Annotated in this window: 49 protein-coding genes (2 of these 49 cut by a window edge); 31 read left to right on the top strand and 18 right to left on the bottom strand. The window is 38.2% G+C overall.

The window, feature by feature from the left end:
- The 3 genes in view from IW22_RS16425 to IW22_RS16415 are tightly spaced (at most 27 nt apart) and all read right to left on the bottom strand, a layout consistent with a single transcriptional unit that may run on beyond the window.
- Positions 1-309, bottom strand: partial view of a hypothetical protein gene (locus IW22_RS16425; RefSeq protein WP_034728537.1) — the 5' portion only. 129 nt of this gene lie to the left of the window's left edge; 309 of the gene's 438 nt are visible here — the first part of the coding sequence; its start codon is at positions 307-309; its stop codon lies off the left edge, out of view.
- Positions 310-324: 15 nt separating this feature from the next.
- Complete coding sequence (locus tag IW22_RS16420; RefSeq protein WP_034728536.1) at positions 325-1,131, bottom strand: lysophospholipid acyltransferase family protein; 807 nt, start codon at positions 1,129-1,131, stop codon at positions 325-327.
- A gap of 27 nt (positions 1,132-1,158) precedes the next feature.
- Positions 1,159-1,788, bottom strand: a complete 630-nt coding sequence (locus IW22_RS16415; RefSeq protein WP_034728533.1) for an NUDIX hydrolase — start codon at positions 1,786-1,788, stop codon at positions 1,159-1,161.
- A gap of 349 nt (positions 1,789-2,137) precedes the next feature.
- Here IW22_RS16415 and IW22_RS16410 point away from each other — a divergent pair, with 349 nt between their 5' ends.
- The 6 genes from IW22_RS16410 to IW22_RS16385 all read left to right on the top strand — a co-directional run bounded on the left by IW22_RS16410 (position 2,138) and on the right by IW22_RS16385 (position 7,592).
- A complete protein-coding gene (locus IW22_RS16410; RefSeq protein WP_034728530.1) occupies positions 2,138-2,956 on the top strand; it encodes a hypothetical protein in 819 nt (272 codons plus the stop codon).
- Between the two features lie 160 nt (positions 2,957-3,116).
- Positions 3,117-3,515 (top strand): hypothetical protein, encoded by a 399-nt coding sequence (locus IW22_RS16405; RefSeq protein WP_034728528.1) that lies wholly within the window; start codon positions 3,117-3,119, stop codon positions 3,513-3,515.
- 7 nt (positions 3,516-3,522) lie between these two features.
- Complete coding sequence (locus IW22_RS16400) at positions 3,523-4,257, top strand: curli production assembly/transport protein CsgE (RefSeq protein WP_228384057.1); 735 nt, start codon at positions 3,523-3,525, stop codon at positions 4,255-4,257.
- Positions 4,258-4,268: 11 nt separating this feature from the next.
- The gene (locus IW22_RS16395; RefSeq protein WP_034728526.1) at positions 4,269-4,679 is read left to right on the top strand and encodes a curli production assembly/transport component CsgF; all 411 of its coding nucleotides are present in this window, start codon (positions 4,269-4,271) and stop codon (positions 4,677-4,679) included.
- 25 nt (positions 4,680-4,704) lie between these two features.
- Complete coding sequence (locus IW22_RS16390) at positions 4,705-6,069, top strand: CsgG/HfaB family protein (RefSeq protein ID WP_051891275.1); 1,365 nt, start codon at positions 4,705-4,707, stop codon at positions 6,067-6,069.
- Positions 6,070-6,080: 11 nt separating this feature from the next.
- Positions 6,081-7,592: a carboxypeptidase-like regulatory domain-containing protein gene (locus tag IW22_RS16385; protein WP_034728522.1), complete on the top strand. Its 1,512-nt coding sequence runs from the start codon at positions 6,081-6,083 to the stop codon at positions 7,590-7,592.
- Positions 7,593-7,892: 300 nt separating this feature from the next.
- On the opposite strand, the gene IW22_RS16380 is transcribed toward IW22_RS16385, so the two are convergent.
- The 6 genes from IW22_RS16380 to IW22_RS16355 all read right to left on the bottom strand — a co-directional run bounded on the left by IW22_RS16380 (position 7,893) and on the right by IW22_RS16355 (position 12,806).
- Positions 7,893-8,543, bottom strand: coding sequence for a response regulator transcription factor (locus tag IW22_RS16380; RefSeq protein ID WP_228384056.1), 651 nt, complete (start codon positions 8,541-8,543; stop codon positions 7,893-7,895).
- A 225-nt stretch (positions 8,544-8,768) separates the two neighbouring features.
- On the bottom strand, positions 8,769-9,239 hold the full coding sequence (locus IW22_RS16375) for an OsmC family protein (RefSeq protein WP_034728520.1): 471 nt from the start codon (positions 9,237-9,239) through the stop codon (positions 8,769-8,771).
- 42 nt (positions 9,240-9,281) lie between these two features.
- Positions 9,282-9,713: a hypothetical protein gene (locus tag IW22_RS16370; protein ID WP_034728519.1), complete on the bottom strand. Its 432-nt coding sequence runs from the start codon at positions 9,711-9,713 to the stop codon at positions 9,282-9,284.
- Between the two features lie 66 nt (positions 9,714-9,779).
- Complete coding sequence (locus IW22_RS16365; RefSeq protein WP_034728517.1) at positions 9,780-11,339, bottom strand: ribonuclease E/G; 1,560 nt, start codon at positions 11,337-11,339, stop codon at positions 9,780-9,782.
- 366 nt (positions 11,340-11,705) lie between these two features.
- Positions 11,706-11,996 (bottom strand): HU family DNA-binding protein, encoded by a 291-nt coding sequence (locus IW22_RS16360; RefSeq protein ID WP_002984212.1) that lies wholly within the window; start codon positions 11,994-11,996, stop codon positions 11,706-11,708.
- Positions 11,997-12,134: 138 nt separating this feature from the next.
- Positions 12,135-12,806 (bottom strand): response regulator transcription factor, encoded by a 672-nt coding sequence (locus tag IW22_RS16355; protein ID WP_034728515.1) that lies wholly within the window; start codon positions 12,804-12,806, stop codon positions 12,135-12,137.
- A 180-nt stretch (positions 12,807-12,986) separates the two neighbouring features.
- Between IW22_RS16355 and tssO the strand changes: the two genes are divergently transcribed.
- From tssO to polA, 14 genes are all read left to right on the top strand, one after another.
- A complete protein-coding gene (gene tssO, locus IW22_RS16350) occupies positions 12,987-13,520 on the top strand; it encodes a type VI secretion system TssO (RefSeq protein ID WP_034728512.1) in 534 nt (177 codons plus the stop codon).
- Between the two features lie 19 nt (positions 13,521-13,539).
- Positions 13,540-14,064, top strand: a complete 525-nt coding sequence (locus IW22_RS16345; protein ID WP_034728509.1) for a type VI secretion system transmembrane protein TssO — start codon at positions 13,540-13,542, stop codon at positions 14,062-14,064.
- Between the two features lie 49 nt (positions 14,065-14,113).
- On the top strand, positions 14,114-15,022 hold the full coding sequence (locus IW22_RS16340; protein ID WP_034728506.1) for a PKD domain-containing protein: 909 nt from the start codon (positions 14,114-14,116) through the stop codon (positions 15,020-15,022).
- Positions 15,023-15,067: 45 nt separating this feature from the next.
- The gene (tssR, locus tag IW22_RS16335) at positions 15,068-17,467 is read left to right on the top strand and encodes a type VI secretion system protein TssR domain-containing protein (protein WP_034728504.1); all 2,400 of its coding nucleotides are present in this window, start codon (positions 15,068-15,070) and stop codon (positions 17,465-17,467) included.
- Between the two features lie 685 nt (positions 17,468-18,152).
- Positions 18,153-18,557, top strand: a complete 405-nt coding sequence (gene tssD / locus IW22_RS16330; protein WP_034728501.1) for a type VI secretion system tube protein TssD — start codon at positions 18,153-18,155, stop codon at positions 18,555-18,557.
- 325 nt (positions 18,558-18,882) lie between these two features.
- Positions 18,883-21,381, top strand: a complete 2,499-nt coding sequence (locus tag IW22_RS16320; protein WP_034728493.1) for an ATP-dependent Clp protease ATP-binding subunit — start codon at positions 18,883-18,885, stop codon at positions 21,379-21,381.
- 72 nt (positions 21,382-21,453) lie between these two features.
- Positions 21,454-22,323, top strand: coding sequence for a lytic transglycosylase domain-containing protein (locus tag IW22_RS16315; RefSeq protein ID WP_034728490.1), 870 nt, complete (start codon positions 21,454-21,456; stop codon positions 22,321-22,323).
- 382 nt (positions 22,324-22,705) lie between these two features.
- Positions 22,706-23,116 carry a type VI secretion system tube protein TssD gene (gene tssD / locus IW22_RS16310; RefSeq protein WP_175548869.1) on the top strand — a complete coding sequence of 137 codons (411 nt, stop codon included), beginning with the start codon at positions 22,706-22,708 and terminating at the stop codon, positions 23,114-23,116.
- A 230-nt stretch (positions 23,117-23,346) separates the two neighbouring features.
- On the top strand, positions 23,347-25,527 hold the full coding sequence (locus IW22_RS16305) for a type VI secretion system Vgr family protein (RefSeq protein WP_034728487.1): 2,181 nt from the start codon (positions 23,347-23,349) through the stop codon (positions 25,525-25,527).
- A gap of 2 nt (positions 25,528-25,529) precedes the next feature.
- Positions 25,530-26,594, top strand: a complete 1,065-nt coding sequence (locus IW22_RS16300; protein ID WP_034728484.1) for a LysM peptidoglycan-binding domain-containing protein — start codon at positions 25,530-25,532, stop codon at positions 26,592-26,594.
- A 4-nt stretch (positions 26,595-26,598) separates the two neighbouring features.
- On the top strand, positions 26,599-27,285 hold the full coding sequence (locus tag IW22_RS16295) for a hypothetical protein (RefSeq protein WP_034728481.1): 687 nt from the start codon (positions 26,599-26,601) through the stop codon (positions 27,283-27,285).
- Between the two features lie 9 nt (positions 27,286-27,294).
- Entirely contained in the window at positions 27,295-28,611 is a 1,317-nt protein-coding gene (locus IW22_RS16290; RefSeq protein WP_034728478.1) for a hypothetical protein, read from the top strand.
- Positions 28,612-29,690: 1,079 nt separating this feature from the next.
- Positions 29,691-30,098, top strand: a complete 408-nt coding sequence (gene tssD / locus IW22_RS16280; RefSeq protein ID WP_175548870.1) for a type VI secretion system tube protein TssD — start codon at positions 29,691-29,693, stop codon at positions 30,096-30,098.
- A gap of 419 nt (positions 30,099-30,517) precedes the next feature.
- The gene (polA, locus tag IW22_RS16275) at positions 30,518-33,352 is read left to right on the top strand and encodes a DNA polymerase I (RefSeq protein ID WP_034728469.1); all 2,835 of its coding nucleotides are present in this window, start codon (positions 30,518-30,520) and stop codon (positions 33,350-33,352) included.
- Positions 33,353-33,654: 302 nt separating this feature from the next.
- On the opposite strand, the gene IW22_RS16270 is transcribed toward polA, so the two are convergent.
- The 7 genes from IW22_RS16270 to IW22_RS16240 all read right to left on the bottom strand — a co-directional run bounded on the left by IW22_RS16270 (position 33,655) and on the right by IW22_RS16240 (position 37,773).
- Positions 33,655-34,380 carry a hypothetical protein gene (locus tag IW22_RS16270; protein WP_034728468.1) on the bottom strand — a complete coding sequence of 242 codons (726 nt, stop codon included), beginning with the start codon at positions 34,378-34,380 and terminating at the stop codon, positions 33,655-33,657.
- A 28-nt stretch (positions 34,381-34,408) separates the two neighbouring features.
- The gene (locus IW22_RS16265) at positions 34,409-34,723 is read right to left on the bottom strand and encodes a hypothetical protein (protein WP_034728465.1); all 315 of its coding nucleotides are present in this window, start codon (positions 34,721-34,723) and stop codon (positions 34,409-34,411) included.
- Positions 34,724-34,762: 39 nt separating this feature from the next.
- On the bottom strand, positions 34,763-35,509 hold the full coding sequence (locus IW22_RS16260; protein ID WP_034728462.1) for a DUF6000 family protein: 747 nt from the start codon (positions 35,507-35,509) through the stop codon (positions 34,763-34,765).
- Between the two features lie 10 nt (positions 35,510-35,519).
- A complete protein-coding gene (locus tag IW22_RS16255) occupies positions 35,520-36,155 on the bottom strand; it encodes a hypothetical protein (RefSeq protein WP_034728460.1) in 636 nt (211 codons plus the stop codon).
- Between the two features lie 61 nt (positions 36,156-36,216).
- On the bottom strand, positions 36,217-36,498 hold the full coding sequence (locus IW22_RS16250; protein ID WP_131401751.1) for a hypothetical protein: 282 nt from the start codon (positions 36,496-36,498) through the stop codon (positions 36,217-36,219).
- Between the two features lie 294 nt (positions 36,499-36,792).
- Positions 36,793-37,191, bottom strand: a complete 399-nt coding sequence (locus IW22_RS16245; RefSeq protein ID WP_081873968.1) for an immunity 22 family protein — start codon at positions 37,189-37,191, stop codon at positions 36,793-36,795.
- 27 nt (positions 37,192-37,218) lie between these two features.
- The gene (locus IW22_RS16240) at positions 37,219-37,773 is read right to left on the bottom strand and encodes a YdeI/OmpD-associated family protein (RefSeq protein ID WP_034728450.1); all 555 of its coding nucleotides are present in this window, start codon (positions 37,771-37,773) and stop codon (positions 37,219-37,221) included.
- A 144-nt stretch (positions 37,774-37,917) separates the two neighbouring features.
- On the opposite strand from IW22_RS16240, the gene IW22_RS16235 reads away from it, so the two are divergent.
- On the top strand, positions 37,918-38,565 hold the full coding sequence (locus IW22_RS16235) for an MgtC/SapB family protein (protein ID WP_034728448.1): 648 nt from the start codon (positions 37,918-37,920) through the stop codon (positions 38,563-38,565).
- Positions 38,566-38,596: 31 nt separating this feature from the next.
- Here IW22_RS16235 and IW22_RS16230 read toward each other — a convergent pair whose 3' ends face one another.
- Positions 38,597-39,085: a copper resistance protein NlpE gene (locus IW22_RS16230; protein WP_228384055.1), complete on the bottom strand. Its 489-nt coding sequence runs from the start codon at positions 39,083-39,085 to the stop codon at positions 38,597-38,599.
- 427 nt (positions 39,086-39,512) lie between these two features.
- Here IW22_RS16230 and IW22_RS16225 point away from each other — a divergent pair, with 427 nt between their 5' ends.
- The 3 genes from IW22_RS16225 (at position 39,513) to IW22_RS16215 (ending at position 43,796) form a co-directional block, all read left to right on the top strand.
- Positions 39,513-41,651, top strand: coding sequence for a S46 family peptidase (locus IW22_RS16225; RefSeq protein ID WP_081873967.1), 2,139 nt, complete (start codon positions 39,513-39,515; stop codon positions 41,649-41,651).
- Positions 41,652-41,721: 70 nt separating this feature from the next.
- Positions 41,722-42,723, top strand: coding sequence for a polysaccharide deacetylase family protein (locus IW22_RS16220; RefSeq protein WP_034728443.1), 1,002 nt, complete (start codon positions 41,722-41,724; stop codon positions 42,721-42,723).
- Positions 42,720-43,796 carry a GNAT family N-acetyltransferase gene (locus IW22_RS16215; protein ID WP_034728441.1) on the top strand — a complete coding sequence of 359 codons (1,077 nt, stop codon included), beginning with the start codon at positions 42,720-42,722 and terminating at the stop codon, positions 43,794-43,796. The genes IW22_RS16220 and IW22_RS16215 overlap by 4 nt, the downstream gene beginning before the upstream one ends.
- Positions 43,797-44,052: 256 nt before the next feature.
- Here the strand turns inward: IW22_RS16215 and IW22_RS16210 are convergent, their stop codons facing one another.
- Positions 44,053-46,920, bottom strand: coding sequence for a M16 family metallopeptidase (locus IW22_RS16210; RefSeq protein WP_051891274.1), 2,868 nt, complete (start codon positions 46,918-46,920; stop codon positions 44,053-44,055).
- Positions 46,921-47,213: 293 nt separating this feature from the next.
- Between IW22_RS16210 and IW22_RS16200 the strand changes: the two genes are divergently transcribed.
- The 7 genes from IW22_RS16200 to IW22_RS16165 all read left to right on the top strand — a co-directional run.
- Positions 47,214-48,539 (top strand): sigma-54-dependent transcriptional regulator, encoded by a 1,326-nt coding sequence (locus IW22_RS16200; RefSeq protein ID WP_034728692.1) that lies wholly within the window; start codon positions 47,214-47,216, stop codon positions 48,537-48,539.
- Positions 48,540-49,212: 673 nt separating this feature from the next.
- On the top strand, positions 49,213-50,907 hold the full coding sequence (gene kdpA, locus IW22_RS16190; RefSeq protein ID WP_034728434.1) for a potassium-transporting ATPase subunit KdpA: 1,695 nt from the start codon (positions 49,213-49,215) through the stop codon (positions 50,905-50,907).
- A 320-nt stretch (positions 50,908-51,227) separates the two neighbouring features.
- A complete protein-coding gene (kdpB, locus tag IW22_RS16185) occupies positions 51,228-53,267 on the top strand; it encodes a potassium-transporting ATPase subunit KdpB (RefSeq protein WP_034728691.1) in 2,040 nt (679 codons plus the stop codon).
- Positions 53,268-53,277: 10 nt separating this feature from the next.
- Complete coding sequence (locus tag IW22_RS16180; RefSeq protein WP_034728432.1) at positions 53,278-53,835, top strand: K(+)-transporting ATPase subunit C; 558 nt, start codon at positions 53,278-53,280, stop codon at positions 53,833-53,835.
- A 237-nt stretch (positions 53,836-54,072) separates the two neighbouring features.
- Positions 54,073-55,158 carry a porin gene (locus IW22_RS16175; RefSeq protein WP_034728430.1) on the top strand — a complete coding sequence of 362 codons (1,086 nt, stop codon included), beginning with the start codon at positions 54,073-54,075 and terminating at the stop codon, positions 55,156-55,158.
- An 833-nt stretch (positions 55,159-55,991) separates the two neighbouring features.
- Entirely contained in the window at positions 55,992-57,101 is a 1,110-nt protein-coding gene (locus IW22_RS16170; protein ID WP_034728427.1) for a histidine kinase, read from the top strand.
- A gap of 5 nt (positions 57,102-57,106) precedes the next feature.
- On the top strand, positions 57,107-57,671 hold the 5' end (the start) of the coding sequence (locus IW22_RS16165) for an ATP-binding protein (protein ID WP_034728424.1). The gene runs 1,151 nt beyond the window's last position; only the first 565 of its 1,716 coding nucleotides appear in the window; its start codon is at positions 57,107-57,109; its stop codon lies off the right edge, out of view.

Raw genomic sequence — 57,671 nt, 5'->3', positions numbered from 1 at the left:
GTTGATGGAAGTGCTTACATTGTCATACAGTTTTTTTCTGTCTTCCTGTATTCTTCTGAAATTATTCTGGGAAAGCATCTGATTAAGTTTTTTCAGATCTTCATCTGAAATTTTGAAATCCTGTTTTTGCTTTTTTCCCTGGCCTTCAAAAGAATAATGGGCACTGTTGCCTTTGATCAGCAGGTTTTCATATACGGGAGCAAGCCCTCCGCTTTTGGAATAGCTGATATCAAAATCCGAATATACTTTCTGACTGTTACACGAAACTAATACTATGACCGCGAATAAGATCCCTAATATTTTGTTCATAATTTTTTACTTACTTTAATGATTTGAATCCTTTTGTTCTAATTTTTTAGCCTTAAGTTCTTCATCATAATTGTGGAGTACATTGAAGTCTTCTGTCTGCTCAATGGCAGTCATGATCTTCAATAAAATTTCCGGCGCTTTTTCATTGTCGTAATCGATGTCCAGAGGTGCTTTGAATTCCATGGTAGGTTTTACGCCTGTTACCTTTACACGGAGACCTTTCTTGTCAAATGCCCTTCTGAAACCGTTGATCTTGATAGGGATCACGATTGGACGCTGATTTTTAACCAGTTTGGCCGTTCCTCTTCTTCCCTGTGCAAAAGCAGACGTAGTACCCTGAGGGAAAGTAGCTACCCAGCCGTTGTCCAGAGCTTTCATAATATTATCAACTTCGGTAAGATCTACCATTCTGTTGACGTTTTTACCCTCTGCCCTCCAGGTTCTTTTTACCGTTACAGCACCGGCGATCTTGAAGATCTTCGGAAGAATCCCTTTATTCATGGTTTCTTCTGCTGCTACATAGTAAAAATCGATCTTGGGGTTAAGCAGGTAGATCGGGTTTTTAATCGTATCCAGATAACCGTTGTTTACAGCACAGAATGCATGATACATTGCTGCTACATCTGCAAAGTAGGTCTGATGGTTACATACAAAAAGCACGTTGGAATCCGGAAGATCCACAAGGTGTTCTGTACCGGTTATCTTCAGTTTATTAAAGCCGTTGAACCTTCTGTAGGATACAATTCCTAAAATAAAAATGATAAACCTTTTTAAAAAATAAGGTGTTCCGAATGCATCGGTGAAAATATTTTTCTTCGCCATCTCTCAATTAAACACGGTAGTGCAAAGTTACATTTTTTTCAGCAACTGGCTAAACTCGCTCAATATCATTGCTGTAGCCCCCCAGATAATATATCCGTTGAAATTAATGACCGGAACTTCATGCCCGGCAGCACCCGGAAGTGCCATCATTTCCGGATTATCCGGAAGACTTAAGAAAGAAGTGATAGGAAATTCTATAGTTTCTACCGCCTCGCTCTGCTGAAGAACGAAAAGCGGATTCTTTTTAGTATACGAAATATAGGGATAAACGTAAAAATTACTCGGCGGGATGTAGATCGGAGACATTTCCCTGATCACCCTGATGTAATGCTTGTCTATACCGATCTCTTCCGAAGTTTCACGGACTGCGGTTTCAGCAAAATCTCTATCCATTTCCTCGCGTTTGCCGCCGGGTAAGGAGATCTGTCCGCTGTGTCTGTCATGTTCGTTGATGGTTCTTTGGATCAGGGGGAAATACCATTCATTGTCTTTCAGATAAAGGACAATATTTACCGCTGCAAATTTTGGGTTTTTCGCTAGTATTTCATCGTAGGTAAATACCGGGCGGGAAGGCAGTGAAAATACCCCGTGAGCATGTATTCCGGGTAGTTCTACATTCGTTATTTTTCTCAATAAATCTTTTCCAAAACTTTCCATAGCTCAAATTTAGCAATATATACTGAAGAAAAGAATAGGCGTTAACATTAATTAACCATTCAGAAAGATTTAAAAATTTAAAAATTCAAAGATTTAAAAATTCAGGGTTGAGAAAATGATTATTTTTTTTATTTCATAAAATTAGAGTTATTTTATATATTGATGTGGAAATCACGATGATAGCGTACCGTGTTTTCACGTAACTGAAACACGTTACACAGAGAAAAAGGTAAACAGTTACAACCGGAACGGTAAACAGTGATTTTTAAAATTTACACTTTAGCAGTGGTTTCTCGCTTGGGTTAAGCGTATACCTTTGTCATACTATTAACCAATTAATTTTACCAAAATGAAAAACTTTATCACAGGTGTATTTACACTAATGGCCATGAGTTTCGGCTTCGCACAATCAAACATTGATCTTACTGCCCAGATTGGAAACTTGAACGTTGCTACTGTTAGCCAGACAGGGCTTTTAAACATCAACTCTTTAACACAGGATGGAAACCGTAATACGGCAGATATCGATCAGGTAGGTGTTCTCAATATTAATACGGCTGAAAGTATCGGAAACAGAAACTCAATAGACGTAGATCAAGCCGGAATAGGTAATACCAATGATGTAAGCCAGACAGGAAACAGAAACTCTGCAACAACCTGGCAGTTGGGAGCATTAAACTCCACAGAACAGACTCAGATCGGAAGAAGAAATGAAACGTCTTCTTTACAGCTGGGAATAGGAAATGCAGTAGTACAATATCAGGATGGAAGAAGAAATGATGCTTCAGCTATTCAGTTAGGTAACGGAAATGATGCTTATCAGATTCAGCTTGGAAGAAGAAATGATGCAAGCGGTCTTCAGGTAGGTAACGATAACCTTTTAGTGCAATATCAGGATGGTAATGATAACAGTGCAACACACGATCAGGGAGGTAACAACAATATTGCTGCTTCTGTTCAGGTAGGTGATGACAACACTGCTCTGGGAGTTCAGATTGGAAACGGTAACCAATTGTACCAAGTTCAGTTAGGTGATTCCAACACAGCGATTGATGTTCAGATGGGTAACAATAACTTTACATGGGTAGCTCAAAGCGGAGATTCTCACATCCACGTAGGAACTCAGATGGGTAACGGAAACTCAATGATCGTTAACCAATCCAACTAATTCATGTACTGTAATCAAGCATAAAAGGAGAGGCTGCGGTTTTCTCCTTTTTTAAGCTTTTAATGATAAACATACCCGGAAACCGTGATTTTATATTTGTACCTGCTGGGTGTGTTTTTCCAAATACTCTATTCATGTACCTTTATTAAAAATTAAGACCATGTTGAAACTCGGGTGGGGTGCCTTTACACTTTTCGCAGGACTGTTTGTGCAGGCACAGCAGGTAGACTGGGATAAGCTCAACAGCAGGACGGTTCTAGATCTTATGGCAAGACAGCAGACAGAGCAGGGGCTTTATGGCTCCAGCGTTCTCCAGATAGGAGATAACAATAGCGCGGAACTTTCTCTTAATGATAAGACCAATATTGCCATTCAGCAACTGGGAGACTTCAATACACTTTTTTTCATTAATTCATTTACAAATCAAGAAACCAAAACTGCCGTTACCGCTCAGGGAAATAACAATATTATTGATATTACCGGAAGCAACAGCATCTCAGACGGAATGCAGATCAGTGTAAAAGGTGACAACAAAACCATTTTCATGAGAAATTATTAAAACACACATGATGAAATTTTTATATTCCTTAAATCTGTGCACTTTATTTATCTTCCTGTCTGCGACGGTTGATGGGCAGGAAGATAAAAAAGTGAACGCAAGGATTGAAAAAAGCATCCTCGAAAATCAGATTAATCTCAAAGCCGTTGTTACCAATAATACTGCCGTATACAAAGAGCTGAACTATCTTTTGATTTCCATTAAAAAGGGAAATACCGGCAATCTCTCCAATAACCAGCAAAGCGGTAAATTTTCCATCAATCCCAATGAAGTAAAGGTTTTATCTGAGATCAATGTGAATCTTGAACCGAAAGATGCTCTGAAAGCTTTCCTCTACGTAAAAGATGAAGAAACCCAGAAAATGATCGCGAAAGACAGTCTTGAAATCAATACCGATCTGTTCAAAAAGAAAACAGCCAAAGTAGAAGAAGATGCCGTCTTTGAACTGAAAGGACTCACCATTGACGAAACCAAAACAAAGGTCGGGAAAGACTTTTATGATCTTTTTTATATGCAGTACAGCCAGATTCCTGATAAAAGCAGTGGTGCAGTGACTATTTCCGAACTTCCACTCCGCGGGACCAGTGGCCAGATCAACATCCAGATTGATGATAAAGTGATTTACAGTTTTATGACCAACCCAAGCGAAGATTACCTGAAAGAACAGCTGGCAGCCAGCTTGAAATATATCAAAGAATTTAATGCAAAGAAAAACCTCATTAAAAATGAATTCATCTACTAAAAACGTCCGCCATGAAAACTTTTATCATTATTTTGACCTTTATTGCGGGTATTTTCTCCGGAAAATCTCAGCAGCTCGTTTATAAGCCCATCAATCCGGCATTCGGAGGAGATACGTTTAACTATCAGTGGCTTTTAAGTTCAGCAAATGCCCAAAATCAGTTTGATGAAAAAGATGATTACAGCAGTTTGCTCGATAACGTTAATTCTCTAGACAGTTTCAGTCAGAGCCTCAACAGGCAGGTGCTGAGCGAGCTGTCCAGAAAATTGTTTGAAGATCAGTTCGGGGAGGGCAGCCTGAAGCCCGGGAATTATCTTTTCGGTTCGCTTTATCTGCAGATTACCACTACAGCCCAGGGACTTTTGATCAATATTTTGGATACCAGTTCAGGTGATCAGTCCGAGATCGTCATTCCAAAATAAAAAATAACTAAAAACCAGACTTACCATGAGAACTTACACTTACACCAGAATTTTTTTCTGTACGTTCCTGCTGTGTGTAATGCAGGCCTGCAGTTCGATACTGGGTCTTCCTTCCGATCCTGAAAGATCCACTATGGGAGAGCTTACTCCCTCTACCGCGGAATTGAAAAACCTTCCGCTTCCCAAAGAAAAAATAGTCATCGGCGTCTACAAATTCAGAGACCAGACCGGCCAGTATAAACCGTCTGAAAACGGAAACAACTGGAGTACGGCTGTTCCGCAGGGAACTACTACGATTCTGATCAAAGCACTGGAAGACAGCCGGTGGTTTATCCCCATTGAAAGGGAAAATATCGCCAATCTTTTAAACGAAAGACAGATTATCCGGTCCACCAGACAGGAATACAATAAAGAAGCTGATAAAAACAGCCAATCCCTTCCGCCACTTCTTTATGCAGGAATTCTTCTCGAAGGCGGCGTGATCTCTTATGACAGCAATGTCATGACCGGAGGCCTCGGTGCGAGATACTTCGGAATAGGCGCTTCTACACAGTACCGCCAGGACAGAATTACCATTTATCTGCGGGCTGTTTCCACGCTGAACGGTGAAATTCTAAAAACTGTTTATATTTCCAAAACCATACTTTCCACCAGCGTCAACGGAAGTTTTTTCAGATATATTGATACGGAAAGACTTCTGGAAGCTGAAGTTGGACTTACTCAAAATGAACCGGTACAGCTTGCTGTCACCGAAGCCATCGAAAAAGCGGTAAGATCCTTAATCGTCGAAGGGATCAGGGATAAGATATGGGGAAAAGCATCTGAGAATTTAACGGGTTATCAGTCTTTAATCAATGATTATAACAAAGAACAGGAAGATAATGTAGGCAGAACGGTTGGTAATAAGTTTCCGGAAAATTACAGACAGAAAATGTCCGTTTTTGCGAATGTGGAAGCTCAGAAAATCAAAGATGACTACGTAAATCCTAAAATGAATGCAGGTGGAAAACTGGGAATGAAATACTTTATAAGTCCCAATTTCAATATTGAAACCAGCGTTGGTTATTTCACTTTAGAGAATAAAAATATTATTAAAAGAAGCTATGTAGTTCCCGAGCTTAATCTGGAGTTTCTACTGTTCCCAAAATACAGATTCAGTCCTTATGTTTATGGCGGCGCGGGAGCTATGTTTTCAAAATACAAACCTCAGTACAAGGGGCAGGTTGGCGGCGGACTGGAATACATGATCGGTAATAATACCGCAATCCGGGCTTCCTCACAGTATGATATCGGTTTTAAAGATAACTGGGAAGGTTTGGTCAATGGAAAAAGAAAAGACCAGGCACTCCGCTTTGCACTTGGAATCAATTTTTACCTTGGAAACAAATAAAAACATGAACTATGAAAACTTTAATCAAAATACTCAGCATATTGATCCTTACTTTTTGTCTGTTTTCATGCAGTGAAGATCTTGTGGACCAGGCTCAGACAGGAATATTGAAAGGAAAAGTTGTAAAAAGAGGTACCAATGTGCCCATTCCTAATGTGAAAATTTTTACAGCACCCACTACACAGACGGTTTTCAGCGGGACAGACGGTACATTCGAAATTGCTGCCATGCCGCTTGGAAATTATTCTGTGAAAGCAGAACTGTCCGGCTATATTACCACTTTTCAGGGTGTTAATATGCAAACCCAAAACCAGGTAGTCACCGTGGTTTTTGAAATGGACGATGATGAATCACTTAATTCTCCTCCCTCAGCACCGCAGCTGCTAAGTCCGGTAGATAATGCGGTGAACCAGCCTTTGAACGTCGAACTGACGTGGACTGCTACAGATACTGATACGGCTGATGTTTTAAAATATAGTTTAACAATTAAAAATAACCTCGATACTCATGTGATTCAGGTTAATGATTTGACGGTGAAGCATTATTCGCTTTCAAATTTGAAGTTTGGTGTTAGTTACTTCTGGCAGGTGTCTGTTTCGGACGGCATTCACCCGCCAGTTTTAAGTTCAATCAGTAAATTTACCACCAATACGGTTCCGGCCAACCGTTACCATTATGTACAGAAACAGAACGGTAATTTTGTGATCATGTCTACGGATGGACAAGGAAACAGTTTTCAACTGACCAATTCGTCCTATAACAGCTGGAGGCCGAGAAAAAATAACAATGCAGGACTGATTGCATTTCTACGGACCGAAGGTGGAAGTACCCATATTTACACGGTAAACCCAGACGGATCCAATCCTTTTAAAGTAACCACAGTACCGGCTGCTGGTTTTAATAATTATGAAATGGATTTCGCATGGAGTACCAACGGCCAGGAAATTCTCTATTCCAATTTTAATAAATTATACAGAATTAATAAAGACGGAAGTGGCCTTGCGCTGGTATACACAACTCCGGACGGCAGTATGATCTCCGAATGTGACTGGAGCTACGACGGCAGCAGAATCGCTTTAAAAACGAATGATTTTAACGGGTACAATACGAAGATCTACATCATTGATATGATGGGAAGTGTTTTAAAAACTATTCTGACAGGATCAGCAGGAGCCTCAGGCGGACTTAATTTCTCGGTAGACGGACAAATGCTCGTATACACAAGAGATCTGTCAGGATACCTGGATGGCAGCGGCAATTACCGCCAGCTCGATTCTCATATTTTTATCTATAATATAACGACCGACACTATATATGATATTTCTGCAGAAAGCGAAAAACCACTCGGAACCAACGATCTTGATCCAAGGTTTTCTCCGAACAATGCCCAGATTATCTTTATGAACACCTCCAACGATAATATTTCTCAGAAAAATGTAATGGCTATTGATCTCAACAGTACCATGACCGATCTTTCGAGAGCATCTCTCTTCAGTAACGGGGAAATGCCGGATTATGAGTAGTGATGCGAGGTCCGAGTTTGAGAGTAGGAGGGTTTTAGGGTGCGGGATACGTGATTCGGGTTGAAGTATTTTTAGAGTTATAGGAGTGGAGACTATATCAAATGATGACAGTATCTGGTGGCTGAGGTTGCCGAAGCCACCAGTACTATAATACCAATGTCTGAAATCTAGTATCTTGGCTCTTGAATCTACCATTCACCATTCACTTGTGAAGCAAAATTTACTAGAGCGTTTCAGCTCCAAAAAAAATCCAAACCGAAGGTTTGGATTTTTTTTGGAGCTGAAACGAAATGGTTTTCATCAATCAATAATGTGGTTTTCTAAGGCATATTTTACGATTCCTACGGAATTTTTTGCGTTTAATTTGAGGAGAATTCTTTTGCGGTGGGTTTCTACGGTATTGATACTGATAAAAAGTTTTTCAGAAATATCTTTGCTGCTGAAGCCGTCGCATATCAGTTTAAGGATCTCCATTTCTCTGCGTGTGAGAGGTTCTTTGATGTGAGGATTGGGTTTTCCTTCCTCACTGCTGATAAAGTTGATCATTCTTTCTTTTGCGTTGTCGCAGATATAGATCTCATTCAAGAGCAGTGCATTGATGGATTTCAGGAATTCATCGTATCTGCTGTTTTTGTCAAGATAGCTCTTTATACCTTTGTTAAAAAGCTTCCGGATATCAATCATATCATAACTATTGCCTATGACAATAATCTTGATTTTTTTGTCTTTTGAGGTGATGTCTTCTACAAGTCTGAAAATATCGGTAAGCATCAGCATATTGGAGCTTATGACCAGGATTTCAGGGGGATCTTCTTTTAATTGTTCAAATAAGGGTTCATAAGAATTACAAATGTCAATCGTGTTAAAAATTTTGCTCTGTGAGAGCAGTTTTGATAAACCTTCTGTATACAGTAATGGCTCATCAAAAATGGTTAATCTCGGTTTCATCATGGTTAGTTTTGTTTATATAAAAATATAAAAAAAACTTTACATTTTACATAAAAATAACAATTAATTGTAATTTTTTACACAATAAATGATTGTAAAATTGAAATTTTATTGATTATTTGATAAATAATTCTCTTATTGTGGAATTTTGAATCTGAATTTTAGAGTTATTGTAGTTAATATGTTGTATTAGTGAATGTTTTGGTGGTGTTTAGTCTAAAATAAAAATTATTTAACTAACACGGTAGGGATATGTTTCACCGGAAAATTCACCGAACGGGCAATAAAACAAAACTGACCTGCTTTATGATGCAGCTCCTTCGCTTTTTCAATCATGGATTCTTCCGTAACAATTACAGTAGGATATAATGCAACTGAGGTGAAATTCCCACTCCCATCGGCTGATTCAGTCATAATTCCGGTAGCTTCATCGGTGTAATCGGTGACAATGATGCCTTCCTCAGAACAGAAATGAAGATACCAGAGCATATGGCAGGAGGAAAGGGAAGAAAGAAACAAATCTTCAGGATTGTGTTTGGTCTTATCTCCACGGAAGGCGGGATCAGAAGAGCCTTCAATAACGGCTTTGTTTTCAATATGGATGGTATGACTCCTTTCGTAGTTTCTATAGCTACTGGTGCCTGTTCCTTTGTTTCCTGTCCATTGAATGGTTGCTTTGTAGTGATGTTCCTTGCTCATTATTGTAAAGTATTGTAGTTATGTATTGTTGCGAAATGATTTTTATTGTCGTGGTTGTTCTTGCCAAATAAAGCGGTACCCTGAATTTACTAAAGTTTGTATGTCCCAGTCTCTTTTCAGTTGAATGATCTGGTCTGGCATTGAAGCTATAAAAATTGCCAATCCTGAAATAATAATAGCCAGTCCCCAGATGATACTATTTAAAACTTTTGGGATTTTTATAGCAAAGAGGTATTTATTGATCAGAAATAAAATCAATGTCCAAAGTAAAAGATGGATAAAAAAGTCTGCTAGAAATTCGATGATGAAAATCTGATAAGATAATGAAGTATGCCATCCATCCGCAATGAAAGGAAAAGGAAACCCCGACATGGATGTGTTGCCAGCATCCACCGGAAGTACGAGCCACCGCTTTGTAAAAAGTGTCATAGCAATGATGGTTAATGGAACTGATTGTAATAGTAAACGTTTCATCGGCTCATTTTAAAAGCAATTTAACGAAAAAACCTCCAGCATAGAGCCGGAGGTTTAAATTTTGTCTTAATTAGAAAATTCTATCAATTCTTCTTTCTTCGAATTGTAAATTTTATATTCTAAATATTTAAAAGAATCCCTTGGGATGATGGTTACCCATTTTTTGTATTTAATGAACCATTTCATCTGGATACTTTTGATGCCTTTGGTAAGGTAGGCTTCCACGAAAGGGTGTACATGCAGGAAAATCTTTCCTTTCTCTTTCTGCAGGATGCTTCTGAGCGTTTCACCCATTCTTTCCACGATTACGATCGGAGCTACGATTTCTCCGTCTTTGTTCGGGTTTTCTTCTTTGGTTTCAATCTGTTTTTCCGGGCGGTTTCTTTGTCTGGTGATCTGAATCAGTCCAAACTTGCTCGGAGGAAGAATTTTGTGGCGAGCTTTGTCGCGCTTCATTTCTTCTTTCAGGTGTTCGTAGAGATCCCTTCTGTGGTCGGGATTCTGCATATCGATGAAGTCGATTACAATGATGCCTCCCATATCCCGGAGACGAAGCTGTCTGGCGATTTCGGTGGCTGCCATCTTGTTCACTTTCAGAGCGTGTTCTTTGTTTACGGCAGTTCCGGTAGTGATATTGTTTCCGGAGTTGACGTCAACGACGTGAAGAGCTTCTGTGTGTTCAATAACGAGGTAAGCACCTTTTGAACTTGGAATATTAACGTGTTTACCAAAACTCTGTTTGAGTTGTTTTTCAACGTTGTAATATTCGAGAAGAGGAATGTGGGAATTGTAAAACTGAACAATATTCTTTTTTTCAGGGGCTATGACCTCCACATAGTTGGTCATTTCGTCTACCATTTGCTCATCGTCACAGATGATGCTCACGAAATCCTGGTTGAAATTGTCCCTTAAAATAGCTGAAGCTTTGTCTTCTTCGCTTAAAACTCTGGCCGGAACCTTACTTTTCTGAATGTTTTTGAATGTAGTTTCCCATTTCTGGATCAGCTGATTCATGTCATTGTGAAGGTCTGCTACTTTTTTTCCTTCCGCTACTGTTCTTATGATGACTCCAAAACCTTCTGGTTTGATGCTGTCGATAAGGGTTTTCAGTCTTTCTTTTTCCTCAGTGGTTCTGATTTTTTTGGAAATGGAAACTTTGTTGTCGAAAGGGATCAGGACCAGAAAACGTCCTGTCAAAGAAACCTGGGTAGAGATCCTGGGACCTTTTGTAGAAATGGGTTCTTTGGTGATCTGAAGCAGAACGAGATCGTCTTTGGCAATGACTTTGTCTACGGTTCCGTTTTTGTCTATTTCGGGTTGTATCTCGAAATTTTTTAAGCTTGAAGTGCTCTGTTTTTTAGAAATAGTATCTTTTAAAAACTTTCTGTAGGTAAGATACTGTGGTCCCAGATCCTGATAATGCAGGAATGCATCCTTATCGTACCCGATATTTACGAATGCTGCATTCAGGTTAGGTGCCAGTTTTTTTACTCTTCCTACAAACAGATCTCCAACTATAAATTCGCTTTTGTCCTCTTGCTCATGAAGTTCACATAGTCTTCCGTCTTCCAGCAGTGCAATCTTTGTAAGATCATCTTCATGCGAAACTATTAGTTCTTTCTTCATTTTGTTATAAGATAAAAATTATTAAGATTATAGGGAACTGGCGTATTTTTTAGCAAATAAATAATATTAAATATAAGAATTTTGAACGAAAATGCTCTATCTTTTTAAAAATATCTGCAAAAGCCCATGTTTGCCCCGGAATCTTATAGTTGCAAACAAAAATATAGTCGGTGAACTTTAAATAATTAAAAACACCAACTATATTATTATATTGTAAATCTCGAGAAAAAGAGATTATTTTTTCTTATGTCTGTTTGCTCTTCTTCTTTTCTTTCTCTTGTGAGTTGCAACCTTGTGTCTTTTTCTTTTCTTTCCGCTTGGCATAATTTTAATTTTTTAGTAACTAGTTAATATTCAGTTAATGTTTTATTTTACTGCGACTTTAGTTTTTACTTTCTCAACAAAAGATTTTGAAGGTTTGAAAGCAGGAATGTTATGAGCAGGAATCTCAATTGCAGTGTTCTTAGAAATATTTCTTCCTGTTTTAGCAGCTCTTGTTTTAATGATAAAAGATCCAAAACCTCTCAGATAAACGTTATCCCCATTATACATAGAAGTCCTGATCTCCTGCATAAAAGCTTCTACAACTTTCTGTGTTTCATTCTTTTCTGTTCCCAACTTATTTGAGATGGTGTTTACCAATTCTGCCTTTGTCATTTCCTTTTTTAATTTTAAATTTTAGGTGTGCAAATTTAGTTAAAAAAATTGAATACTAGCAAATTAGTGGCAAAATATTTTTGTTTAAAGAGTTGGAGTTTTCCTGTTTACCCAATATTAATATTACATTAAATCTCTCTACATGCTGGAATTGTAGTAGCCGTTTTCCACGCAGAACCTGATGAGATGCAGTTTTGTTTTAAGTCCCAGTTTTTCCGTCAACCTGTTGATATACGTGTCGATGGTACGTGTACTGAGGTTTAGTTTTTCTGCAATTTCTTTGTTGCTGTAGCCTTCGTAACAGAATTTCATCAGCTGGATTTCGGTAGGATTGAGCTCTTCCTGGCCCTTTTTCTGCCTTTCCATATAGTTTTGCACAGCAAGTGGCTGCTGCTCCCATTCTTTGGAATATTTCTCATAATCGAAGCTGTCTGAAGCAATGCTGCCCTTGATGAGATCTTTGATGATGGTACTCTTTTTTTCGCAGTAATAAACGTTGGGGATTTTTGAAAGGATTTCAGCCATATCTTCCTGATAGGTACTGGAATAAGTAACGATAGGCGTTTCCGTATTGTTTTTCCGGATGTATTTAATGGCTTCTATACCGCTTAAGACAGGCATAAACAGTTCTATGATAAACACATCTTCCTGTCTCCTGTAAATCCTGTTCACAAGCTCATGGCCGTTGTTACAGTCATTCAGAAGCATATAGAAGGGATTTTCCATAAGCGTTTTGATCATGATCTTCTTAAAGTAAAAATCACTGTCTGCTATAGAAAACCTTACTGTGTTTGATAATAATTTACTCACTTTTAATATCGATTTGGTATAAGATATTTAAAATTCAGAGGCCTAATTTAGGAAAAACTAATGAAAGTGGAAATTAAACTTAGGTTAAATAGGGTTTTCCCGAAAATCGCCTGGGGAAAATACGTATTGTACATAAAAATTTTTTTTTATATTTTCACAGGCCAAACAAATCGCAAATATATGTCTTCTAACAGGGAAAAAAAATTAAACAAATCTGACGTCAGAGTAGGCATTTGGAAGTTTATTCTATCATTCGCCGTTCTCTCGGTGGTATCTTTTCTGTGTTTATTTCTCTTTTTTAAAAGCTACAGTATACAACGGGAAGGAATTACCAGACAAGCAGAAGCTTATAAAGAACTGATGCGCCGCGGCGACGTTCTTAGAGATCATGTAGAAAATATCTACAATAAAATGAACCAACTCAATCAGGGCCAGGTAAAAAGTGAAGCCTTCCTTAAAACCAGCATTATGGATGATGTGGCAGATGCAAGAAATGCTATGGGCAAAGACAGCGCTGATAATTTTAAACATTATGCGGTTCTGATGAAACAGATAGGACCGATGCTGAGTTTAAAAAACAATATTCTGGAAGTGGAGTACAATAAAAAGATGGTGGTAAGAGATCTTGATGACTGTTCGCAGAAGATGAAAAATGCCAATAAAGAACTTAAAAAAGATCCTACAAGACATTTTACAGGACCTAGAGGCAGATAATTAATAAAAAAGAAAACATATGCAGGGACATGTTACATTATCCAAAAAAGAAAGGCATTATCAGTTTCTTTATTTAATACTGATGCTTTTAGCCGCTATGATATTCCTCGGGGTCATCTTTTTAAAAGGGTTTGAATCCCCATTTTCAGATGAAGATATCAGAGGAATAGAGAGTATTGAACAGAAAAAAGCGTTCGAAAGCGAACAGAAGCTTTTACAGCCTCTGATGGACAGTGCTTATGTAGGAATCAGCAGAATCCGGGATAAATCTCCGGAACCTTTTGTGGAGGATAATATCTCTCAGAACATCAATGGTCTTGCGAGCTATTTTCATGGCAAAGATGTCGTGGATATCCGTAAAGATGCCTATCCACAGATCGCAAAATTCTACAAAATGTACTTTGATGACAAAAAAATTATTTCTACAACCACAGAAGATGTGAAAAGATTTGAGAAAGAGCTTGATGACTGCAGAATTGGTTTTAAAAATAAGCAGAGCTACATTAATGAAAGAGAAAATGCCAGAAGGGAAAGAACTCAGTAATCAGAGAAATAAACATTAAAGGAATAAAACACATCACAATCACTTAACTATGAATTATTTTCAAAAAAACAAAAAGAACATTATTATCGGTGTTATCGCAACGCTGCTCATTGCGGCTCTCATTGCGCTATGGCTGCAGAAAAAAGTCATCCATTCTGCCGATGATATTGTAGGAATCGTAAGCCCAACTACACTATCTGTAGGAGATACGCTGTTATTTGAGGACCATACCAAATTCGCGAAAACCAAAAGATGGAATTTTGGAGACGGGACAACCTCTGACAAAAGCACAGGGATCCATTTTTACAACAAACCCGGCTATTATCTGATAAGTTTGCTTATTGATAATAAATACACCAAAACGATCCCCGTAATGGTATCTTCAAGAGCCCAGAAGGTAAAAGATACGATAAAGAGCATCACACTGATCGAAGCTCAGTCGGAAGCCAGACAGTATGAAAATGTACAGTTCCGTGCTGTTTCGGATGCGACACGTTTTGCATGGAAATTCGGCGAAACCGGAAATACGGATTCTAAAGAAAAACTGGCATTCTATTCCTACAAAAAACCGGGTGATTACCGTGTGGCACTGTACACAGAGGAAAGCGAAGAGCCTATTTATCACAACATCAGAATTATTCCTGCCTATAATTCTTTAGAAGAGGAGGAGGTACCTGTAGAAGATTCTTACAAACTGATTGACGACGATTTCAAGTACCACCTGCAGCAGATTGCCAACGGAAACAGTTTTAATATGCATTACAACTACCTGTTGAATAAGTATCTGTGTAACAATGAAAATACAGTGGTAAAAGTAAGCGACAGTAAAGCTAACAATTTCTATATGTACTGTGCCGGACTTCAGTTTGATAAAAACGTTGTGATCCAGACTGTAAAAGTAAACTTTGACGACAAGCAGAGCTGTGTAACCAAAGTTGACATCAACCAAAGCAAATAAAAGGATCCGGAGTTCCGGACACACCAATCATTAAAATAAAATAGGATGAAAAATAAATTTCCTCTAGCAGCATATTACATAGGTTTATCGGTATTAATAACGAGTTGTCAGGTGAAGCTGCCATCCAAAAGAACACCAGAGCCTTCTAAATACGGACAGGTAGACAATTCTCCGGTAGTAAACGGATACCCGAAAAAAGCCACTCCCTGGATCGTCATTTCAGACCGGTCAAGAAATACGGCCTATCTCGATAAAAGCGACGAAAAGTCTTACAAAGAAGTGAAGTTCCTTGAACCTTTGATGGTTCTTAAAAATAGAGACGGAATGGTGAAAGTGGCGGAATATGTTCCGGATGCTTTAATGAAAAAAGTTTCGTCTAAATCCATTAAAACCTATGGCTGGATCCCGGAATCAGAACTGCTTTTATGGAACAGTTCTTTAAAAAGCGAAAAGACCGGATATCCGGTAAGAGTAGCCGTAGTTCCGAATAACAGCGAAGTTATCCGAAGTGCGGAAAGATATTACAAGAATGACTCTATCATGGTGTTCAACTCACCAAGTCTTATAGAGACAGCCAATGTGAAAATTCCAAACGGACAGATGGTATACGTCTATAAACAGGCGGAAAATAATAAACGTTTTCTCGTCGGTAAAAAACCTTCCATTGATATGGACAGCATCAGTACCAGCCTTTATGGATGGGTGGATTCCAACGTGATTTCTGCATGGGGCGAGCGTTCTGCAATAAAAATTAAAAATGACACCAAAGTTACCGAGTCTGCTTTAGGAATCCATGAAGGATATCCGGGGGCAGCAGATTCCGAAAGCAGAACAGCTATTCTTCTTACAGATACCCATAAGAGAACACCTCTCGAGAACATCTATCCTGTAAGCCTTGCTTTGAATGAAGCTCCGACACCGGATTCCAAAACAAAATATTTTACCAACATCTTAGACTACAGCAAAAACTATATTTTCAATGTTCTGGGTGAGGAAATTTATTTTGACCGTTACAGAGAGATTACAGAGAGAAATAAAAATATCAATATCGTTTTTGCGCTTGATGTAAGTGCTCCCAATACGCCTTATGCACCTATCGTAAAATCCTTACTTCAGGATCTACAGCTTAGATTTGAAAAACCTTCTTATTTCAATGACGTAAAGTATGGCGTTGTTTTGTATAAAAATAATCCATGTGGAGAAAACGTTTTGGTTTCCAATCTGAACAGGGATTACAGCAAGATCACCACTTTCATTACCGAAAGAACGAATGAAATGAACTGTGCGAGCAACAGCGGATACCAGCCGGTAGGAGAAGCGCTTACTGCTGCAGGAAACCTTCTTTCCAACGTTCCGGATGAAACCAATATCGTAGTGACTGTAGGTACTTCTGCCAACCAGAGCGGAAATATGTACAGCGTGATCAGTTCCCTTACACAGGCGCAGGCCAGACTGATCATGTTCCAGACCAGTGCAAGATCAGCTGATACCTACAATGATTTTGTATTGATGGCTGAAAATGTAGTGACCAATACTGCGAAAAATATTGCTGAACTTAAAAAACAAAAGATCATTAACCAAAATGATGTTCTTACTAAAAATAACTTTAGCCTTGTAGAAGGTGATGCCGGATTCTTCTCTCTGGATTATCCAAAACAGAGTATGTCCCAGGGATTTGTCATTTTCCCTAAAAAAGGTGATGTTGCAACACCCGGTTATTTGAAAAAATCGGTAGACAGTCTTATTGCACAGGTTACTCTGGACAATCAAACCATTGACAAATCACTGAATGAATATTTCCACTCTTCTGTAGGAGCGGGAAGAACAGATGTAGATCTTAAATACAAATATCTGTTTCCGGGCCTTACCAATCCGGTTTCTGCGGGAATTGCAGCACAGCTTATCAACTACGGAAATCCATTCCTGGTAAAAGGATATATCCCTAAAGAATTGAAAGAGGTAAAACCGAATATTGAGAAAGGGATTCTTATCTCTGAAACAGAATATGACAACCTGAAGAATTTCTATACAGAAGTTCATCTTAAGACGCAACCTGAAAGAGCGGACTTTAACCAGGCTACAGCAATTAAAGAGTATATCAGGATCCTTAAAAAGTATAATCCTACTTTAACATTCCTTGATAAATCTGAACTGTATGAAAAGCCAATGTCTTATGCAGTAGGATTAAGTACAGGGTTTGACAATTCTGAAGAAGAGCTGATGTCAAAATACAAGCTTAAAGGCTGGAAGAAACCTAAAATCGTTTTAAAAGAAACGGTAAGAAAGTATTTCAAGGATTATAAATTACTGGCAGAGAGAATGCTTTCCCACAGAAACAATCCTGCAGTGAAGATTCAGCAGAACGGACAGACATTCTATTGGCTTAATGAATACTTTATGCCAACCACTCAGATTATTGAAGAGCCGGAATACACAAAGCATTAATCAGTCACTAATTTGATGATATCAAAAGCAGGAGTTTTACTTCTGCTTTTTTTGTGAGAAGATAGAGTCAAGATTTTAGACATCAGATACCAGATTTCAGACATGAGATTTTTAAAGGTCGGGGGGGAAGTGTCAATGGTGAATTTGCTTCGCTAGTGAATAGTGAATTTAAGAAACAAGAGCCAAGAAACGTCAGTTCGACGAAGTCAATCAAGATTTTAGACATCAGATTTCAGATATGTTTCGGGATGCGAGTTCCGGGTTCCGAGATTGGATCCAGCAACTAACAACTCCCTTACTCTAAAATCCTCAAACTCTCCGACTCTCAAACCCGAAAACTCGAAACTAATAACTACAAAAAAATCTTAAACACTAAAGATATTTGATCCTTCAACCCGGTATCTCCAAGCCTCGCATATCGTCTTCCCAAACCCTACCTATTTCTCAATGAAGTGTAAAATGTCCTTGTTTTCATTGAAATACAGATACTTGGAAAGTGGCTTCCAGTAACCATTTGGAAATATTCTTAAATCCATAGTCGTAGAATTACTACAAAAAATCGTAGAACTACTACAAAATATGAGATTTCTATTCAAATCCTTTTGGAATCGAAATAAGGGTTCTATATTTGTTAAACAATCACACCACATCACAAAATATTAATAACGGTTAAAATTTACCTAACATGGCGGGAAATTCAAGAGGAATCTTAAAATTCAATGGCGGAGAAGGGCAGAAATTATTGAAACTGAATTACAGTGTATCCAGATCGACAGACGTTTCAGGACGTGTGGCATCAGATCCTTCCAATGCACAGATTAAAATTACAGTAGAAGCTACTGAAAAATCTGACATTCTGGAAAGTTTGCTGAACGGAAAGTATAAACCTACCACTGGAGAAGTAACCTTTAACAAATCTCATGAAGAAGGAACACTGATCACTCTGAACTGGAAAAACGGTTATGTAGTCCAGCATCAGGTAAGTTTCGATGCCATAGACGAAAACAGCATGCTGATCAGTTTCGTTGTAAGTGCAGAAACTATTGACTACGGCAACTCCGAATTTAACGGATTATGGCCATCTAATTAAGACACACTATTACACATCAACATTCATAGAAAAAGACTGTCCCTTAAAAGGCAGTCTTTTTTGCCTAAAACGCTTTAGATGATGTCTTTACGCAATAGAAATAGATAATTCTGAGATGATTCTGTATAGAAAAATGGTAAACTCAAATAAAAACACAACCAAAAAACTTATTACTTCTCTAATCAAAGAATTAACTATCTTTAACCCTACCTACATTTTGTATAAAAAAGATATATTTGTACAAATGTATCTTTTCACAGATAACACCAAATCATCTGATAAAACTAAAAAGAACACAGACATATTAATATTAGAAAAATTATAAATGGGAGTACTAGTAACCAACGAAACAGTAAAGCAGCTATTTCATATTGCTCAGTCGATAGCGAAGGAAAATTATAATGCAACCTACGGTGGGCCACATATTTTACAGGCCTTAATGCATAAAGATATCGGCCTTAATGAATTCCTGAAAAGTATTGATAAAGATCCCGGCTATTTTTATGAGTGGGCAGATGTCCGCATTGAAGACTATCCAAAAACGGCCCATCTTCCGGATGAGGTGCGTGCGGATGAAGCTGTAGATACCCTTACTGAAGAAGCAGACGATATCCGTCTGAAACTGGGACTGGATGAGATTACCCCGATCTGTATCCTTACCGCTATTGTAAAACCTCAGGTTGTTTTTTCGCTGCAGCAGCTAAAATCACTTCCACTGAGAGAACATGAAATTTTCAATTTATATAGAAAAGATACCCCTTTCGCAGTATCCGAAGATGGTGATTTTGCCTCGCTTTTCTCCAATGGATCAGATTTCACAGATTCGTCATTTCCCTCTATTAAAAGCTATTGTGTAGACAGAACAGCACAGGCCAGAAAAGGAGATCTTGAAAATATTATAGGAAGAGACAAAGAGCTTAGGATGCTTGTGGAAATCCTTTGCAGAAGAAGCAAACCGAATGTCATCATCATCGGTGAACCGGGAGTAGGGAAAACAGCCCTGGTAGAAGGTTTTGCTACAGAAATTACCAAAGGAAATGTTCCCGAAATGCTTAAAAATGCAACCCTTCTTGAATTGGACACGGGAGCATTATTAGCCGGAACCTCTTACAAAGGTGAAATTGAAGACCGCCTGAAAAAAGTCATCAATGAATGCAAGAAAATTGAAAAAGCAGTTCTTTTCATTGACGAAATTCATACCCTGCTAGATCCCAAAGGAAGCATAGGAAACGTAGCCAATCTTCTTAAGCCTGAACTGGCAAGAGGCGAGATTACCGTAATCGGAGCTACCACACAGGAAGAATATAGAAAAATCATCGAGCCGGAACAGGCTTTCAACCGTCGTTTCGAAGTGTTGACCGTAAATGAACCGGATGAGCAGACTTGCGTAAAAATGATTGACGTTCTTCTTGACGGCTACAAAAAACACCACGGCATCGAAGTGGAAAAAACTTCTATTCCTGAATGTGTACGTTTAGCAAAAAGATATGCAAAAGGTAAAAAATTACCCGATGCTGCTATTGACCTGTTAGACAGAACCATGGCCGCAATTAAAATGTTGGATGAACTTTCAGAAAAAGAACTCGCAAGCTGGAAAGAAACCTATGAAACCATTTTAAAAGAAGAATTTACCGACACCAAGGATCAGGCTAATGAACTGATCTGGAACTATAATCTTCTTAGAGATAAAATAAGTCCGATTCTTTGGGGATCATTAAGCGAACAGCCGGTTATTGATAATTCCATGCCGGTGGATCAGATCCATAAAATCATTGATGATACTTATGCAGAGCTTTTACAGCATGCTGCTAAAAAAAGAGAAAAAGTAGACCGTCTGGAACTCGCAGCAGTGATGGCGGCAAAAACCAATATCCCAATCGGGAAAATCCAGGCTCAGGAAAAAGAAAAGCTTCTGAACATGGAATCTATGTTACTGAACAGAGTGGTAGGGCAGGATCATGCCTTAAAAATTCTTTCAGATGCCATAGTTGAAAACCGAAGCGGACTGAACAAACCGGGGCAGCCTATCGGATCATTCTTCCTTCTGGGACCTACAGGAACCGGAAAAACAGAGTTGGCAAAATCCATGGCAGAGCTTCTTTTCAATGATGAGAAAGCGATGGTTCGTTTTGATATGTCCGAATTTAAAGAAGAGCATTCCGCTGCCTTACTGTACGGAGCGCCTCCGGGATATGTAGGATATGAGGAAGGAGGAATGTTGGTGAATAAAATCAGACAGCAGCCGTATACCGTTGTTTTGTTTGACGAAATTGAAAAAGCCCACCATTCTGTTTTTGATGTATTCCTACAGATCATGGATGAAGGAAAAGTTCATGATAAACTGGGGAAAGAAGGAGACTTCAGTAATGCGATTATATTATTTACTTCAAATATCGGAAGCGAAGAAATCGTAAAGCAGTTTGAAGAAGGGAAAGTTCCGGAATCATCCTCATTGATGCAGATCATGTCCAATTCAGGAAGATTCAGACCGGAGTTTTTAGCGAGGATTACAGAGATTATTCCTTTTGCTCCAATCACCGAATCTATTGCAGAAAGAATCTTCAATATCCAGCTTAAATCCCTTCATACTTCACTTACGAGATTGGGAATGGCCTTAAAAATTTCAGACGAAGCAGTGAAAAACCTTGCATTAGGAGGATTCAGCAGCAAGTATGGAGCGAGACAGATCTCAGGAGTGATTCGCGCCCAGCTGGCAAGACCTATTTCTAAAATGATCGTCAGAGAAGAAGTGAAATCCGGGCAGACCATTCATGTAGATTGGAATAATGAAGAAGATAAACTGAGCTGGAAAGTAGAAGATTAACCATAAAACATGCGAAGCTGGTTGGTTGATGAACTGATCAGCTTTCTTTATGATAACCATTAAGGAATTAAAATGAAAACCGTATTCAAAAATATCATTACAGGACTGATGCTCGCAGGGACTTTTGTCATGGTGAACGGACAGTTTCTTGCCGCCTCCGATACTTCGGAAGCCAGTGTGAGAAAGTACAAGAACATCATCAATGGCAATAAAGAAGTCGTTGAGTTCATCGAACATGCATTGATAGAAAAAGGCGTACCGAAACACTTGAGGAATCTGGCTTTAATAGAATCCCATTTTAACAGAAATATTACTTCAGGAGCCGGAGCAGTGGGAATGTGGCAGTTTATGACCGCGCACGCCAACCAGTACGGCCTTACAGAGCAGGAACGCACAGACGTATATAAAAGTACTAAGACTGCTGCAATTTCCCTGGCGAATCTTTATAAAAAATACGGTGACTGGATCACGGTGGTAGCCGCTTATAACTGCGGTGAAGGAAATATTGCCAAAGCTATGCAGGCCGCAGGCTCTACACAGTACCATATTTATTCCAAATATCTTCCGGGAGAAACTATCAATCATGTTAAAAAATACCTGAATGCCTGTTATGCGACCGGTGAGCTGGATGGTGTTTTAAATAACTACAATTCCTCACGACTGAATAAAGTTTTCTTTACAGAAGCCGGAAGCAATAGAAATAACGGGGTGTCTCTTCAGGAAACCGAAATCAATGCAGGATTTAATCTGGATGTGATTGCCCGCGAACTGAATGTACAATTGAATGAAATCCTTGCCTGGAACCCGGGAATTGTGGAAGAACTTCAGAAAAAAGGGGAGAGTCAACTTTTTCTTCCTACCGATCTCATGCCGGATTTTCTGCTGAAAAAAAATAAAATTCTTTTCCGTTCTATAAAAGAAGGAGGAAAAGCTCAGCAATAAGTTTCACACTATTGAAAATGAAAAAACCGTCTTTTTAATGGCGGTTTTTTTATGTCCCGATGTCGAAATTTCAGAAGCATAAAAATGTTTTTAATGTATGTTAAATAGCCTTTAATTTGTCTTAAAAATCCTTAATATTTCTCATTTAAGTGTAAAAAAATAAGTAAAACAGGTTTTTGTGTTTTGTTTTAACTATTTTAAATTCAATTAATTAAATGGTATACTTAAATCTATTGTCGTAGAATTACTACATCAAATCGTAGAATTACTACAAATTTTTAAATTTATATCCAAAAGCTTTTTTTTCAAAATACGTCGTTATATATTTGCTCTGTAATCAATCACCAAATCACAAAATATTAACAGTTAAAATTTACAAATCATGGCAGCAAATTCAAGAGGAATCTTAAAATTCAACGGAGGAGAAGAGCAAAAATTATTAAAGCTTAACTACAGCGTTTCCAGATCTACAGATGTATCAGGACGTGTAGCATCAGATCCTTCAAACGCACTGATCAAAGTAACAGTAGAAGCTACTGAAAAATCTGACATCTTAGAAAGCTTACTGAACGGAAAGTACAAGCCTACAACAGGTGAAGTAACTTTCAACAAGTCTCATGAAGAAGGTACCCTGACTACTCTGAAGTGGGAAAATGGATACGTAATTCAGCACGAAGTAGACTTCGATGCAGTAGACGAAAACAGTATGCTGATCAGTTTCGTAATCAGTGCTGAGGTTATTACGCTTGGTAACTCTGAGTACAGAGGAATGTGGCCTTCATCTGGTCATTAATTTGAACAATCATCTTAGTAAAAATAAATTGGTGCAGGATAGTGTATTCGTAAGAATATGCTATCCTGTTTTTGCCGTTTTTGGAACATTATCCCCAAAATACTGATCCTGGCGAAGTTCTTATATCAGAAGTCAATTCATATAAGAATGGAGAAACTGCCTTCCAGTGCTGTATGCTTCCGGAAGTTATTCAAAATTACTATATAGTTTAAGCAAAAAAAACACACACTATGTTTAAGGATGATCAATCGATAAAAGTAAAAGGCCCAAAAAGCAGTATCAAAGATACAGCGGTAACAGAACAGTTGAAAAATGCTGAAGATATTGCTGTCCAGAAAGTAGAAGACAGGCTTCAGAAAGCTGACGAGGCCGTAAAAAAATCAGCAAAAAAAGCACAGGAAATATATTCGGGAACAGCACAGAGCTCCGGAATGTTTATGAACCAGACCTTAGTTCCGAATAATCCTTCCGTTACTGAAAACAAAGTATGGTCAAAACAGCCTACTTCAAAGATACACAACGCTCAGGCTATTCCTGAAAGCATTATCGCCGGAATCAACCGTGTGGTGAAGCTTGATGTTGTGATAGAAGGCCAGGTGATTAATCATTTCAAGCATTTTAAGCTCGTACAGAGCGCTTCCAGACACCATGAATTCAGTTTGACACTTCCTCACGATAGTTTGGGTAGTGCAGAAAATCATAATCTTCAGGAAGCACAGAACTTTTTAGGAAAGAGAATTACAGTCGTATTTAAATATAAAGATATTGAACAAGGACCTGAACGGAATTTTGTGGGAGTGATTACAGAAGTAGGATTCAGTCAGGAAAAAGGAAATCTGGGAAATATCGTTCTTACAGGCTTCAGTCCGACAGTTCTGTTGGATGCGGCGCCTCATATTCAAAGCTTCGGAGGCGGACAGGAGGTGAGCTTAAACAGCATTGCTGATCATGTCATAAGAGAAGGTTTAGGACAGAATAAGTTCGATTTCCGGGTAGACGCCCAGCATGGAAATGTTCCTTACAGTTCTCAATACGAAGAAACCCACTATAACTATCTGGCGAGAATTGCTGAAGCCTATGGTGAGCAGTTTTATTATGACGGTGAAGTCTTGCATTTCGGAAAACTTCCGCCACAGGAAAAACCTGTTAAACTTACGTATGGTAGCAGTGTAAGCGATATTGCGATCAAAATGAAAGCTCAGCATGTCAGTCCTAGTTTTTATGGCTACAACAGCAGTAAAAATGAGAAGCTGATCACAGGAAATTCAAAAATCAGTCATACGTCTGATATTGCGAAACGGGCTTATGACATATCAGAAAAAACCTTTAAAACCCCTTCTTTGAGAGTGGCGCCTATCAAGGCAACATCCTTTATGGATATCGATGCTTCTCAGAAAGGAACAGCGGGAAGTAAGGCTTCGGAGGTTTTCATCACCTCAGGATCTACAACGGTTCCATTTCTGTATCCGGGATGTACTGCAGACATCGAGATGCGTAAAGCAGATACCAACGATACGTCTTATTTTACCAAATTAATGATTATTGGCGTTACCCATGAGGTAGATGCAAGAGGTTATTACGACGGAACTTTTGAAGCTATAGCGGCAGATACTGGATTTATTCCCCGTCCTGAGTTTGAAAACCCAAAAGCAGAGGCTCAATTCGCCAAAGTTATTTCAAATACAGACCCTTTGAATCAGGGAAGAGTGAAAGTGCAGTTTGACTGGCAGAGCGGACAGGATACCACAGAATTTATCCGCGTGATGTCTCCGGATGCAGGAAGCAGCGATAAAGTCAATAAAAACCGTGGTTTTATGTCAGTTCCCGAAGTGGAGGATCAGGTGATTATCAATTTTGTTCACCAGCATCCCGATCGTCCTTTTGTGATGGGAGGAATGTTCCATGGAAATATTGGGGCTGGTGGTGGTGCCGGAAATAATGTGATGAGTTTAAGCAGTAAAAGTGGGAATATTATCCAATTCCATGATGGATGCGGGATTGAAATTAAAGACCGTAACGGAAATCATGTAACATTAAGCGGAACCGGAGATATCAATACTTTTGTAAGCAATAACAGCACAGAAGATATAGGGAATAATCTTACCATAAATGTTGAGACAAATACGACCATCAATGTAGGAAAAGGAAAATCCAAAATTACGATGGATAATGCTGGGAAAATTAATATTAATAGTGCAACGGAAATAAAATTGGAGACGGGGAAAAGTTCTATTACAATGAAAGAAGATGGGACTATAGATATTAATGGCAAAAAAATTAACATTTTAGGTGAAGATGTTTTGCTTGGAGGTTCAAAACTAGCTACTGTAGGCTCAAGTGCTGAAGGTAAGGTTGAGATAACCGGAGGAACGGCCGTTACAGTAAAAGCGACTCAAGTTGATATTAATTAAATATGGGATTCAAAACATACGAAATAAAAAAAGGAGATACGCTCGTTACTATAGCCAAAGAATTTGGATTAACAATAAATGAATTGTTAGACTTTCATAATTCTCATGCTATTTTGACACAGCAAATTTTTAGCACCCATATTCCTTTTCATATTAAAGAATTGTTTACCCCTGCCAAAAAAGAAGAAATAAAAAAGAAGTCATTTGAACAAATAGATTTTCAGCAGAAAGCCAGGTATCGTTGTGAACAAATAAATACATCAAAGTTTAATAATAATTTAGTCTATTATCTTAACCAAAGATTTCAGTATGTATTAAAATTAAATGTAGAAGAAGAAATAGGTTTTGTTAAATTAGAAGATTATAGCAAAGAATCATCTCCTAAAACGTTAGAAGAAGTTTTCGATTTTATTGAAGAAACAGAGAAAATAAAAAATAATGTCTTTTTTTCTTTAAATAAATTAGGAAAAATTCAAAAAATTCTGAACAAAAAAGAGATGCAAAAAGATTGGAAAAAATTTAAGGCAACAAAATTTTTTGAAATGCCTTTTATTCAAAGCCTGCAGAAAAATAACCCAAAAGCTGTAGATGAATTATTAATGATGGCTGATAGTCAATTTTCTGAAAATGCATCAAATGAAGAAGAGTATTGGAGAAATTTTTTTTATTTTTCATGTTTTGATCAATACTTATACAGCAAAGATAATTTCGAGACTGTAGATTTCGATTTTGTGTCTACCATACTCCCACCATTGATCTTACCCCTGAAGATCAGATATGATAAAGTAGAAGAGAGAAACGGAATTTTGACTGTTCGAAAAATAGCTGAAGTGAGCATTTCAGATTCTCTAAAAAAAGAAATGAAAGATAAATACAATGAAATTCACAAAAGCATTGTAAAATATGAGTTTACAGAGTATAAAATTATTTTTAGATCTACTATAGAGATTGATATACATAGCGGTCTTATCTTGAGTGGAAAAGTAGTTTTAAAAGAAGAAGTTTCAGACAATGTTGAAAACGAATGTATTTATACAATTAAAAAGTTAGAAAATTTTACCCCATAATTTAATGGAAAATAAAGAATTCAGATTTGAAGGATTGGACGCAAAAACGGAATTAAAATTAGCATTAAACCTAATTCTTCCGGGACTAGCTGTGATGATTGGAACACTTATACTCACCAATAGGCTGTTTCCGGGAATTTATTTTTTATATCCATTGCTTTTTGCCGCTTTCTTAACGCTTTCGGTGTGTATGCTTATTTTAAAACAGCTGGCAAAACGGGTAAAGGCTAAAGAATGGATTGTTGTAATAAATAATGAAAACCTAAAAATAAAATTTCAAAACCTGCAATATATTTTTAGTTTGAGTGATATTAAAATGATTAAAAATTTAGGGAATGATGGTTTTCGTTATTTAACAATTATAACAAACAAAGATGTTATTAAGATTAGAGTGGGTAACACAGGTTTGACACCCTTTTCTTCGGAAAAAGATATCGAACAGCTGGACGATTTTGTAGAATATTTAATGCCGTACGTTTGGGGAAATTTTAACCAAAAGGAACTGAAAAATATTATAAATACTAATATCTTTCCAAATTTTGGGGTGTATCTTGTAAAAAGAGAGAAAATAAAATATTCAATCATCAATAAGATGGAGCCCTGGCAAGTCTTTGTATTGGGTATTGGGTTATTTTTTGTAGTTCTTTTTGTATTGATGCAAATTTTGTTTTATTATTTTGATAATCATTAAACTTAAATTATGGCAGTTTACTTACCGGAAAAAGTGTTTGCAGTATGTACAAACCAATTAAATTCTGATCCTAAAAAATTTGAATTAGGTGATAATAGACAAAAAAAAACGGTAAAATTAGGATCTCAGCAAAGAGTTTTTTTAGTAAAGCTAGATAAAAAACTGTCCGAAGACTTCACTTGCAAAAGCGGTTGGAGTTCGGGGGCAGGAACTGCTGCATTTGGAGGCGGTGTGGTAGTAGGAATGCTACTTGTGGCAGGAACTGCGGCTACTGTACCCGTTGCAGGTTGGATTGTCGGTGGGATTATTGCTATTGGGGCAATTGGATATGGAATATGGCAAATGATGCAGACTCCTACGTGTAGTGAAATGATTGGCTTTCAGGAAAGTCAATGGAAAAAACACCATACTACAGTATACTTTGATAGTAATGGGACCAAAGGAGATTTCTTTCTTGCGCTAACAAAAAATTCACTACTTGCTTGTAAGGAAGGTGGAGTCCTGTTGCCATTCATTACGGAAACGGCAGCCATTAATGCTGCCAAGAGTATAGCGACCAATAATCGTGTTGAAATGGGGGTAAATATCGTTTCAGGAGCATTGGCAGGTGTCTTATTCGGATTCAGCATGGGAACCTCACTAACAGCAGGTGGTTTTTTAGGTGGTGCAAGAACTCTACATGTTTTTCAACAAACTGCAATTTTCGGAGCATGGATTCCGGTCGGTTATTTTATAATCAATCCTATTGCTTCTGCAACGGGCGGGTGGCTTAATAGCAATGAAAATTATGATAGTGTAAAAGATGCTTCTATCTCATCCACTGCATTGCCCCAACCTGCCGACAGTTGGGATCCCGTTACACCAGCAAAAGATATTAAAGAGGTTAAAACTTTATTAGGTCAGAATAATGCTAGTCAGAGCGATATGAATAAGTTTGCTGCCGGAATTGCTGAAGCAGAAAGACAAGGAACCTATTCTTTAAAAAATAATCCTGAATTAAGAGAAATGATCAACAGAATGAAAGCAGGTGAATTTGGTCCGGAGTTACAGGATAGGGTTACTAATAAGAGTGGGAACTTGCGGGGTATGGTTAATGAAAAGAATATGAGTTCAGTTAAAGATACACATAATCAAAATTCCAATGCAGCCATTAAAGAAAACATTAAAGGAGCCCGTATTAAATCTGCAACTGGGGCTGGAGGTATTTTAACTCTAATTGCACCTTTTATAGGCAACTATTTCGCAGAACGTGCAATTCGGGTCGCGGCAGATGTATTCGTCAACGAAGATACTCGTTCAATTACAGTGAATGCAAATGATGCTTGATAATTTCTTTGCAGATTATACTCAAGGTCGTCTCAACGTTAATTCTTTCGGAACAGACTATATCATGAATAATGATGTGTTCTCAAAATAATTTTTGTGAAAGACCTACAGAAATTTTTACCTGCTTTAAACACTAAAATCTTTTATGCAGAGAATTCAATCCTACCTTGAATAATTTGCATCTTCAGATTCTCTATGAAAAAAAATAAAATCTTCACATTTAAAAATGTTCTGCCCTACCATACAATCTGGACGGTTTTTGTGATCATTCCATGTTTGCTTTTATATGCATCTTTGTATTATTTCTTATTCAAAGGTGGTTTTAGGCTTTCTTTGGTGAGTCTTTTTTCATTGTTTTATTTCAGGACCTGCTATGTGATTTTAAAAGCTATTTCTGTCCAGGTGAAAATTTGGTTTAATGATCAGTATCTCTTCATACAAAAAGGAAACAGGAAGCAGAAAAAATATCCTAAAGCTGATATTAAAGGATTTTATTCATATGATTATGAAACAAAATCACCCAAATTGCAAAATTCAAAGGTCTATTTTAGATTTTGTCTGAAAAACAGTCAGGATATTTTTATTAATGACGTTGAATACAGTAGTCTATATGAGGTAGAAAAAGGTGAGAATCTTAAAAGATTTCTAAAAGAAGCTCAAAAAGAATTAAATTTTGTAAGAATAAGGAAGAGAAATTTTCAAAGCAGTTACTGGTATTCAAATCAGGAAAATGATAGTTGATGAGCATTTCATGTATTCAACAAAATGAGCCATTGACACTTCTAAACCTCAGCCTCAATCTTAACCTTATATTTTATGTCTGAAATCTCATATTATTTCCCTTGATAGTGTAAAATGATAACCTTTATTAAGCTTTAAAAAATAATTGAATCCTTTAGAAATAAGCATTTTAAGTATTATGTTAACTCAAAAGTCGTAGAATTACTACATCAAATCGTAGTATTACTACAATATCTGAGATTTGTATCCAAAAACTTTTTCTTAGCCCATATCGGGTCTATCTTTGCTCTGTAATCAATCACTATTCACACAATATATAACAATTAAATTCACCAATCATGGCAGCAAATTCAAGAGGAATCTTAAAATTCAACGGAGGAGAAGGTCAAAAATTATTAAAGCTTAATTATAGCGTATCAAGATCTACAGACGTTTCAGGACGTGTAGCATCGGACCCTTCTAACGCTCTTATCAAAGTAACAGTAGAAGCTACTGAAAAATCTGATATCCTAGAAAGTTTATTGAACGGAAAATACAAGCCTACAAAAGGTGAAGTAACTTTCAATAAATCTCACGAAGAGGGTACTTTAACTACCCTGAACTGGGAAAACGGATATGTAATCCAGCACGAAGTAGACTTCGACGCAGTTGATAGCAACAGTATGCTGATCAGCTTTGTAATCAGCGCAGAGGTTATTACTTTAGGAAACTCTGAGTACCGCGGAATGTGGCCAGGAGGTCAATAATGAATAGACCCAAGTCTTTTAAAAAAAATAACATCAGAACAGAGCAGCAGAAATGTTGTTCTGTTTTTTTATGCTATTGTTACTGGTGGCTGAGTCATTCGAAGCCACCAGTTTGTCATATGTAGAATTTCTAGTATATCTTAATTTAGATCTCAGCCGTAAATATTAGTTTAGTCCCAATTTTATTCTTAATCTATCCTGGTGGCAGAGGTACTCGAAGCCACCATGCAGTTGTCAATTATTTCCAACCAGCAACTTCCTCTCACATCCATATACTCTACAACTCTCAAACCCTCAAACCCTCAAACTCTCCGACTCTTAAACCCGCACCGCGCAACCAGAAACTCATCACTCATAATTTATAACTCATCACTCCTAAAAATATTCCTATTTTCTTATATTTGTTCATTATAGATATTATGGACGCAACACAAGATAAAAGACTCTTTCTCATCGATGCTTATGCAATGATCTTTAGAGGATATTACGCATTGATAAGGAATCCGAGACTTACCAGCACAGGACTGGATACTTCTGCTATTTTCGGTTTTACCAATTCTTTGATCGAACTGATCAGAAGGGAGAAACCATCTCACCTGGCAGTTGTTTTTGATGTAGGGCAGGCAAGCGTTAGAACGGATGATTATTCAGAATACAAAGCCAACAGAAGTGAGACACCTGAAGCCATCAAAATTGCAATTCCATATATTCACAGAATCCTGCAGGCCATGCACATTCCCATCCTGGGAGTGGAAGGTTATGAAGCTGATGACGTTATCGGAACCATTGCCTGTAAAGCAGAAAAAGAAGGCTATACCACGTTCATGGTAACGCCGGATAAAGATTTTGCCCAGTTGGTTACCGATAAGATCAAGATTTATAAACCGGGTTTAAAAGGCGGTGATATAGAAATCCTTGGAGTAGACGAAGTAAAAGCAAAATACGAGATTGAAGATCCTAAGCAGGTGATTGATTTCCTTGCGATGATGGGAGATGCCGTGGATAATATTCCGGGACTGGATGGAGTAGGAGAGAAAACGGCGATGAAATTCCTTAAAGAATTCGGGAATATTGAAACCCTTTTACAAAATACAGATAAGCTGAAAGGAAAGCTGAAAGAAAAAGTGGAAGCCTCTGCAGAACGCGGAATTTTATCCAAAAAATTAGCGACTATTATCTGTGATGCACCGGTAGAATTTCATCAGGAGCAGTACGATCTTGATACCCCGGATTTTGAAAAAGTAAAAGAAGTTTTTGAGGAAATTGAATTCCGCAGATTATACGAAAACCTGTACAGAGCCTTTGCTTCCGCACCTGTAGAAACAGTGGTGATAAGTGAAGTTGAGGTGAAACAGATAGCCGAAGTTACACAGATAAAAGGGCAGGCCATGCAGCTGGATCTGTTTGCGAATTTTGAAGAACTGGATCAGGCAACCTCTACCAAATCCAGTATAGATCACAATGATCATCTGTACCAGTTTGTAGATAATCCGAAAGCACAGAAAGTATTGGTCAGTAATTTATTAAAGCAGAAAGCAGTCTGTTTTGATACCGAAACCACTTCACTGAATGAGCTGGAAGCTGAGCTTGTGGGAATGAGTTTCTCCTACAAAAAAGGGTTGGCTTATTATATTCCTTTATCCGAGGACAAAGGAGAAGTGCTTCAAACGCTGGAAATCTTCAGACCATTCTTTGAAAAAGAGGATTTGCTGAAAATTGCACATAACTTAAAATTCGATTATAAAATATTAAGGCAGTACGATATTACAGTGAAAGGCGCCATGTTCGACACCATGATCGCCCATTATCTGCTGAACCCGGACGGAAGACACGGGATGGATTATCTTTCAGAAGTCTATCTGAATTATAAACCCGTTTCCATTGAAACCATTATCGGGAAAAAAGGGAAAAACCAGGGAACTTTCAGAGATGCAGATTTGAGAACACAGACGGATTATGCAGCGGAAGATGCTGATGTGACTTTCCAGTTGTATGAACTCTTTGCTCCACAACTGAAAAAAGAAAACTTAGAAGATCTTTTCTTCAACATAGAAATGCCTTTGATGGAAGTTCTTGCTAAAATGGAGCTTTCCGGAATTTCACTGGATGAAAAATGGCTGGCACAGGAAAGTATTGACCTTGAAAATGATCTGAGACAATTAGAAAAGACCATTTTTGAGTTTTCAGGAGAAGAATTCAACATGAATTCACCGAAACAGCTTGGAGAAATTCTCTTTGAAAAAATGCAGTTGGATCCTAAAGCCAAGAAAACAAAAACCGGTCAGTACGCAACTTCCGAAGATGTCCTTCAAAAGCTTTCCTCAAAACATGAGATCATCAAGCATATTCTGGAATACAGAACCTATCAGAAATTAAAATCAACGTATGTGGACGCGCTGCCTTCACAGATTGATAAGCAGGACAGCAGAGTACATACCAACTTCTCCCAGACAACAGCTGCTACAGGCCGTCTGGCGAGTGTAAATCCGAATCTTCAGAATATCCCGATCAGAACACTCCGCGGACAGCAGATCAGAGGAGCTTTCGTTTCAGGAGAAGGAAAAAAGATCATCTCTGCCGATTACTCGCAGATTGAACTTCGTTTGATTGCTGAAATTTCAGGGGAAGACAATATGATCAAAGCGTTCCAGGATGGTGAGGATATTCACGCATCTACAGCCGCAAAATTGTTTAAAATACCTTTGGAAGAGGTTTCCAAAACCCAGAGAAGCCAGGCTAAAACCGTTAACTTCGGGATTATCTACGGTCAGGGAGCATTTGCATTGGCAGAGCAAACCGGTCTTTCAAGAAGTGAGGCCAAACAGATGATCGAAGCCTACTTTGAAACCTATCCAAAATTAAAGGAATACATGGCAGAGCAGGTAAGCAAAGCCCGCCAGATAGGCTATGTGGAAACGATTCTGGGAAGAAAGCGTCACTTAAAAGACATCAATTCCAACAATTTCGTGGTAAGAGGTCATGCGGAAAGAAATGCCGTAAATGCACCGGTTCAGGGAAGCGCGGCAGATGTTGTAAAGCTTGCGATGATTAAAATCGATAAAGAACTGAAAGCACAGGAACTGCAGACTAAAATGCTTCTTCAGGTGCATGACGAACTGGTGTTTGAAGCCCCGATAGACGAGATTGAAAGAGCCTCAAAACTGATCAAAACCGAAATGGAAAGTGCTCTGGAAACCCAGGTGCCGTTGTTGGTAGAAGTGGGAGTCGGGAATAACTGGCTGGAAGCACATTAATAGAAAATAGAATAAATAAAATAAGGTGGGTTTTTAAACTCACCTTTTTCTTTACAGATATTCCGCAAATTAACATAAAAAAGAAGACTAAAAATTTAGCCTTCTGAAGTTTTTCCTGTTTCTACAGGAAACCCTAATAATCATCTTTCACCTCATTGATCTTACCTTCCTTTGTTGTTTTTCGGATTGTATTTCAAAAGAGTAATTAGGCGCTCTAAAGAATACAGGGTAAAGATATTAAGTCTGAACTTCCTGTGAAATACTACTTTAGGGGTAGTTTTTGATGAGAATGAAAAGAATATTTATTCGTGAACTGCATCATAAGCTTTCCTTACCACATCATCCGGAGATGTTTTCTCAAACACATACCTTTCTCTTTTGAGTTGAAATTTTTTAGATTCCGTGCGCATTTCTTCCTCCATGGTATTCACGGTTTCGAGTGTCAGTTTTCCCTTCATAGGTTGGTAGAATAATGCCGAATGAGAACCTGCTCCCATATTATACGTTTCAATATAAGTCAGAATGAGATCTTCGTTCAGGTATTTGAATCTGCTGAATTGGTTTCCATAAGGTCCGATGTCGTATAAATTAATACTCAGTTCTCCGTTTTCAATTGTGATGTCTTCGGGATCATGCATCTTATAACCGGCTTCATTGTATTCATCAGGAAGCACAGTGTCGGAAACTTTATTCACCCGGTATGTTTTATCCGGATTTTTCAGCAGAATCATTATTTTTCTACCAGCCAATGTATCTTCTTTTTTCCTGATGACAAGGGCAATGTCAGCCAGCCCATCCTGATTGAGATCTCCTTCCGCATCATACTGAATTTCATAGTTGTCAGGAACCAGATCAGATGGTTTTTTTCCACTTTTAATCGGTGTTTGGGAGTTCTGAGTTTTTAATGAATCTTTTTTTAGCGAACTTTCTGGAGCTGCCATCTTTTTCTGAGCAGCATCAGATGTTTTATCTTTTTTGCAGGAATAAAGAAGCAGAAATGCAGCGAGTAGGGAAATAATTTTTTTCAAGGTTTTTTGTTTTTTGTCTGAATCTATTTTATCTTTTAATCAGTTCTCCGTTGACAAGATCAACTGTTTTACCGGGTTGGCTATAGTTCCATCCCAGTTCAATAGCTTCCGTGATTTTGGATTGAATGAGTTTTGGGGTAATATTCATCAGCTCTCTGCCGTAATCAATGGATTTGCAGAAACCGGTATATATCAAAAGAAGCTGGCCTTCACTTTCATGCTGTACGGGAATTCCATATTCATTATCATGTTTTTCGTTATGTGAAACAATCTTTCTTATTTTCCAGTAAAAGATCTGATCATCAACCACTATTTTCCGGAGTCCTTTTTTTGCTAAAGCCATGTTTTCAATTGATTAGATACTTTTCTTCCACGGATGGTATTATTTACAGTATTCTCTTAATTCGTTCAAGAGTTGAACTTGTTTGGTGACCCATTCTGTATCCAGATTATATTTGGATTTGAAATTATTTGTAGCTGCCAGAAATTCTTCAGCTTTAGTTTTTCCTTCATGTTGTTCAATGATACGAGCCGTTTGAATATTTCTCACCTTAGATATTTGATTTCTGTTTTCCAACATTTTTTCCCAATGAGTAAGATGCTTTGCGAAATTATGGGTTCCATTGATGGTATCCAGATAAACAACAGCTTCCATCACTCTTTCCTGATCAAAATAGAGTTGAGGTTTTTGTAAATAATAATCAAGATACTGATTGAGGTATCCAAGTGCTTTCTCATTATTATAAAAAGCAAAAACAAGAGCATACACATCACCTGCATAGCATACTTCACTTTTAAGAAGATGTACTCCAATGATGTCAATCTGGTTTTCATAGTTTTTTATGGCTGAGAAATAAGCGCCAACAGTCCTTGTTCTCCAGTTAAAATCCCCAAGGAGTGCAGATGTAACTTCTTCAGTGATCTCATCTTTAAGTTGCTTCACCTCTTCAATCCATGAGTCTGAAGTGTGGCGTATTTTCATATAGAACGGTAAGACCCACTTGTTGATAAATTCTTGGTCTAAGTCAGATTCATTCTTATGGCTTTTCAAATAATCAAAATCAGATCGGTGCTGCACTGTGGCTCCGGCAGAATGTAAATTAATTTCGTTTTGCAGATCTTCGTTCATTTAAGTTTTTTTACTTATTTCTATGATTCTTAATTTTCTTCAGCTCATCCATCTCCTTTTTCATACTTTCCTTCCAGTCTTTTCCATTTCTTTTTTCCAGATAAGGATCCGTCATTTCACTGTATTTTTCCTGAGCTTTACTATCTATCGGATCAATGACACAACCCGTATTCTGTGAAATAATACCATATTTCTTACCGATACTGTCTATCTTTCTGGTCGTTGCCTGGTCATACACCGGGAGTGAGAATCCTCCTGTATACCTCATAACGATCTGATCTTTTTTAATGTCTTTTTGAGCTTCTTTGATGTAATAATTCTCCTGCTTAGTAAGCTCTTTTTTGTTTTTTGTAAATCCTTCAGCAGCAATGTAGATGAAAAATGCCAAAGCCAGCGTATTTAAAAAAGGGAATACGCTTAAAAATTTACTTTTAAAGTTTAATTTCTTAAAATCCAGGCTGCTGACCAGATAAGAAGCCAATGCTGTCACGACAAAAACAGCTGGCAGATATTGCAACTGGCACCCTTTGACCATCTCCCATAGATCAAAACTCACAGGATAATTGATGAAATAATATCCGAAAATATACACTACAGTCACCAGCAGGATGACCGCTACATTGACGATAATAAGCTTTTTGTACATATCAGAAATCTTTACTTATCTAAAATAAGATTTTCCGGCGATATTCGAGGCCTTTTACCAGTTACGTATAGGTTTGTCCGGGTTTTATTTTTGTGGTTTTTTTGATGCAGTCTTTGAAACAGTCCACATCAGCAATATAGTTTCCCATCTTAAGCTGCATTCTGTAAGGTGAAAAGGTATTATTGATCTTAATTTTTTTGTTTCCTACATTGGTGACAGTCAGTTCTACAACCCCTTTGCTTTGCAGATTAGCAGTGCTGGTTTCAAGTTTTAAGGTACATTTTTTCTTCCCCGAAATGAACGGGGCGTAATATACCAGAAAAATAAACAAGAACTGTTTCACTGGTGATTTCTTGAACCTAAGATAATTAAAATAATAAATAGGATTCAGGTTGTGATTCAACAAAAATAATATACTCTCTTATATGAGACAGACAGAGCAAATGGAAAAAGTAAAAAATCTGCATCATCTGATTAATCTGCGTGAAATTTTAAATCATAAAAATATCCATTCCATTCATCAGGATCAATGCAATTGATTTATAAGCAGTTTAAGTATCTAAAAAACAGAAGGATCACAAAAACCTTCAGCAGATTCCTGTGATCCTTATTAAAGTCTTTTTAATCTAATAAAAGACTAGATATCATATTCAATTTCACCGATATAGTACAATGCATATTCCTCATCGTTTACAGAAACCGGATTGGGAATGGCATGTTTATTCGCGAAAATAATAGCGTTCACCGGAGTTTCCAGACCAAGTTCATTGATTTTTTGTTCAATCACCGGAAGCCATTGGTCAGCATAAGAATAATCTGTAAATTTTTCGTAGATGCCTAAGTTTTCATCTTCAAAACCATATTCCAGAAAATCATAATCAAACCACTGTATGTTTTGCGTTTCAGCGAATTTTGATACATAAAGGTCTTCGTTTTCTTCCTCCGTATAATAACTTTCATCCTCTTCAGCAAAAGCATCGAATTCATCTTCATTTTTAAAATATCCCAACCAAAAGTGTGAAATCTCTTTCTCCATAAATTATTTTTTAAGTATACCGTATATTTATTTTAATCGTCTTAATTGTTCGCTTTCGCTGATGATTTTCTCCAATCTTGAAAGTCTTGTTTTTTCCTGTTTGGCACTCATCAGCCAGTGAATGGTCACCTTTTTATAAGATGGTGCCTGCTTTTCAAAAAATTCCCAGGCATTTTGATGCGCTTTAAACTCTTTCTCATACGCAGGATCGAGAATATGTTCCGTTTCATGATAATAGGTTCCCGTTTTCTCCTCTTTTCTTGCGTCAAATACCTTCTGTCCTGCAGGTTTCATCAATCCGGCTTTCGTAAGTTCTTCCACCTTTTTTATATTGATGAGACTCCAGTTGCTGTTGGGCTTTCTTGGCGTAAACCGGTTGTAATAGCTTTCTTCATCTACCGACCTTCTCACCCCGTCTATCCAGCCAAAACATAAAGCCTGATCTACTGATTCAGACCAGTTCATAGATGCTTTTCCGGTGCCTTTTTTGTAAAAACCGACCAAAACTTCCTTTTCTGTTGTATGATTTTCCTCAAGCCACTTTCTGAATTCTTCCGTTGTTGCAAAAAATATAGGAGCCATGGTGAATCTTTTTAATGCGTATTAAAATGTAATATTACAAAACTTTTCTTTGAAATGAGAATTTGACAGAGACAAAATCGCCCGATCAAAAAATGCGGCAGTATGCTTTTTTATTGTAATTTTATTCAGGTAAAACGCTAGACAATGGAATTTCTTCAGGATCACTATGCCGTCCAAAACGAACTGCTCCTTATACTCATCTCAGTCCTTCTGGGATTACTGATCGGTGCAGAACGGGAGTACAGGAACAAATCTGCAGGGTTGCGGACCTTTATCCTCGTATGTTTCGGATCCTGCCTGTTCACTATTCTTTCCATTAAAATCGGAGTTCAGAATCCGGATCGTCTGGCCGCCAATATCATTACCGGAATAGGTTTCCTGGGAGCCGGTGTTATTTTTAAAGGAGATAATAAAATCGATGGAATCACAACAGCCACCACCATCTGGGCAACCGCTTCTATTGGAATGGCCGTAGGTTCGGGATATGTCTATCTTTCACTTTTAGGAACAGCGTTGGTTATTTTAATTCTCAGTGCACTGATCTATCTGCAGAATTTCATAGACAGCAGCCACAAGATCAGGGAATACAGAATCACGGTGGCGGGATCAGAAGATATAAAACATTGTGAAAAAATTTTTGAAGATCACCATCTGAAATATTTTATGCTGAAAATGCAGTATTCACAAGGGAATCTTTCCATAACGTGGAGGCTCACCGGAAAACATACCAAGCACGATGAGGTGGTAAGAAGTCTCATCAATGATCCTAAAATCACAGCCTATCAATTTTAAGTTAAAGACAAAAAAATAAAGGCCTGAGCCTTTATTTTTTCTTGAAAACATACAGATCCTTGTTCGGTCCGGTAATTTCCTGTCCGTCCATATCAAGCTGAATCAGGATGTTTTCGCCTACTTTATATTTGTAACTGGCTGTTTTTCCTTTTAACGTAATCACGTTTCCGGAAGCATCCCATGCAAAAGTACCTTTATCCTGGTTTTTAGAATTTCTGTCGATGTATTCTTCAGTAATGCTGAACGTTTTATCATTATTTAAAGTCAGTGAAGTTTTTATTCCAGGACAGTCGGCGCATGGAACCACCGCTTCATAAGTTCCCGGCCAGTCAAGAGCGTTTTCCGAAGTATCGCCTGCCGCAGTAGGAGTTGCTTTCGTAATGCTGTCCGCAGGATTGGTCTGTACAGCCGCAGAATCCGTTGCTGCATCCGTCGTTTCAGTTGTTTTTTCTTTCTGATTACACGATGCTAAAAAGACTGCCGATGCAATTCCGAGAATGAACATTTTGCTATTCATCATGATAAAGTAATTTAAATATATTAATAATTAAGTGCGGTGTTTGAAACAAAAACTGAGCCGTTTCGGGGGTGTAGAGTCGGAGAGTTTGAGTGTTTTAGGGTTTTAGAGTAAGAGAGTTGCTAGTTGCTGGTTGACAGTTGCTGGTTCGAATCTCGAAACCCGGAACTCGAAACCCGGAACTCGCATCCCGAAACATATCTGAAATCTGAAATCTTGATTCCTGGTTCTTGGCTCCTGTTTCTTAAATTCACCATTCACTTGCTTCGCAAAATTCACCATTGACGTTTTCCCGCCTCAATCTCAACCTTAGCCTCGTGTTTGAAATCTTGGCTCCTGATTCTTGACTCTCCATCACCGCTCCCATATTTCCTCCCCCACGTAAGGCATATGTACAATATTCTTTGTAAATTGGGGCAAAATTTTGATTATGACAAAAAAGATACTTTTATCCGTATTTCTTTTGCCGGCTGCAATGGCATTCGCTCAGCAATATGGAGGAATGTGGATTCCGACAGAACTGAATGAAAAGGAAATGAAGGATATGGGAATGAAGATCTCTGCCAAAGACATTTTCAATACCCAGAAGCCAAGCATAAAGGATGCGGTGGTACAGTTTAACGGCGGATGTACTGCAGAAATCATTTCGCCTAAGGGATTGTTACTGACCAACCACCACTGTGGATACGGACAGATCCAGGCACATTCTACAGTTCAGAATGATCTTCTTTCAAACGGATTCTGGGCTAAGAATCCTGAGGGAGAACTTCCGAATCCTGGCGTAAAAGTAGACTTCATTGTTGATATCAAAGAAGCTACCGATCAGATTTTAGAAGGGACAGACAATCTTGTTGAACCTGAACTGGCTAAAAAGATTAGTAAAAATATTGAGGTTTATAAAAACGCTCAGAAAATAGAATCTTACCAGTCAATCATTGTAAAACCAATGTATTACGGTAACAAATATTACGCTTTTACTACTGAAACTTACAAAGATATCCGTTTGGTTGGGGCACCGCCTCAAAGCATCGGAAAATTCGGGAGTGATACAGATAACTGGGTTTGGCCTAGACATACCGGAGATTTCTCGATGTTCAGAATTTATGCGGGAAAAGACAACAAGCCTGCTGAATATTCAAAAGATAACGTTCCTTACGTTCCAAAACATTATCTGCCGGTTTCTATAAAAGATAAAGCTGAAAACGACTTTACATTCGTATTCGGATTCCCTGGAAAAACTACGGAATATCTTCCTGCAGTAGCTGTGGAGAAGATCATGAAAGATATTGATCCGGCGAGAATTGCTGTACGTGATGTGGCTTTGAAAACATTGGACGAAAAAATGCGTGTAGACACTGAAACACGTATCAAGTATGCTTCTAAATATGCTTCAGTTGCCAATTACTGGAAAAAATGGATCGGAGAGGTAGAAGGACTGAAAAAGTCTAATGCCGTAGAGAAAAAAGTAATGTATGAAGGATCTTTAGTCGCTAAAAATCCTGAGATCAAAACTACTTTGGATCAGCTGAACAAACTGTACAATGACCAGGCTCCTTACGCATTAAACAATGCGTATTACACAGAAGTGGTAAGAAATGCTGAAACGCTGAAGCTTGCAGGAGATTACTACGATTATGTAACTTCCGTAGAAGCAGGAAGAATGGATGAAAAAGAGCTTGCGAAATTAAAAACAAAAGTGACTTCATTCTACAAAGATTATAGCGCAGAGCTTGATGCTAAAGTAACGGCGAAATTATTGGCTTTATATGCTAATAAAACGGCACCTCAGTTCCTACCCGTAGGATTCAATAAATACAAAGACGAAAACCAGAATATCCCGGTGATCGAGGAGATGTCTAAAAACTCCATCGTTACAGGAAGAGCTCAGGTGAACGGAGCAGCCCTGACAACAGATGTGGAAAAAGCATTTTCTAATCAGGACAAGCTGGTTAAGACGTTGAAAAAAGATCCTGTTTATCAGCTGTATGTTTCTATGAAGGAAACGTATATGAAGAATGCAGATCCTCAGTTTACTTCTCTTCAGGGGAAAATTGATAATCTTCAGAAGAAATTCATGGCGCAGCAGATGGCAACGGATAAAGACAGAAAATTCTTCCCGGATGCGAACTCTACGCTGCGTGTAACCTACGGAAAAGTAAAAGGTTCTACACCTAGAGATGCTGTTTCTTATGGCTACCAGACGCACCTTGCTGGGGTTATTGAAAAATATGTTCCGGGAGATTATGAATTTGATGTTCCTAAAAAACTGATCGATCTTTACAACAAGAAAGATTACGGATTTTATAAGGACAAAACTGGAGACGTTCCTGTTGGATTCACTGCTACCAACCACACTACGGGAGGAAACTCAGGAAGCCCGGCGCTTGATGCCAACGGAAACCTTGTAGGTCTGAACTTCGACAGACAGTGGGAAGGAACGATGAGTGACATCAACTATGACCCGCGTTTCAGCCGAAACATTATGGTAGATACAAAATATATCCTTTTCATTATCGATAAATTTGCCGATTCCAAATGGCTTATCGACGAAATGAAGGTGATCAAATAATACATAAAAATCATACCTTTAAGAATCTATTTAAATCCAATTTGAATAGATTCTTTTTTATTTAACAGAGATGAAAGATAAGATCATCAATATCCTTACTGCCTTCGAAACGGACGATATCGGAAAATCTTTTCCGCTGGATTACTGTCTGCCCCTTTACCACAGCGTTTCTGATGATAATTTGCCACACATCAGACATGTTATCAATTATAAAAATACGAAACAGTTTGAAGAGGATCTCGACTGTTTTTCAAAGCATTTTCAGTTTGTGAATTGGTCAGAATTCAAAGACTTTGTCAATGGTAGTTTTAAGCCAAAGAAAAAGATCGCTTTACTGACTTTTGATGACGGTTTCAGGGAATTTTATGAGGTTGCAGCTCCCATTCTGGAACGTAAAGGAATTTATGCCTGTAATTTTATCAATCCCGCTTTTGTGGATAATAAAGATATGATGTTCAGATGCAAAGCCAGTCTGCTTATAGAGGAAATTGGAAAAAGAAAAACGATAGATCCTGAAGTATATCGCGTTTTGAATCTGGAAAATAAAATAGAAAAACAAGCTTTAATTAACAGGATTTTAAACATCAGTTACCAGGAAAAAGAAATCCTCAATATCTTGGCAGAAAAGCTTGAAACAGACTACAAAGCCTATTCAAAAAAACAGAAACCTTATCTCAGCACAGACGAATTAAAAATACTGACCGGAAAAGGTTTTGGAATTTCTTCCCACAGCTGGGATCATCCCAAATACGGAGATCTTTCTCTGGAACAGCAGATGGAAACCACCAATCGCACTTTCGATTATCTGAAAGAAAATGGTTTTTTACACGAAACTTTTGCATTTCCTTTCACGGATTTTGGGGTAAGAAAGGAGTTCTTTGACGAACTGTTTAACAATGAAGAAATCAGTTTCAGTTTTGGTTGTGCAGGTGTAAAACTGGACAGTGTGAAAAGAAATTTTCAGCGAATTCCAATGGAAATGGGAGAGAGCGGAGAAAAGATTCTGAAAAAAGAAACGGCTTATTTCAGACTGAAAAGAATCATCAATAAAAATACAATTGTACGGAAATGATAGAGCTGAAAACATATAACAGAAAACAACTGCAGGAGTTTATTTCTTCGGGAGATTTCCTGAAATATGATTTTCTGCCCATCACCAGACACCGTGCAGAATCTCATATTAAAAATCCAAAGGCTTCAGATGAACAGACCCTTCTTATTCTGGCATTCTGTGAAGGAAAACTGGCAGGTTATGTAGGCTGTTTTCCCGACAATTTTATCATCGACGGGAAAGAATTCAGCTACGCATGGCTGAGTACACTATATGTAAGCAGTGAATTTCGAAAGAAAAGAATCCCAAAAAAGCTGCTGAAAAAGGTTTTTGAAGAATATGATGACCGTATTGCCATCACAGAATTCACGAAAGAAGCGGAAGCACTCTATACGATTATGGGTGTTTTTGAAGATGTTTTCCCGAAAGACGGTAAGCGCTACTATTTCCGGACAGATGCTGCTAAAATGATTCCCGAGAAAAAGCCAGGAACAAAGGTTTTGGCGCCTCTTTTTCAAATAACAGATATAGCAGCCAATTCTTTAATTGCTTTAAAAAATAGCCCTTTAAAGAAGCCAAAGTTTAAATTTGAAATTCTGGATCATATTGACACTGAAAGTTCTGAATTTATGTCAAAATTCGAAAGCAGACGGAATGCTGATGAAATCAATGTGTTCATTAAAAATCCATGGGTTTTGGAAGGAAAAAAAGAGCAGAAATACCTCTTTTCAAGCTATGCAGATACTTTTAGATACGTTTGGGTAAAAGTTTACGACGACAATAATGTTTTAACAGCCTGTTCATTACTGCTTTTAAGAGACGGATACCTTAAAATTCCCTACCTGTTTTCAGAATCAAGCTTAGATTATTTTACAGATTTTTTAAACTATTTTATCGTTAAAAATAAGATAAAAGCCCTCACCAGCTACCAGAAAGAGCTGAATGAAAAACTGAACGTATCTAAAACGTTTCCAAAGATCTACCAACGTGATTTTAAACGCGAATATCTCTTCCACAAACAACTGCTGAATGATCTGCCCGAAGGCTTTGACCCAAAATATCAGGATGGCGACGGGGATTGTATGATGACATAGGTTTTGAGTTGGAGAGTCGGAGCGTTTTAGGGTTTTAGACTGGTTATCAGTTGCTGGTTTAAAATGATTGTCTGAAATCTTGGCTCTTGTTTCTTGAATCTACCATTCACTTGCTTCGCAAAATTCACAATTGACGCTTTTCATCCTCATCCTCAACCTTAGCCTTAAATCTCACATCTAAAATCTTGGTTCCTAGCTCTTGATTCTTGTCTCTAAAAATAAAAAACCGCCCCATATTATGAAGCGGTCTCTATATTTAATGTCCGAAGATATCCTTCAGCGTTAGTTCTTGAAAGGTTCCCATCTCGTTGACGGCGTCCATATCAAGGTTTTCCTTCTTGCCGATAATGGCGGTGTTGAAATGAACCGGTTTGATTTCTGTCTGATAGAACGTTTTTACGTCTTCAAAATTCAAGGTTTTGATCTGTCCGTAGATGTCCTTTCTGAAATCGTGGTAGATCCCAAGTTTTTTCAGTCGTAATGTGTTGAAAAATATATTGTTTCTGGTAATTCTTGTGGAAGCGATTTGTTTCAGCGCTGCATTTCTGGCGTTTTCAAACTGGGTTGGAACTTCCGGAAGTTCATTCATCAGTTCACCCATCGTGCTTACTGCGGTCTGAAGCTTGTCTGGCTGGGTTCCGATATAAGTTGTGATATAATCAGGATGTCCCAGTTCAGAATTGGCAGCATAAGAAACATAAGCTGAATAGGCTAAACTCTTACTTTCACGGATTTCCTGGAAAACGATAGAGGAGAGTCCTCTTCCGAAATATTCATTGAAAACATTGATCTTTCCAAAGTTTGAAGTATTCACCTCATGTCCTCTTCCCACTTTGCTCATTTCCATCTGTACCATGTCATAATCTGTGAAATAGACATTTCCGTTGGTTTCAGGTTCAGGATATTGTTTAGGTTCAGGGATCTGGAAACTTTCGTTTTCTATATATTGTCCGATATACTGTTTGAAATTTTCAAGCTTTTTCCCATAATAAAATACCTGATAAGGATATTTGAACAGCTTTTTCATTCGGTCTGTAAATACTTCCGCATTGCTGCTTTCAAGTTCCTCTTTCGAAATAATATCTGTATATCTTGAGAAGCTGCCCAGTTTGGTATAATTGGTCAGGGCAGTCATGATGCGGTTTTTATCTTTTTTGGTAGCCTCACGGTTTTCCAGAACGGTTTCTACAAACTGTCTGTAGATCTCCTGATCAGGTTTTACATCATACATCCAGTGCTGAAGAAGGGCGATCCCTTTTTCAATATTTTCCTCCAGTCCGCTCAGTGAGATCAGAAGCTGATCGTTGGTTGTTTTAAAATCATTGCTCACACCGATTTTAAAGAATTCCTTCTTTAAATCTTCGGGCGAAAGATCTTCAGTCCCAAGATATTGTAACAGTTGTGTAGAAATCCCAAGATCTCTGTCATGATCACTTCCGAAAGGGAAAATAAAGTGAGCCTGGGCAATATCATTGTATTTGTTAAGAACAAAGCTTAGCTTTTTATCCTTGATGGTATCTGTAAGGATTTCCTTCTCATAATCAATGAATTCCGGCTGTATGTCTTCCGTTTTTTCTGCAACGATTTCCTTTAAAAAATCTGACTGCGCTTCACGGTTTATTTTAATAGGTGTAATGCCGGGGTTTTCAACTCTTACCAACTGATCATTAACGCCTTTTTCTTTATAAACAATAACATAATTATCCTTGAAAAAAGCATTGGCGAAATCTACCACATCTTCTTTGGTGAAATCCTGATACTCGTCCAGTTCATTCAGTTCCTGCTCCCATGATCTTCCTTTGATGTAGGTGTCATAAAGATTTGTAGCCAGTCCATCAGCTGTTTCAAGGCCTTTCAAACGCTGAAGCTTAAAATCATTGATGATGGCCGGAAGAATCCAGTCCGGAAAATCTCCTTTTTTAATCAGTTCGATCTGCTCCAGAACCATATCTTTAGCTTCATCCATCGACTGCGTTTCTTTAGGAACCGCTACCATAGAAAAATATCCGTACTGCTTCAGGCCAACAGAAAAAGCCTGTGCCCAAAGCATTCTTTGTGTCTGATTGATGTTAAGATCAAGCAATCCCGCTTCTCCTCTGTTGCTTAGAATATTGGCCACAATATCTGCCAGCATTGCTTCTCTGGTTCCGTAGCTTTCTGTTCTCCAGGCCAGCTGAACCCTTGGAGTTGTCGGACTTTTTACCGTTCTCTTTACAATTTCCGTTAATGGTTGTTCAACTACAGGCGTTTTTTTCGGAAGTTCCCGGTAAGGAATTGTTCCAAAATATTGATTAACAAGTTGAATCGTTTCCTCAAAATCCAGATCTCCTACTAAAACCATAGCATAATTATTCGGCACGTAATATTCGTCAAAATATTTATGAATCGCCTTCATAGAAGGGTTTTTCAGATGTTCCGGTCTTCCGATAGTCGTTTGCTGACCGTTTGGATGGGTAGGAAACAGGGCATCCATCAGTTCATAATTCACCACTCTTGAATCATTATCCTGAGCTCTGTTGAATTCCTCATATACCGATTCCAGCTCCGTATGGAAAAGTCGGAGAACAACTTCTGAAAATCTTTCTTTCTCTATTTTAAGCCATTTTTCAAGCTCATTATTCGGAACATTATTTTTGTAAACCGTTTCATCAAACCACGTATGAGCATTCGTTCCGCTCGCGCCCAGTGAAGAAATTGCTTTATCATATTCATTCGCGATGGCGTACTGGCTGGCATCTTGGGATACTTCATCTATTTTTTTATAGATCTCCTTTTTCTTTTCAGGATCCTGTTCCGCTTTGTGCTCTTCATACAACGCTGAGATTTGGTCAAGAAGTTCCTTTTCCTTCTCCCAGTTTTGCGTCCCGATCTTAGAAGTTCCTTTAAACATCATGTGTTCAAGATAATGCGCCAAACCTGTATTGTCAGCCGGATCATTATTACTTCCCGTTCTCACGGGAATATAAGTTTGTATCCTCGGGGCATCGAAATTCTGGGCAAGAAAAACCTTTAAGCCATTCTTAAGCGTATAGATTCTTACCTTATTTTCGTCATGCGTTATTGTAATATATTCGTAGTTGTTTTTATCTGTATGAACCGTTTCTTTGTATCTTTTGTCAATCATAAGCTAACTCATTTCATTCTTTTAGATCCGAATGCACTACAAATGTAAGCAATCAAAGAAAATTTCAGTGTGTTTTTGTGACTATTGCATCTATAACTTCGATTTGTAAAGATGAAAAGGAAATCTTTTTTCTTGTCACCATCATTCAGTGAATTTTTCAACCCCAACAATTGACCATTCACTTGCGAAGCAAAATTCACCATTGATAGTTTCACGTTAAATTTCACTCCACTACTGTTCATTTGCTCAAAAAATTCAATAAGTTTGCATCAGGTTTTCCAAAAACAACCACTATGTCCGGAAACATTCTGATCATCGATGATGAGATCAAGCTCCTGAAATTACTGGGGATGATTCTTTCCCAAGAAAATTTTAACGTCAAAGAAGCTTCTACAGCACGTTCTGCGATGACCATGCTCGAGCAGCATGAATTTGATGTCGTTTTATGTGATGTCCGTCTTCCTGATGCTTTCGGGGTAGAACTGGTACGGTCCATCAAAACCAAATATCCACACCTCGAAATTATTCTGATGACAGCCTTCGGAAACATTACCGATGCTGTTCAGGCCATGAAAAACGGGGCGTATGACTATCTGGTAAAAGGTGATGATAACGAGAAAATTATTCCGCTGGTGTATAAAGCTTTGGAAAAAGTAAAAGACAATCGCTCTAAAATTGGTCAGAAAACCACCATATCAAAAGGATTCGGACAGATCATAGGAACTTCTCCTCTGATCCTTCAGTCTAAAAAACTGGCTGAAAAAGTAGCTTTAACGGATGCTGCTGTTCTTCTGACCGGAGAAACAGGAACCGGAAAAGAGGTTTTTGCCAATGCCATTCATGACGGAAGTGACAGAAAGAAAAATAATTTTGTAGCCATCAACTGTTCAGCTTTCAGCAAAGAAATACTGGAAAGTGAACTTTTCGGACACAAACAAGGGGCATTTACCGGTGCTGTAAAAGATAAAAAAGGTCTGATAGAAGAAGCCAACGGAGGAACCTTATTTTTAGACGAAATAGGAGAGATGCCGATAGAACTTCAGGCCAAACTGTTGCGTGTTCTCGAGACCGGAGAATTCATCAAAATGGGTGAAACTAAAGTGTCCCGATCAGATTTCAGACTGATTGCTGCGACTAACCGCGATCTGGAAGACGAAATCAGACAAGGCCATTTCCGCGAAGATCTCTACTTCCGACTGAATGTTTTCGAGATCCATCTTCCGCCATTACGTGAAAGAAAAGAAGATCTGAAACTACTGGCCAAAAATTTCATCGATATTTTTTCCCGTAAACTTCACCTTTCAAACCTTCAGGTGAACCCTGATTACTATAAAACCCTTGAAAAAAACGACTGGAAAGGAAATATCCGCGAGCTTAGAAACGCTGTAGAAAGAAGCCTTATTCTGATGGAAGACAACATCCTCGATGCGGAAAGTTTACCCCATTATTCAGATAAAATCGTTCCTGAAAGTGACTCATTAAGCATGAGATCCCTTGAGAAAATTCACATCCAAAAAGTCCTTCAATACACAAAAGGAAATAAAGCCGAAGCCGCCAGACTGCTGGAAATCGGTATTGCGACGCTGTATCGTAAGCTGGAGGAGTATGGATGGAGGTAGACGAGTTACGAGTTTTGAGCGTCATAGAGTTTGAGTGTTTTAGAGTTTCAGGGTGTGAGTGCCGATGAATAAACGACAAATATCTGGTGGCTGAGGCTCCCGAAGCCACCAGCAGTAATGTCTGGCATCTAAAATCTTGCTTCTTGAATCTACCAACTCACCATTCCCTTGCGAAGCAAAATTCACCATTGGCAGTTTCCCCTCTAACATCTAGCCTCTAATTTCTAACTTCTAATCCTTATCATTTCAATAAACGAGCCTATCAAAATGATAGGCTTTCGTATTTTGGTACGGTTGAGTTATTTAATTTAATTAGCTGATTTTTAGTTGTTTATGTGTTTTATTGCCAAATTGGGCCTTCTTTTGGCCTATAGGACAAGAATAAAATATTTTAAAAATGACAATTTCAAGAAAAACGTTCAAAAAACGTGAGCACGCAGGCTTCAGTCTGCTGATGGTATCGTACGTACTGATGACTCTATTAACCTTAATAATAACGATATGATGCTGATAAGTTTGATCCTGCTTTTTGCAGTGATGTTCTGGCTTCTCTATAAATCCGTTGAATTTTTTGATAAAATATAAAACTATGTGGAGTTTATTTTTCCTTTCAATTCTGGCCTTTGTGTACATCTGCTACGTTTTGCTGAAACCTGAAAAATTTTAACCGGTCATGAATACAGAAATTTTAGGCGTTATTGCCATGTTTGTGATCACATTAGTCATTGGGATATTTCTTGGAAAATACATTGCTAATGTGTATGGGTACAAAAAGACCTTTTTAGATCCTGTTTTTGAACCTGTTGAAAAAGTAATTTATAAAATATCGGGAATCAACCCGTCCCGTCAGATGACCTGGAAACAGAATATGTATGCCATGCTGACGATCAATCTGGTCTGGTTTATTATTGGATTCCTGATCCTGCTGACCCAGGCGTGGCTTCCTCTGAATCCTGACGGAAACCCGAATATGTCCCCTGATCTGGCTTTTAATACAGCTATTTCCTTTTTGGTGAACTGTAATCTTCAGCATTATTCGGGAGAAACAGGAGTAAGTTATTTAAGTCAGCTTTATCTGATGTTCCTGCAGTTTGTAACCGCAGCTACCGGAATGGCGGCTATGGCTGTTCTTTTCAAAGCTTTTAAAGATAAAACAACTACAGAATTAGGGAATTTCTATGATTTCTTTACTAAATCTGTGGTCAGAATACTCGTTCCAATCAGTATCCTTGTTGCGCTAATCCTTTCTGCTAATGGAAGTCCTATGACTTTCGAAGGGAAAGATCATATAACAACGCTGGAAGGACAAAAAGTGGATGTTTCCAGAGGTCCTGCAGCTGCTTTTGTAGCGATCAAGCATTTGGGAACGAATGGAGGAGGGTTCTTCGGAGCCAACTCAGCGCACCCGCTTGAAAATCCAAACTATGTAACAAATATGACCGAAATGGTCACTCAGATGATCATTCCCTTTGCATTGGTTTTTGCGTTAGGATTCTATCTGAAAAAAAGAAAACTGTCATGGGTGATCTTTACGGTAATGACGGTCGGTTTTCTGGCGCTTGCTGTTCCGAATATCGTCAATGAAACAAGCGGTAATCCTCTGATTACAGAAATGGGCACTGACAACAGCCTCGGGGCTATGGAAGGTAAGGAAATCCGTTTCGGAAGTGCATCTTCAGGATATTGGAGCATTGCAACGACAGTGATCTCGACAGGTTCTGTTAATGCCATGCACGACAGCACAATGCCTCTTTCAGGCATGAATGAACTGCTGGCCATGATGATCAACTGTTTCTACGGAGGCTGTGGGGTCGGAATTCTGAATTATTTCATCTTCATCATCCTCGCTGTATTCATCAGTGGTTTGATGGTAGGAAGGACGCCGGAATTCATGGGTAAAAAGATTGAAGCCAAAGAGATGAAGATCGCCATGATTGTAGCTTTGTTCCATCCATTCTTAATCCTTGTAGGAACTGCATTAACGGCTTATCTGCCTGAATTTGGTGCCAAAACATTGAATAATCCAGGGTTCCACGGGTTCAGTGAAATGCTGTACGAGTTTACTTCTTCTTCTGCGAACAACGGTTCCGGATTTGAAGGTCTTGGAGACAATACACCATGGTGGAATATCTCTACAGGAATCGTACTGCTGTTATCCAGATTTATTCCGATCATCGGACCGATAGCGATTGCAGGATTATTAGCACAGAAAAAATTCATCCCGGAAAGTTCAGGAACTCTGAAAACGGATACGGCCACTTTCGGCTTTATGACGCTGGCGGTGATCCTTCTTATTGCAGCCCTGTCTTTTTTCCCGGCCCTTACATTAGGACCTATTGCAGAACAGATCCAGTATTTCTCTAAATAAATGAAAATTAATTTTTGAACCATTAAGAAGACAAAAGAGGTTAAGAATATTAAGTTGTACGCCTGTATGTATCAAGCTTAAAAATATTCTTTTGAATATTATCTTAATTCTTCTTCACTTCTAAATTGCTCTTAATGGTTTAAGTATCAATAATTAAAATTAAAATCAATAGTCAACCATTAGGAAGATTGAAATATCAGGGAACCAGTCTAAACTCATCGAAACATTCACCTGAATATATTATCCATTTTCAATCCTTTTTGTTTTAATCTGTCTTAATGGTTACCGTTGATTTACAATTATATAACTCTTTCAAAAAAATGAAAAATCAATCACAGACATTGTTTCAAAAAGATTTGGTGAACGAAGCGATCAAACAGTCCTTCGTCAAACTGAATCCGAAAATCATGTTTAAAAATCCCGTGATGTTCCTGGTAGAGGTCGGAACTGTTGTGATGTTCATCGTAAGTCTTTTCAGTCTTACAGGGGATAAATCACAGGGAAGCTTTGCTTATAACTTTACGGTATTCATTATTTTATTTTTCACTGTTCTCTTCGCCAATTTTGCAGAAGCTATTGCAGAAGCCAGAGGAAAAGCTCAGGCGGATACCCTTAGAAAAACACGTGAAGAAACTCCTGCTAAAGTAGTTTTGGAGAACAAACCGGGATTTCAGGTAGAAACCGTTCTGAGAATGTCTGCCGAAATGAAGCTTGGCGATATCTTTCTTTGCGAAACCGGAGATCAGATCCCGATGGACGGAGAAATCATCGAAGGACTTGCTACCATTGATGAATCTGCCATCACCGGAGAAAGTGCACCTGTTATCCGTGAATCCGGAGGGGACAAAAGTTCTGTAACCGGAGGTACAAAGGTTCTTTCAGACAGAATAAAAGTAAAAGTGACCACCAAACCGGGAGAGTCTTTTTTAGATAAAATGATTGCCCTTGTAGAAGGAGCATCAAGACAGAAAACACCTAATGAAATCGCATTAACTATACTTTTGGCAGGATTTACCCTGACATTTATTATTGTAACACTCACTTTAAAACCTTTTGCAGACTACGCGCAGACTCCCATTACCATTGCGGCATTTATATCACTTTTCGTTTGTTTGATTCCCACAACCATTGGAGGTCTGCTTTCTGCAATCGGGATTGCCGGAATGGACAGAGCTTTGAGAGCTAACGTAATCACCAAGAGTGGTAAAGCAGTGGAAACTGCCGGAGATATCGATGTACTGCTTCTTGATAAAACAGGAACCATTACCATCGGAAACCGTAAAGCGACGGAATTTCACCCTGCAGACGGTATCAGACTGCCGGATTTCATTAAAGCTTCTGCGCTAAGTTCAGTAGCGGATGAAACGCCGGAAGGAAAATCCATTATAGAACTAAGCCAGCTGAAATCTGAAGACCTTCTTGTTCACAACCCGGTCTATATTGATTTCTCAGCGGAAACAAGAACCTCAGGAATTGATTTTGAAGACACAAGGATCAGAAAAGGAGCTTATGACACGATAAAAAAACTGACTGAAAAAGCCGGGAATATCTTCCCGAAAGAAACCCAGGATGCCGTTACCAAAATTTCCGAAAACGGAGGAACGCCTCTTGTGGTAAGCGTTAATGAAAAAGTCTGGGGAGTAATCGAACTTCAGGATATCATTAAAACAGGAATTCAGGAACGTTTCCAGAGACTGAGAAAAATGGGGGTAAAAACGGTGATGGTAACCGGAGATAATCCTCTGACTGCAAAATTCATCGCTGAAAAAGCAGGCGTAGATGATTTTATTGCTGAAGCCAAGCCCGAAGACAAAATGAACTACATCAAAAAAGAACAGCAGGAAGGAAAGCTGGTCGCGATGATGGGAGACGGGACGAATGATGCGCCGGCACTGGCTCAGGCCGATGTAGGAGTAGCAATGAACAGCGGAACACAGGCTGCAAAAGAAGCCGGTAATATGGTGGACCTTGACAATGACCCGACAAAGCTGATCGAGATCGTGGAGATAGGAAAACAGTTGCTGATGACCCGTGGAACACTGACGACTTTTAGTATTGCGAATGACGTTGCTAAATATTTTGCCATTATTCCGGCACTGTTTATCACTTTCATTCCTTCGCTTCAGAAGTTGAATATTATGAATCTTCACAGTCCGGAAACAGCGATATTATCAGCCGTTATTTTCAATGCCGTGATCATTCCTTTCCTTATTCCGTTAGCATTAAAAGGAGTTGCCTACAAACCGATTGGTGCCAGTGCGCTCCTGAGAAGAAACCTTTTAATTTACGGTTTGGGTGGTGTTATTGTTCCATTTATCGGGATTAAAATCATCGATTTAGTGATCAGTTTATTCTATTAAAATTTAAAAAATGAAGAATCATATTGTTGCAGCATTCAGACTGACTATTGTAATGCTGGCTGTCATAGGAATTTATCTGCTTATCGTGTATGGAGGCTCCAAAGTATTGCCTACTAAAGGAAATGCAGAGATCATCACTCAAAACGGACAGAAATTCTACGCCAATATCGGGCAGGAATTTAAATCAGAAAAATATTTCCATGGACGTCCTTCAGCTGTTGATTATAACGCAGCGGGAAGCGCCGGAAGTAATAAAGGTCCAAGCAATGAAGAATACCTGCAAACCGTACAGAAAAGAATAGATACCTTAAAGATGACGCATCCGGGAATGGGAAATGCAAAAGTTCCTGTAGAGCTGGTTACAGCCAGTGGAAGCGGCCTGGATCCGGATATTTCTGAAGATGGCGCTTTGTATCAGGTAAAGAAAATTGCAGAAGTCAGAAATCTTTCTGAAGAAAAAGTAAGAGATTTAGTGAAAAATCAAACAGAGAAACCGTTTTTAGGACTTTTAGGGCCTTCAAAAGTAAATGTACTGAAGCTTAATATCGCTTTGGATCAATTAAAATAATAAACTCTATTTTCTTTTGTCTTGAAACAAAAGAAACAAAAATTCAAGACTTGGAAATTCCGGCTAAAAATAAATGATGTTCTCTAAAAATTCTAAACTCGTGCGGAAAGATTATTTCTCATTTGATTCATACTTTGTCCCGCACTCAAACACAAGATTTTTTTTAACGCTCACATCAATTATTTTTTTAACGCCTCCATTTCCTAGGTCAGAACAAGATACAATTTTAGAACTTTTATGAAAAAATATATTATTCTAGGAATTATACTGGGGATCTTTTTCCCGAAAGCACAATCATCAGATTCATTAAAAACAGAAAATAAAGTGACTTTTTCTGCCTATGCCGAACTTTTCTACACGTATGATTTTAATGAACCTGCTAATCATCTCCGTCAGAATTTTTTATATTCCTACAACAGACATAATGAGCTCAATCTGAATTTAGGATTGATAAAAGCCAATTATCAAAGTGAAAATCTCCGCGCCAATGTAGCTTTAATGGCCGGAACCTATGCACAGGACAATATGGCTGCCGAGCAGAATGCATTGCGTTATGTCAACGAGGCGAATATCGGAATCAGGATTTCAAAAACCAAAAACCTGTGGATAGATGCAGGGATTATGCCTTCCCACATCGGCTGGGAAAGTGCCATAGGAAAAGATAATGTCAATTTGACCAGAAGTTTTGCCGCTGAAAATTCACCGTATTTCGAAACGGGGGCAAAGGTTTCTTACACGTCAGACAACGGAAAATGGTTTTTAAGCGGATTGGTGCTTAATGGCTGGCAGCGTATTGCAAAGCCGGAAGGAAACCAGACGATTTCATTCGGGCATCAGGTGACCTACAAACCGACAGAAAAAATTACGCTGAACAGCAGTTCATTCATCGGAAACGACAAATCGAAAGCTGAAAAAAGGATGCGGTATTTCCATGATCTTTACGGAAATTTTCAGCTGACAGACCGATTCTCAGCGTTGCTTGGATTCGATATCGGAGCAGAACAGAAAGAGAAAGGAAGCAGCAGTTATAACATTTGGTACACACCCAACGTGTTAATGAAATACCAGCTTGATAACAAATGGGCCTTGGCAGGAAGAGTTGAATATTACAACGATAAAAACGGCGTCATCATCAGCACCAAAACGCCTAATGGTTTCCAAACCTTTGGATATTCCCTGAATGTGGATTATGCCATTCTTAAAAACGTGGTTTTCCGTACAGAAGCGAGAGGTTTCACATCTAAAGATGCCATTTTTGTGAAGAATGATGGGATGAAACAGGGGAATTTCTTTATCACGACAAGTCTGGCTGCCTGGTTTTAGAAGGTAAAAAATAATTAATAAACCACAAAAGTCACAAAAGATTTTACACTTAAGTTTTTGAAGTTTAGATGTTTTGTGAGAAGAAGATCACATAAGTTTTTTTTAAATCAAAGATTTTTATTCAGAATACTATCCATAAACATCTGTGAAAATCCGTGCAATCTGTGGTTAAAAAACAAACCACAAAAGTCACAAAATATTTTTAACACTTAAGTTTTTTGAAGTTATATATTTTGTGAGAAGAAGTTCACATAAGTTCTCAAAAATCAAAGATTTTTATATTGAATAATAGAAGTAAACAATGTTGAAGTAAAATTGGATCTACGCAAGGGCACAAAGATTTATTTAAATCCGTTTTTAAGGCGCAAGAAAATCAAAGATTTTCAGTTAAGGTGCCGATGAGATTGCTTCGTCGCTCTACTCCTCGCAATGACAGCGGTATTCAATTTTATCGAAGATAAAATCCTAGCGCCTTAAAACATTCGAATTAGAAAAAATCTTGCGTCTTTGCGATGACCAACAAAATGCGTTAACATCTGTGGTTAAAAACCCAACCACAAAAGTCACAAAAGCTTTTAGCACTTAAGTTATTTGAAGTTTAGATGTTTTGTGAGAAGAAGATCACATAAGTTTAAAAAAAACAAAGATTTTTATTCTGATGATTATCAAAATCTGCGTAATCCGTGTGATCTGCGAGAGATAAAAAAACATTAACAAGATAGCCAGCAAAATATTTTATACAGAATAATCGTAACTTACTTATACATTCTAAAGTGGTGGAAAATAAACCTTTTGTGCCTTTTGTGTTAAAAAAAATAAAGCAAAAAAAATCAATGTCATCAGCAAAACATTTTTTAGAATTGATCCAGAAATCCCGGAAAGGAAAATTCAAGATCTATATCGGGATGAGCGCAGGCGTAGGGAAAACATTCCGTATGCTTCAGGAGGCACAGTCTCTGCTGCGTAACGGCATTGATGTGAAAATCGGCTATGTAGAAACCCATGACCGTGAAGAAACCGTAGCCCTCACCGACGGTATTCCCGAAATACCGAGAAGATCGGTGTTCTATAAAGGTAAAAACCTGGAAGAAATGGATCTTCAGACCATTATCAATGAACATCCGGAGGTGGTTCTCGTGGATGAATTGGCCCATACCAATGTAGAAGGTTCGAAAAACAAAAAAAGATGGCAGGATGTGCTGGAAATCCTTGATAACGGGATCAATGTCATCAGTGCCATGAATATTCAGCATATTGAAAGCCTGAATGAGGAGGTGAAAAATATTACAGGAATAGAAGTGGCTGAACGTGTTCCTGACAAAATTTTAAGTCTTGCCGATGAGGTGGTGAATATAGACCTTACCGCAGATGAATTGCTGACCCGCCTGAAAGAAGGAAAAATTTACAAAAAAGAAAAAATCCAGACTGCGCTTACCAATTTCTTTCAAAGCGGACATATCCTACAGCTCCGGGAACTTGCCTTAAAAGAAGTAGCTGCGCACGTAGAACGAAAGGTAGAAACAGAGATTAAAACGGAGAATTTTAAGCCCATAAAATTTCTGGCGTGCATCAGCAGTAATGAAAAGATTGCTAAAAATATCATCAGGAAAACGGCCCGTCTGGCGAGCTATTATAATAGCCAGTGGACGGTTCTGTATGTTCAGAAGCCATCAGAAAATCCCGAAAAAATAGCCCTCGACAAACAGCGGTATTTGATTAATAATTTTAATTTAGCACAGGAATTGGGGGCGAAGGTGGTCCGGGTAAAAGAAAGCAGCGTCCACAAAGGAATTCTGGATTATGTGATTGCCCATAATATCACCACAGTTTGCATTGGAAAACCCCACGCAGAGCTCTGGCAGCGGCTTTCCGGCTATAGCTGGATTTATACGCTGATGAACAGGCTGAATGAAAGGCAGATAGATATTATTATTTTATCTTAGAAGTAATGAAACTTAAAACAAAACTCACCCTAGGCGTAGGTCTTTTATTTTTACTGATCGTTCTCATGTCAGTGATAGGATCCGTCTATATCAATAAACTGAAATCGGATACGGAAAAGATCCTTACGGCCAATTATAACAGTCTGGAGTTTTCCAAAAATATGTTGCTGGCACTGGATAAAATAAGCACGGACAGCGCTATTGCCGTTAATGATTTTCAGAAAAACAATAAGTTGCAGGAGAAAAATCTTACTGAATTTGGCGAAAAAGAAGCGACTCAAAGTCTGAATCTTCATTTCAACAGCTATCTGAAACAGGCTTCTCCGGAAAAGGAAAAACTGATCCGTGAAGATCTGGCCAAAATCATGTCCCTGAATATGAAAGGGATTGAAAGAAAAAGTGATATCGCGATCATCACCGCTGAAAATGCCACCTTCTGGATCGTAAGTTTAGGAACGGTTTGTTTTCTGATTGCTTTTACCCTGCTTTTTAACCTGCCACAAACCATTGCGGAACCCATCAACCAGCTTACATTCAGTATCCGGCAGATCGCTGCTAAAAATTACAGTG

Origin of the sequence: Chryseobacterium sp. JM1 (assembly GCF_000737715.1) — a bacterium.
In the GTDB taxonomy this organism is placed as follows: domain Bacteria; phylum Bacteroidota; class Bacteroidia; order Flavobacteriales; family Weeksellaceae; genus Chryseobacterium.
Note: the sequence above shows the minus strand (reverse complement) of the source record. Positions and strands in the feature narration are given on the sequence as shown.

Coding starts and splice junctions, on each gene's coding strand:
- IW22_RS16295 (WP_034728481.1), top strand. CDS start 26,599: ATGGAAAATAAAGAATTCAGATTTGAAGGATTGGACGCAAAAACGGAA.
- IW22_RS16290 (WP_034728478.1), top strand. CDS start 27,295: ATGGCAGTTTACTTACCGGAAAAAGTGTTTGCAGTATGTACAAACCAA.
- IW22_RS16380 (WP_228384056.1), bottom strand. CDS start 8,543: ATGATGAAACCGAGATTAACCATTTTTGATGAGCCATTACTGTATACA.
- IW22_RS16305 (WP_034728487.1), top strand. CDS start 23,347: ATGTTTAAGGATGATCAATCGATAAAAGTAAAAGGCCCAAAAAGCAGT.
- tssR (WP_034728504.1), top strand. CDS start 15,068: ATGAAAAATAAATTTCCTCTAGCAGCATATTACATAGGTTTATCGGTA.
- IW22_RS16405 (WP_034728528.1), top strand. CDS start 3,117: ATGTTGAAACTCGGGTGGGGTGCCTTTACACTTTTCGCAGGACTGTTT.
- IW22_RS16240 (WP_034728450.1), bottom strand. CDS start 37,773: ATGGCTCCTATATTTTTTGCAACAACGGAAGAATTCAGAAAGTGGCTT.
- tssO (WP_034728512.1), top strand. CDS start 12,987: ATGTCTTCTAACAGGGAAAAAAAATTAAACAAATCTGACGTCAGAGTA.
- IW22_RS16345 (WP_034728509.1), top strand. CDS start 13,540: ATGCAGGGACATGTTACATTATCCAAAAAAGAAAGGCATTATCAGTTT.
- IW22_RS16230 (WP_228384055.1), bottom strand. CDS start 39,085: ATGATGAATAGCAAAATGTTCATTCTCGGAATTGCATCGGCAGTCTTT.
- IW22_RS16300 (WP_034728484.1), top strand. CDS start 25,530: ATGGGATTCAAAACATACGAAATAAAAAAAGGAGATACGCTCGTTACT.
- IW22_RS16385 (WP_034728522.1), top strand. CDS start 6,081: ATGAAAACTTTAATCAAAATACTCAGCATATTGATCCTTACTTTTTGT.
- IW22_RS16220 (WP_034728443.1), top strand. CDS start 41,722: ATGAAAGATAAGATCATCAATATCCTTACTGCCTTCGAAACGGACGAT.
- IW22_RS16370 (WP_034728519.1), bottom strand. CDS start 9,713: ATGAAACGTTTACTATTACAATCAGTTCCATTAACCATCATTGCTATG.
- IW22_RS16420 (WP_034728536.1), bottom strand. CDS start 1,131: ATGGCGAAGAAAAATATTTTCACCGATGCATTCGGAACACCTTATTTT.
- IW22_RS16225 (WP_081873967.1), top strand. CDS start 39,513: ATGACAAAAAAGATACTTTTATCCGTATTTCTTTTGCCGGCTGCAATG.
- IW22_RS16410 (WP_034728530.1), top strand. CDS start 2,138: ATGAAAAACTTTATCACAGGTGTATTTACACTAATGGCCATGAGTTTC.
- tssD (WP_034728501.1), top strand. CDS start 18,153: ATGGCGGGAAATTCAAGAGGAATCTTAAAATTCAATGGCGGAGAAGGG.
- IW22_RS16365 (WP_034728517.1), bottom strand. CDS start 11,339: ATGAAGAAAGAACTAATAGTTTCGCATGAAGATGATCTTACAAAGATT.
- IW22_RS16415 (WP_034728533.1), bottom strand. CDS start 1,788: ATGGAAAGTTTTGGAAAAGATTTATTGAGAAAAATAACGAATGTAGAA.
- kdpB (WP_034728691.1), top strand. CDS start 51,228: ATGAAAAATCAATCACAGACATTGTTTCAAAAAGATTTGGTGAACGAA.
- kdpA (WP_034728434.1), top strand. CDS start 49,213: ATGAATACAGAAATTTTAGGCGTTATTGCCATGTTTGTGATCACATTA.
- IW22_RS16175 (WP_034728430.1), top strand. CDS start 54,073: ATGAAAAAATATATTATTCTAGGAATTATACTGGGGATCTTTTTCCCG.
- IW22_RS16400 (WP_228384057.1), top strand. CDS start 3,523: ATGATGAAATTTTTATATTCCTTAAATCTGTGCACTTTATTTATCTTC.
- IW22_RS16390 (WP_051891275.1), top strand. CDS start 4,705: ATGAGAACTTACACTTACACCAGAATTTTTTTCTGTACGTTCCTGCTG.
- tssD (WP_175548869.1), top strand. CDS start 22,706: ATGGCAGCAAATTCAAGAGGAATCTTAAAATTCAACGGAGGAGAAGAG.
- tssD (WP_175548870.1), top strand. CDS start 29,691: ATGGCAGCAAATTCAAGAGGAATCTTAAAATTCAACGGAGGAGAAGGT.
- IW22_RS16260 (WP_034728462.1), bottom strand. CDS start 35,509: ATGAACGAAGATCTGCAAAACGAAATTAATTTACATTCTGCCGGAGCC.
- IW22_RS16245 (WP_081873968.1), bottom strand. CDS start 37,191: ATGGAGAAAGAGATTTCACACTTTTGGTTGGGATATTTTAAAAATGAA.
- IW22_RS16180 (WP_034728432.1), top strand. CDS start 53,278: ATGAAGAATCATATTGTTGCAGCATTCAGACTGACTATTGTAATGCTG.
- polA (WP_034728469.1), top strand. CDS start 30,518: ATGGACGCAACACAAGATAAAAGACTCTTTCTCATCGATGCTTATGCA.
- IW22_RS16395 (WP_034728526.1), top strand. CDS start 4,269: ATGAAAACTTTTATCATTATTTTGACCTTTATTGCGGGTATTTTCTCC.
- IW22_RS16170 (WP_034728427.1), top strand. CDS start 55,992: ATGTCATCAGCAAAACATTTTTTAGAATTGATCCAGAAATCCCGGAAA.
- IW22_RS16210 (WP_051891274.1), bottom strand. CDS start 46,920: ATGATTGACAAAAGATACAAAGAAACGGTTCATACAGATAAAAACAAC.
- IW22_RS16375 (WP_034728520.1), bottom strand. CDS start 9,239: ATGAGCAAGGAACATCACTACAAAGCAACCATTCAATGGACAGGAAAC.
- IW22_RS16255 (WP_034728460.1), bottom strand. CDS start 36,155: ATGTACAAAAAGCTTATTATCGTCAATGTAGCGGTCATCCTGCTGGTG.
- IW22_RS16315 (WP_034728490.1), top strand. CDS start 21,454: ATGAAAACCGTATTCAAAAATATCATTACAGGACTGATGCTCGCAGGG.
- IW22_RS16235 (WP_034728448.1), top strand. CDS start 37,918: ATGGAATTTCTTCAGGATCACTATGCCGTCCAAAACGAACTGCTCCTT.
- IW22_RS16320 (WP_034728493.1), top strand. CDS start 18,883: ATGGGAGTACTAGTAACCAACGAAACAGTAAAGCAGCTATTTCATATT.
- IW22_RS16200 (WP_034728692.1), top strand. CDS start 47,214: ATGTCCGGAAACATTCTGATCATCGATGATGAGATCAAGCTCCTGAAA.
- IW22_RS16265 (WP_034728465.1), bottom strand. CDS start 34,723: ATGGCTTTAGCAAAAAAAGGACTCCGGAAAATAGTGGTTGATGATCAG.
- IW22_RS16340 (WP_034728506.1), top strand. CDS start 14,114: ATGAATTATTTTCAAAAAAACAAAAAGAACATTATTATCGGTGTTATC.
- IW22_RS16360 (WP_002984212.1), bottom strand. CDS start 11,996: ATGACAAAGGCAGAATTGGTAAACACCATCTCAAATAAGTTGGGAACA.
- IW22_RS16215 (WP_034728441.1), top strand. CDS start 42,720: ATGATAGAGCTGAAAACATATAACAGAAAACAACTGCAGGAGTTTATT.